Below are 57,671 nucleotides of genomic sequence, written 5' to 3'. Positions count from 1 at the left end.
CAGACCTGGAAGAAGGAAGCAGGTACCGTCGGCTTCCCCGACACTACCGAAGAGCGGGAGCGGTACGGCGACTGGCTCCGGAAGTACGCAGAGGACCACCTGATGGGCGCGGACTTTGACCCGTTCCTGGTCCGTGCAACGACCATGGCCATCATGACGCTCGCTCAGACCACTGGAAACGTCTTTCACATGGACTCCCTCGCCTTCCCGCGAGGGCATCTCTCGGGTGTGAAACTGGCGGAGAAGAAGATCCAGCTTGGCAAGACCGTAGACGTCCTGCTGACCAACCCCCCATTCGGCGCCGACATCCCCGTCAGCGACGAGTCAGTACTCGGCTCATTCCGCGACGGCATCGCCAAGTCGTGGGGAAGGAACAAGGAGACCGGCGAGGTCGAGGCAAGCACGACCAGCACGCCAGCGAGCATGGCACCCGAGCAACTGTTCATTCAGCGCGCAATTGAGTGGGTAAAGCCGGGCGGCCGGATCGGCATTGTCCTGCCCAACGGAATCCTGTCCAACCCGGGTCCGACAGACGAGGCGATCCGCCGATACATCCTGGAGCACTGCTGGGTCCTGGCAAGCATCGAGCTTCCCGTGGAGACCTTCATCGTCGACGCGAATGTCAATATCCTCACTACGCTCCTTTTCCTGAAGCGGAAGACGGATCAGGAAGTGCGCAATCAGCGCATCTACCAGGACGAGCACCAACTGCCGGGCGAGTACAAGTGGCTGGAGAAGCCGTACCCAGTGTTCATGGCAGTCGCCGAGAAGGTCGGCTTCGACCGGCGGGGCAATGAGCTGTACAAGCGCACGCCTGAGGGAGAGATCGTCGTCGAGACGACGGTCGAGATGGAACGCCTCCGTATCCGAGGTAAGGAGGTGACTCGGCCGCTGACGCGCAGCCAGCCGGTCATCGACAACGACCTGCCAGTAATCGCGGAGATGTACCGCGAGTTCCGGGCCAAGTACCCAGTGCCGGGCTTCGACCCTCGTAAGGGTACGGAGGCGGGCGCGTGAAGTTCGCCAGTTTGGCCAATCCGGTGATGTCGGACTGGTTCGCCGACCAGGGGCTCCGACTGGATGCCGCGCCATACATCGGAGGCTCGCTCGAGTCGAAGAACATGCTGGCGAGACTGCCGGATACAGTGCCGCTCGCGAGCCTGACCACGGGACACAATGGAGGGATCTTCAACGGACCGATCTTCCGACGGGTCTACTTGACCGACCCTGAGCACAGCGTTCCATTCCTTGGCACCAAGGACATGATGGCGGCCGACCTCACAGGGTTGCCTCGGTTGCGGAAGTCCGACGCGGAATCGGCGTCGCTGTCCTATCTTCAACTCAAGCCCGGTATGACGCTGATCTCATGCTCCGGATTCAACGCCGGGAGGCGGTCATATGTGCGCCCGGACATGGAAGGCTACTGGTCTTCGCAGGACACGCTCAAGGTCGAGCCAAATCCAGAGAAAATCCAGTCCGGCTATCTGTACGCTTTCCTGCTCAGCAAGTTCGGCGAGTCGCTTGTACGGGGCTCGGTGTACGGGTCGGCGGTGAAGCACATCGAACCGCACCACATCGCGGGGCTTCCAGTGCCACGCTTCGAGGCCGAGTTCGAGACGCGGGTCCACGATCTCGTGGAGGAAGCCGCGCGGCTGCGAGCGAAATTTCAAGCGAAGGTCGTTGCTGCGACGGCGGATCTATTCAGGAGCGTCGGGCTGCCGGAGATCAACAACTACCGTTGGCACGAGCAGGAGCGGGACCTCGGGTTCGAGGTATCTGGCCTTGGGACGAGTTCACTACGGGCGCTGAACTTCGCTCCGCGGGCGCGCAAATTGGCTGGGGACCTGGCTTCCGTCCCTCATGCCCAGCTCGGGCAGATCTGCGCTCGCGGTCAACTTGGATCCGGAGTGCGCTTCAGGCGCGTTGATAGTGACCCGGACCACGGTGTGCAATTGATCGGGCAGCGACAGGGCTTTTGGATGCGTCCCGAGGGGCGGTGGATTAGCGCTACTCATGCCCCTTCCGGGATCTTCGCGGAAAATGAGACAGTCATGATTGCATCCCAGGGGACGCTCGGTGAAAACGAAGTCTTCTGCCAACCGATTTTCGTAACAGGCAGCTGGCTGAACCACGCCTATACTCAGCACTTCCTCCGCGTTGTCAGCGGCGACCCCGAGATCCCGGGCGCCTACCTTTTCGCTTTCTTCCGCTCCGAGGTGGCTTTCCGTCTCCTCCGTTCGATGAGCGCAGGTGGCAAGCAGCAAGACATCCACGAGGTCCTGCGCGCCGAGATCCCCATCCCCCTCGCGCCCCACGCCGACCGCGCGCGCATCGCCGCCACCGTCCGTTCCGCCTACCGCTGCCGCGACCGCGCCGACGTCCTGGAGGACAAGGCACTCGCGCTGCTCACCGCCGCAATCGAGGAGGCCACCGGCTGATGGGTGCCCGGATCGTTGCTGTTGGGGAGGCTGTCAACGACGCCGAACGGAGGGTGATCGCGCATCTGCGCGATCACGCCCCCGACGACTGGACGGTCCTGCACTCTGTCGAAATCCCGCACCACCGCTCCGAGTTGTTCGAGGTCGACCTCGTCGTGGTCACCGGGCACGCCGTGTACGTCATCGACGTCAAGGGCACCCGTGGCCAGATCGAGGTCAGCGGCAACAGGTGGCTTCCCTCTCACCGGGCGCCGTTCCGCTCGCCGCTGCCGAAGCTGCGCGGCCACGCCAAGCAGCTCAAGACGATCCTGGAGACGACTCACCATCCTCTCTCCCGCGTCTACACCGACGCGCTCGTGGTCCTGCCGGCGCCGGATGCCGTGCTGGTCGACCGAACGCCGCGTCAGCTGGACGCCCGCGACACGGTCACGCTTCCGGACCTGATCGGGCGGCTCGCCGATGTCAACCGCGTACCCACTGCGACCCACCGCTTCGACACAGACATTTCGACACACCACGAGCTGATCGTCCGCACCGTCCAGGGTTCTTCACGCCCGCCCTCCGGCCCGCTACGGTTCGGCAGCTGGGAGGTGATCGAGCGGCTCAGTGAGACAGGGCCGGACGAGGGCGAGGACATCCACAGCGAGTACCGTGCGCGCAACGCCCTCGCTGTACAGGGTTCCGGTACAGTCCGGCTCTCAGTTCGCAAGGCCGACCCGTACGCCCCGGAGGCCGAGCGACTGCTGCAGCAGAAGCGGATCGGCATCGCTTACGAGGCCCTCGGCAAGCTGCCCTCGCACCCCAACATCGTCGCCGCCCGTGACTTCTTCGCGGACGAGGACAAAGACGTCTTCGTCACCGTCTACGAGGACGTCCCTGGTCACGCACTGGCCCTGCATCTGTCTGGGGGTGCCGACCCGCTGACCGCCGACGCCAAACTGCGGACGCTCCGTCATATCCTGATGGGGCTCGCCCATGCCCACAGCCGTCGCATCGCGCACAGGGAGCTGAACCCGTCGACGGTCCTGATCGCGCAGGACGGTCGGGCAATGCTGACCGGATTCGAGTACGCCAAGACCGCACAGAGCCGTACTCATACGGTGATGCAGGAGGCACATCAGGTTGCCGACCGGGCGTACTTGGCGCCGGAATGCCACGCGAACCCCTCGGCCATGGGCATGCAGACGGACGTCTACGCCGTCGGCGTGATCGGCTATCAGCTGCTCACCGGCGAGCTGCCCTTCAGCTCCGCCACCGAGCAGGCCGGCGCTGCCGGGCGACTGCCTGCGGGCGGCCTCGAAGCGGCCGGTGTGCGGGTCGAACTCGCGCACTGGCTGCAGCGGCTGTGTGCCCCCGATCCGGCCGAACGGCCGTCCGCGCTGGAGGCGCTCCGGCGTCTCGACCTCGTCCTGGGCGCGCGCAACGCCCCGCCCAGGCGTATCGGCTCCTCCTCCACCGCATCCCGCCCGGCTCCGGCCGCGCAGGACGGCCCGCGTGGCCCGGAGTTCTTCAAGGACCTGCCCGCCGATTTCCAGCTCGGCACCAAGTACGTGATCCGGCACCGGCTTGGACGTCCCGGATCTTTCGGCGTGGCCTACCGGGTGTACGACACGATAAGGAGTGTCGACCGGGCTGTGAAGCTGGTGCTGCGGGACCGCGATTCGGTTCTGGAGCGCCTGCGCCGCGAGGCGGACGTCTTGCAGCGGCTGCAGCACACGCCGCACCGCAACGTGGTGTCGATGGTGGATGCCGACCGGCTGCTACCTCCGGATGAATACCCCTATCTGGTCTTCGAGTTCGTGGACGGCAAGGACGTCGGCGAGGTAATCCGCGGCAGCGGCCGGATGGGTCCGGCGGACGTGCTGCGCCTCGCCGTCGACACGGCACGCGGGCTGCGTCACATCCACGAACTCGGTGTGTGGCATTGCGATATCAAGCCGAGCAATCTGTTGTGGACCGACGACGGCGTCAAGCTGATCGACTTCGGTATCGCCAAGAGCTCGGACTCCTCCGAGGGCCACACTTACACCAGCCCCCGCTACTGCCCGCCCGATCTGGACCAGGTCCCCGCCGACGGCACCGGTTACACCGACCGCGACCTGTTCGGGCTTGGCGTGACCCTGTACGAAGCACTGACCGGCGGTCAGTATCCATGGGAGGGTGTGGGCCAGCCCCCACCCGGCGTACGACCCGTCGATCCGCGCATCGCTTTCAGCGGCTTCGGAGACCTCGCCCCAGGCTTTGCAGAGACCATGCTGCGGGCCATCTCCCCGTACCGGGCCGAGCGGTTCACCACCGCCGAGGAGTTGTTGCGGGCCCTGGAAGGGATCGAATCCGCCCGGGTGGTGCCCGTCGCACCGCCGCTGCCCGCGCGCACCGAGGTCCCGCCCGTACCGCCGTCCCGAATCCATCCGACGGCGCCTGAGCACGCCGATCCGAACAGCAACCCGTTCGTCTCCCACCTGCAGACCCTCTACAGCCAGAGCCGTCGCAGCAACCGGGGCACCCGCGGGCTCGACCCGCACGCCATGTCCGTCTACGTCGAGACAGCCCTGGACCGGGAGCTCGTACCGGCCCTGCGCGCGGCAGAGCACACTCTGGTCGTAGTCACCGGCAACGCGGGCGACGGCAAGACCGCCTTCCTGGAGAGCTTCGAGAACCAGGCCCGCGAGTTCGGTGCGGTGTTCGGCCCGCAGCGCCCCAACGGCAGTGACTTCACCCTTGACGGTCAACGCTTTCGGACCAACCATGACGGAAGTCAGGATGAGGGCGAGACCAGCGGCGACGAGATTCTGGAAGAGTTCTTCGCACCATTCGTCGGCGCGGACGACTCGGCGTGGCCAGTCGAAGGTGAAACCCGGCTGATCGCGATCAATGAGGGGCGTCTGGTCGATTTCCTGAGCCACCATCACGATCGCTTCCGGTACTTGGCCAAGCTCGTCAATCTCGGTCTCGTGGGCCAGGGAACCGGAAAGGCCGTCGCCGTAGTCAACCTGAATGCGCGCAACGTGGCCGCGCAGCCGGGCGGAGAGGCCGGGGAGTCGCTTCTGGAGCGCATGCTCGGCCGGATGACGCACGAGGGCTTCTGGGCGGACTGCGCTAGCTGCGACCTCGCCGCCACCTGCTACGCGCGGCACAACGCCCAGACCTTTCAGCATCCCGTCGCCGGCCCACAGGCCGTACGGCGGCTTCGGCGGATCTACGAGCTGACTCAGCTGCGCGGCAGACTGCACATCACTCTGCGCGACCTGCGCTCGGCACTCGCCTTCACGCTCACCTCGGGGCGTGACTGCGCAGAGATTCATCAGCTCTACGCGGCCGGCGAGACGCAGCAGATCCTGGACGGGTTCTACTTCTCCGCTCACTTGGGCGCCCCGCTTTCCAAAGATGGCGTGCCGCAGGAGCGAGACCGTCTGCTCTCCCTACTGCGCGAGGCCGACGTGGCCGAGGTGCCGCAGCCCCAGCTGGACCGACGGCTGGACTACGCCGGCCTGCTGGCGGCCGGAGCCCTGGTCACCGTCGACGGGCGAGGCGACTGCGACCGTGCCCTGCTCGAGCAGCAGTTCCAGGGGTTGGGACGGTCCGCAGCGTCCGGCGGGGGCAAGGTGTCGGCGCACCGCCGCTATCTGGACGCGGCACGCCGCCTGCTCTTCTTCGAGTTGCACGACGAGGAGCGCGCCGAGCGAATGCTGCCGTTCCCCTCGGTGCTGCGGTTCACGAAGCTGCTCGCCGACCACTCCGCAGTCGCCGCGGAACGTGACAACGTGCTGCGCGCCCTCAACCGGGGCGAGGGACTGGTCGCCCCCGAGCGGATCGGCGACGCCCTTGCACTGAAAGTACGTGAGGTACCCGGCGGCACCATCCGCAGTTTCCGGCGCTTCCCGTCCGAGGGATTCCGGCTCGAACCCGGTGCGGCTCCCACGTCCCGGTACATCGAGTCGGGACGCACTTCACTCAGGCTCAGTTACCAGGATTCGAACGGCGGCCGGGGCGGGGTGGCCGAACTGGACATCCGGCTGGACCTGTTCGAGTTGCTCCAGCGCTTCGAGCAGGGTTACCGGCCGTCTGTCGCTGATGTGCAGGGGCAGCAGCTGGCGCTGGCTGTGTTCAAGAACCGGCTGGCTGCCGTCCCCTATCAGGAAGTGCTCCTCAGCGCTCACGGGCACGACCTGCGTCGAATTCACCGTACCGTGGATTCGGTGCTGCACATGGAAGACCTGACTGCACCTCAGGTTATCGCAGAGGGCCCGCTCGCCATCGACGATGTCGATGCCGACACGGTGAAGGAGACGACAGGGCGCTGACCGGAGCCCTGGGCAGCTTCCACCACCCCAGCATCAGTCGGATCGACTACAAGGCGCTGGACATGGACCGCGTGCTCACCGCGCTGCTGGCCCGCTTGTGGCACGGGGGCTTCCCCAGCCGGGTATTCCGAAGCGGGACCTTGGACGTCGATACGTTCGTGAACCTCTTCCTGAAGAACGCCGAGGTCTTCGACGGGTTCGATCGGGAGACCACGACCCGCTGGACCGCCACCCACCTGCTGGACATGGTCAGCCGGGGCAGGGCCACCGAAGCGGTGGCGGGTCCCCGGCCCCTGCACGGCTTCACCTACCGCTTCCGCAACAGTCGGAAGTCACGCCCGTATGGGGCCGACGAGCAGCTGTACGAGATGCTCACTGCCGTACCTGGGACCCTGGACGAGCTGAAGCAGTTCTTCTTCTCCGACACCGACCGTGTCACCGGCACGATCACTGCGGGGCCGGACACCGACGTCGAGACGCAGGCCCTGCTGCACCTGGTGGAACTCGCCGGGACCGGAGTGCAGGACAAGCAGGACACCTCCAAGCCAAGGAGGGAACGCCCGCCGCTTTGCACAGAGCCGGCGCGACAGCTGTGCCGGGACGTAATGCGGTTGCTGTATCACCAAGAGCAGATGCCACGCACCGTTCTCGTGGACTACCTGAAGGTGCTCTTCGCCTTCCACCTCTCGCTTTACCACCTGCGCATGATGAAGCTGGTGCCGGCCGTCGTCGACGCCGGCTCCGCGCCACCCTCCTGCCGCAACGGGCACCGCGGGACCGGCTCCGCAGACCGCTGCCCCTACCAGGCACGGCTCTTCCTCGACGTCGAGGGAACACCGGGTACGCCAGCAGCCCGCCTGGCCGAACGCAGCGCCGACGTTTGGTACCGCCGGATCCCGCGCTTCGTCCAGGCGACCTACCAGGTCAAGAAGCTCGACGAATTCGCTGAGCACCTGGTGGCCAAGACCTCCAAGTTGAGCTATCCCAGCGGCCGGAAGTACTTCACCCCCGAGGAGAACCTGCGACTGCTCGGCAAGTCCTTCGCTAAGGAGCGCGATGCCTTCTTCCTGCAGCGGGTCACCCGGGTACGGGACGAGGAGCCTGAGCTCTCCGCCGAACTGAAGCAGATCACCCAGCTCGCTCTCCCTTCCTTCGACGAGTACATCGAGATGCTGATGCACTACAAGGGGCGCTACTACCAGAGCTACTTCGTGGAGTGCCTCGACTCAATGCTGCTCAAGCACCGACCCGGCGCCCTGCTCACACAGCCGCGAGGTGGCCGCAGCGACAACTCCGCCCGGCGCTTCGTCCTGGACGCGCGGCTCCTGGAGGTCCTTCTGCAGGTGTCGCTGCTCAGGGAGGCGGACGACGTCTCCGGTGATCTCCGCACCTCGCCGATGCGTGTGGACGAGTTCCTCGCCCTGCTGCGCGACCGGTACGGGCTCTACATCGACCAGCTCCCCGAGGGTGACGGCTTCTCGGGCGCGTACCTCGACGATCAGGCGGCACTGCGCGCCAACTCCGCGGCCTTCCTCAACCGACTTCGCGAGATCGGCTACTACCAGGATATGTCCGACGCATATCTGACCCAGACAATTACCCCCCGGTACGCCATCGGCACCGCCGCGCGAGCGGAGGCGACGGGCCGATGACCACGACCGGACTGGCCGAACCCACCGCCAAGGATCTACGCGAAGCCCTCGAAGGCGTCCTCGTGCCCCGGCTCGCCAAACTGGTGGGCGAGCGCGGGGCCGGGCACTGCATGCGCGTCATCGAGGTCGACGCAGAGCTGGCGGCCCAGCTGGTACGCAGACTGCGGAGCGCGCTCGGGCCCAACGCGACGGTCTGCCTCCTCGGCACGGCTGACAGCCTGAGCCCTGATCAGCCGCTGCACGACACCGTCGTCACCAGCACCAAGCTTGTAGAGCTCCGCAACCGTACGGAGGGCGAGGGCATCCTGCCAGGACCGCTACTCGTCTTCGTGCCGCCGGGAATGCGAGTAAGCGCAGAGGACTCGTTCTCCACCGCGACCTTCGAGGAGGTGTCGCTCGGCGATGCCTACGGGCAGCTGGCACGACACTTGCTGGACCAGGTACCGGAACGGCTACGCCAGGCCGTCGACGCGCTCCTGTCCACCTTGCGACAGCGCCACGGTCACCGTGCCAGCGACCGTGCGGTGGCAACCTATCTGCTGACACTCCAGATCAATGACTACCGCGAGCAGGTCGCAGGGGCCTCGGTTTTCCACTTCGGTCTGGTTCCCGACTTCGACCTGTTCACCGACCCCAGCCTCGTCGGGGAGCGCGTCGAACGAAACAGCGGACTGGTCCGCAAGCTCACTACATCCACCCGCTCGGAGCGCCAGCGCGTCCTGGATCTGGGTCTGGTCGACGCAGAGTTCGCCGCCCGACTGGCCGGATTCGCTTCCCGCTGCGGGCTGGACGACGCGAGCGTCTGGACGCGCCGCATCGTCGTCGACCGGGAGAACTGGAGCCTGTCGTTCGGCAATTGGCGCGTCGACGAGCGAAGGCGGGCCAGGGTCTCCATCGAGGTGGGCGAGCTCGGGCTACCGACCGCCGGCGACAGCGCCCAGGAGCTGCAGAACTACCCGGCTCTGCAGGCCATGGCTGGGCAGCCGTACCTGCTGGCCGGCGAACAGGGCGTGCGCGAGCTGACTGCCCGGTTCACTGTGCAGCCCGACCCTCGCAAGGTAGAGGGCCTGGACCGGTTCCGGGTGGAGATCGTCTCCGAGAACGGCGGCCCTATCGGGCGGATCGCCCATGTCGCCACTGGACGGGTGGCGAAGGCGGAGTACAAGGCGCCGTTGCGCCGCCTCAACAAGATCGACTGGGAGGAGGGCTGGCACTACGTACGCGTGACCCCTCTCGACACGTCCGGTGAAGCGCTCGACGTCACCCCAAGCGCCCACGACCTGCATGGCGGTGAGAGTGAGCGCTTCTACGTCATCCCCGACGCACAGAGCGAGGAGCCCCCTGAGCGGAGCGCTGGACGTTTTGACGGCGTCACCCAGGCGCTGCGCACACTGCAGTTCGAGGCGCTGGCCACCGGTGATGACCCTGCACGTATCGCTGTCGCCGACGTCCGCTGGAAGGCGAGCACCACACGCAGCGCCCAACAGATCCTCAACGTCCGGGTGCACACCGCCGGCAGCGCCGAGATCCGCCTCGCCCCGCTGCTGGTGCAGCTCCAACAGGATCTACTCGCGCGCCCTGGCGATACCCTGCTGAGGTACTTGGTGCTGAACTCCAACGGCACCGCCGCATTGCCCACTGGAGATGGCAACGACCTGGGCGGGAATCTGACCGGCCGGAGTGCCGAGGCGTACATCGAGTTCCTCGCCGCACGTCACACCTACTTCAGTGCAGTGCGTGGGCGTGGCGATATGAGTGCCGAGGTCGCTGATGTTGGGACCCTCTTGGTCAGCGAGGCTATCGACTTCGACTCCGTCCGTGAGGAATTGGTCTCCTACGCTGAGGCGTACGCCGAGCTCGTAGCGGCCCAATCCCTTGAGGTCGAGCGTGTTTCCGAAGACGGCCGCGGCCGGGCACTGGTCGCGCTGGCGCAGCTGCAGCAGATCGACTGCGTCGCAGTCACCTTGGCTGACGGCTTCGGTGAGCGGGACACCGTCCTACTTGTGTCACCCACTCACCCGCTACGTGCGCTCTGGCTGGCGACCTGGTCCGCCATGGGTCTGGAATGGGCTGAGCGGCTCGGTGACTCGGACAAGGCCCGGATCATCGCGGCGCGGGACTCGTTGCTCAACATGCTGTCCCCGCTCGGCTTCCCTTTCATGGTTCCACGCCAGGACGGTCGGCTCATGGCCGCGGCCGACAACCTCACCCCGTACTGGGGCGTCTACCTCCCCAGCGAGACTTCCGACCCCCGCAGCCTCCTCGGCCGTCTGGCCGACGCACTGCACCTCCCGTCCGCGAGCATGCGCACCGCGAATGGCACCGACGCCCTGTCCGGGGCCGCTTTGGCCGACCGCATCGAACGATACGTCCGTCTGCACCCGTACGTCCGCACCCTGGTTCTGAACGTGGTCAACGCGGGCCGCGGTGAGGTCGTGTCCGACGCGCTCCTCGAACTGCAACGTCGTCCCCTCACTCGCGACCTCGCCTACGACATCCGCCTGTGCGTCAGCGACCCCGAGGCACCCGAGGCCGGGGGCGCGCTGGACGAACTGCTCAATGCACAGCACCAGTTCACTTCCACAGAGGCAGAGGCGTTCCTGCACACCACCGGGAGCGGCCGGACTGCAAAACTCGTCCACTCTGTCCGCTCCACCGCGGAGTTCAGCCGCCGTCCCGCTGACTTCGACGCCCATCTGACCATCCTGATCGACGCTTTCGGCGGGGAGCAGCACAGCTCCGTCGCGCGCCATGACATCTCCAATGCCCCGGTGCACGGGTTGGTCCAGTCGACTACCGCCACCTATGAGGACAACGACCAACAGATCGTCTGGCGGACCATCCCTCAGCACGGCACCGCGCTGCCCACGGAGGACGGCGAGGACCTCGCCGCCCTGCTCGGCCAACTGCCCGGCCTGCTGGCCAGCGCGTCAGCCACCGTCGCCACCGCAGGCCAGGCCCCGCGTAACGTGCCGTGCACCATCCTGTCCCTCGACAATGCCGACCGGGCCCTGCTCTACCAGGCCCACCAATCCTGCGACTGGGTCGTGATCATCGACCGGACCCTCGGTCTGGAATATTTCGACCACGCCGGTGAGCACGGCAGACCTGAGTACGTTATCGACTACGCGCCCTCGCTCGGGGGCGGGCTCGGCCACCAGATCATGGTGAGCTCCAACTCGGTCGACGAGCTGCGCGCACTGCTCGGGCCCACCGCGCAACAGCACGGGCTCGACGTCGAAGTGCGCCACCTCAACACCTTTTTCGATCAGTTGCGGCTGCTCTCCGGAAACCTTGCTTTCAAACTGGCCTCCACCGCGTCCAACCAGCGCACCGAGGTACTCGGCCTCTCGCTCGCGCGTCTCTACCTTGACTACCAGGACGTCCTGCGCAACCAGGTCGTCGTCCCGCTCGATGCACATCCTGAGCTGTATGCCGAGGTCCGGCGGCAGACACGGGAGCTCGGCGACGCCCTGTCCTTCCAGCGCAGCGACCTGGCCCTGTTCCACATCGACGCCCGCGAGCGGACCATCACGTGCCGTCTCATCGAGGTCAAGTGCTACACCGCCCTCGATGATGTCGGGGCATACCAGCAGCTGAAGACGAAGGTCGTCCAACAGTTGGCGCGCAGTGAAAGCGTCCTCGCCGAGTCCTTCGATCCGGCATTCGCAGCCCCTGACCGCGTCGACCGACCGGTCAAGAACCTTGCTTTCTCCTCCATGCTCCGCTTCTACCTGGAGCGCGCCGCCCGCCACGGCACCATGGGCAGCTCACCTCGGACCACCGCCCACGCCCTGCTGGACAGCCTCGACGATGGGTACCAGCTTCGCTTCACCCGCACTGGGCTGATCTTCGACCTCGCCCGCAGCGGCACGGACCACGAGACCGAGGACGGGGTGGAATTCCACCGGATCGGCCGCGACCTGATCACCGAGCTGATCAACGCGATTCCCACCGTGCGCCCTACCGCCCCCGAGCTGGCCGATGTTCTCGCCGAGGAGCAGGACGAGGCCGGCACGGCGCCGGAAGGCGCGGCCACGGTGCCCACCCTGGGGCACCTGCAACTCACTGTTCCCAGGCTCGCCGATGCGGCCTTCCGTGCACCCGACACTGACGACGGGTCGACGGCAGACCGCAACATTGCTGATCCCAACACGAAGACAGCGGTGACAGGCTCCAGCGAGGCGGTGCCCGCGGCGGATGCTTCGCACGAGGCATCCGGGCGATCCGGCTTCCCCGAGCACCCCGACACCGCTGAAGTGTCTCCGGTGCCGCCTGCGTCCGACGCCTCCACCCACGCACCCACCGAGTTCGAGTCCCCGGACATGCGCTCGGCAGAGACCGCAGATGCACCTCCCACGCCCGTTGCTCAGGTGCCCCTCCCTGACCTGGCCCCAACTTCGGCCCCTGGAGTCTTCCTCGGAGTCACGCGTCCTTCCCCGCAGCACGGCGTGCTGGGCGAAGTAGCCGGGCAAAAGGTCGCACTCGACCTCAATGAGACCCACACCATCAGCCTGTTCGGCGTCCAGGGCGGTGGGAAGAGCTACACCCTGGGCAGTGTTATCGAGATGGCTTCACTGTCGGCTCCGCCGGTCAACGAGCTTCCGCACCCGCTCGCCACGGTCGTCTTCCACTACAGCCAGACCATGGACTACAGCCCTGAGTTCACCTCCATGGCCCAGGCCAATGACGACGACGCGCAACTGGCCGTCCTCCAGGAACGCTACGGTGCCGAACCCCAGGCTCTGACCGACGTCCTCCTGCTCGCGCCCGCCGATCAGGTCGCGGACCGTCGGCGGGAGTTCCCCGGCATCCAGGTCCAGCCCCTGGCCTTCTCCTCGGCCGAGCTCCAGGCATCCCACTGGCGCTTCCTCATGGGTGCAGTGGGCAACCAGTCCACCTACATCCGCCAGTTGACCCGCATCATGCGAGCCAATCGCAACGACTTGAGCCTCGATGCCATCCGGCGCGGTGTCGCCGACTCCGGCATGCCGGACCACGTCAAGCAGCTGGCCCAGGAGCGCCTCGACCTCGCCGGCGACTACATCGACGACACGGCTCGGCTGACCAGCCTCATCCGCCCGGGGCGCCTGATCATCGTCGACCTGCGCGACGAGTTCATCGAGAAGGACGAAGCGCTCGGCCTCTTCGTCGTCCTCATGCAGCTCTTCGCCGAAGCGCAGAGCGACGGAGAGCACTTCAACAAGCTCGTCGTCTTCGACGAGGCCCACAAGTACATCGACAGCCCTGACCTTGTCGCCGGCCTCGTGGAGAGTGTCCGCGAGATGCGGCACAAGGGGATGAGCATCCTAGTTGCCAGCCAGGATCCGCCCTCCGTCCCGATCTCCCTGATCGAGCTCTCCGACCACGTCATCCTGCACAAGTTCACCTCACCGGCCTGGCTCAAGCACCTACAGAAGGCGAACACCGCCTTCAGTAGCCTGCGCTCCGAGCAAATGTCCCAGCTGGAGCCCGGCGAGGCATACGTCTGGGCCAGCAAGTCCACCGACGCGGCCTTCACCCATGGCGCAGTTCGCATCAGGTGCCGCCCCCGGGTGACGAAGCACGGAGGGGCCACGAGAACGGCCTCCGGAGGCAGCTGACGGCAGCGATGAAAAGCAGCCGGAATATCTTCCTCCCATTCTCGATTGGTTTCCGTGAATGATCGTGGGAGGGGGAGACGGTGACAGACCTGAGAGTGTTCAGCCGTGGTGCCGATGGACGCGAGGTGGAGTTGCTCGGGTCGACGGTGCGGCGGGAGCGGGACCTGCAGCGTCGGGTCGAGGCTGGGCTGGAGGAGATGCTGGGCATACGGCTCGTGGCGTCGGAGTACACGACGGGGCGGTGGCACCGGGGCCGGGTGGACACGCTGGGTCTGGACGAGAACAACACGCCGGTGGTCCTCCACTTTACCGACCGCAGGAGCTCGGATACCGGCTCTGAACTGCGATGATCCATAGACTACATGTCCGTCACGGTGACGGATGCACTTCTCTGTAGCTCGTCTGAGTGGTGTCGCGGTAGAGCCCGGCGGCGGTGGAGTCGCGGTGTGACAAACGCAACGTAGTCAGCATGGAGAAGGCGGCTTTTTCGGCAAGCGCACTCGCCGACGCCGTCAACGAGCGGAGATGTCAGGCTTTTCGGGTGCGGTGCGGAGGACGCCTGTGCATGCCAGCAGGGTGGTCGCCGTAGCGTCGAGGAACAGCATGAAGACCCAGGTCTGGTCGGTTGTGTCGATGCGGCCGATCCGGATGAGGGCGTCTTCAGCGCCTTTCAGGGTGTCGACTGCTTCGCTGAGGGCGAGCGTCTTCTGGCCGCGCCTGAGGGTGTGGTGAAGTCGCGCCTTGTAGGTGCCGGCAAGCTCGGCTGCGGGGACCAGGCCGTCCCAGATGATGAAGTCGCCCTCTGCCAGGGCGGCTCGGGCCATGGCATGGACTGTCGTGTCGCCGCTGAGCATCACGATCAGTTCATCGCGGGTCATGTGCGTTTCCCGTCGTGGGGTTCCGTCTCGGTTCCCGGTCGGGTCCAGAGTGTGAGGTCACTGCTGGTGGCGACTGCGAGGGTTCGTCCGGAGGGAGAGAAGCCTGCGGCTCGGAGCGTCGAGTAGTCGGAGTGGAAGATGTGCCACCACTTCTCTGCGTGCGGTCCGTTGTGAGGCATGCCGCCGTCTGCGGAGAGCAGGACGCGGTCGTTGGGCCACTCCGGGCTGATCACTTCCAGCGTCCAGCCGTCAGCGGTGGTGCTGTGCAACCCGCCTCCGAAGAGCCCGGCGATGGGTACTCGGGTTCCGGCGATCGGCCCCAGCGCTGGGCAGGAGAGGTCAGGAACCGCGTCCGGGGTACTCGTGTCGGGGTCGGGATCGCGGTCTCGGGCGATCTTCTCGCCGGTGGTGGCGTCGAAGAGCCCGTGACTGTCGAAGGAGACCACCATGACCAGGTCATGCCCGGTGTCGGGTGCCAGTGCGAAGCCGATGCCGAGCAGGCCGCCGACCGGGGTGCGCCGGTCCAGGACCGGGCGCCAGGGAGCTGGCGGTGCGATCACCGGGGCTGCGAGGAACCGTTCGCGAAGCTGCTGCTGGTAGTCCGAGATCATGGTGTCTCCTCGTGCTTTGTCGATGATCCGGTTGAGGCGAGTCGAAGTCGAGCGGCGGCCCAGATCCGCTCGAAGACGTCTTCGGGGACTTCTGCAGAGCCGTCGGCATCTTCCCAGCCGGTGAGGTCGCCTTCCGCAAGGACGCCGTACTGCCTCTCGTAGGCGGCCATCGCAGCGGCATCGCCATGGTCTCTGCACTGCAAGACCTCGCCGAGCGCGGCTGCGGTGACCGGAGTGCGTTTGGGCCCCTGCAGATCCACTTGCCGGCTAGCCCACTGCTCATCGTCGAGCTCGAAATAGGACCAGGTGGCGCTCTCACCGTCATACGTTCGGATCCATCGCGTCATGGCCCTATCATCGCTGACCTCGGCAACCAGATTTTGGACTGGGGGATAGTTCGCAGCCGGTCAGCTTGCCGGGCATCCCGTGGACGGCCTCCCCGGTCGGGGTGCATGATCCGGTCATGCCGACAGAAGAAGAGCTCGAGTCCATGGAGGCGCGGATCGCGGCTGCATCCACGGGAGCGTGGGTTCCCGTGCTGAAGACTCGTGGTGCGACCGGCGGGGCGAGCTGCATCCAGATCGCCCCAGCCACTGCCGTGGAGGACGATGAGATCTATCTCAGCCGGTTCACCAATGGAGAACAGGTCCAGGTCAGTCCGGACCGGCAACTGGATGCCGATCTCGATTTCATCGCTTCCGCGCGACAGGACATGCCCCGCCTGATCGCTGAGGTGAGGCGACTGCGCGTACTGCTGCGGGGGGAAAGCGACCGGCGGCATGCCGCTTTCGTGGCGCTCCGCGAGCTCGGGCGAAGCCCGGACTACCGTGACCGGGCAGACGCCGGTCGTGGCCTCGCGGCCTTCGCCGACATGCAGGAGGTCTTCGGGCCACTGCTGGAGCTCGTGCTCGACCCCGGCGACACCTTCGTCACCCGGGTGACTGCGGAAGCCGTGCTCCGGAGAAGGGACGGGATCGGGCTGAGGATCGTCGCCTCCGCGCTGGCGGTCGCGGACTGGAGTCACAGCGAGTGGATCCACACGGCGGTCCGCGATGTGTTCGGCATCTTCTCCCAAGAGCGGGACAGCGCGATGCAGTTGTGCGAGGAGATACTGCAGGGCCCCGATGAACGCGTTGCCCTGGGGGCCCGTCAGCTCCATGAAGCCCTGGCCGAGATCGACCCCGTTCTTCGCCCCGCGTAGCTCCGCAGTGCGGGACAGGCTTTGGCAAGGCGCTCCAGAGCTGGGGCGAACCAGCGGCACTGCGGTCTCGTCAGCGGCGCATCAGGGAGAGTGCCTTGTGGACGGCGTCGAACAGCGTCCAGCCGTCGAGCTCCTCGGCGTTGAGCCCTCCCGGGTTCCGGCCGCGCCGGACGGCTTCGTCGAGCAGAGCCCTGACGGTGCCGGGCTCGTGAAGGTTCAGGGTTCTGCCGTCGCGGGTTCCGACGGTCCCGGACGGCTGCGGATAGCCGTCCGGGACGAGCCGGTCAGGGCCGTGTGAGAACTGGATTCGCAGGCCGCCGCGACCCTCCAGCGAGCGGATGGACAGCGTTTCGCGGCAGTCCTCGCGGGTGCCGTCGGCGAGCGCGCAGTGAGTGTGCCGCAGCGACCACAGGTAGGTCCTGCCGTCGATCGTAAGGCGGCGTGTCCTCTTTCCGCTGCGAGTCATCCGCAGATCGTAGCGGTGGCCGAGGGTCGGGCTTCAGGGTCGACTGGGGCCGTCGTAGTAGCCCGGACGCGCCAGCAGGACGGAGTTGGAGAAACAGCCCTGTTCGTCCTCCGGGTCATCGTCTCCCTGGAACGGGCGCCAGAAGCTGAGCAGTAGGTCCGGCGCGATGAACGATGCAGCATCGTCCTCCGCGGCAACGATCGTAGTGATCTCGGCCATGCGGCTCACGACGTCCCGGGCCGGCAGTCCGAACACGTCGATGCCGCGGAAGAGAACGACGTCGGACGGCTGCGAGGGGCGGCCGAGTTCGACCGCTTCCAGGAGGTCGCGGGTGCATTCGATGCTGATCATCAGGCCGCTCGGCCGGAAGATGTGCTGCCCCACCCGGTCGGATGCGGAGATCTCTGCGGGCTCCCGAAGCGATTCCAACGCGTGGTTCGCGGCCTGGCGCGTCATGCCGATCTGCAGGGGACCGACACCTGCGGGTGGAGCGAGCTCGAAGTGCATGCGCGCATCGTGTCACGGAGCCTCCGGCTTGCCCGCAGGGGCCGCGATCTGGGCTTCGAGGTCGGCGACGCGGCGGTCCTGGAACCGGAGGTTGGAGCGCGCGGCCTTCAGCCGCTCGTCGAAGGCCCGGTTGTCGGCGGTGAGCTGGCGGACGCGTTGCTTGAGGGTGGTGTTCTCGGTGGTGATCCGCTGGATGGCCTCCTGGGTCCAGTCGGCTTCCAGGTCGCGGACTTGTCCAAGGAGTTCGCCGATGCGGGTGCGCTGGGTGAGGATCTCGGCGTGGGCGGCCTTGAGGGCGTCCTCGGCGTTCAGGGCCCGCTCGCGCCAAGTCGCCTCGCGTGCCTCGTCCTGGCCGGTGACCATCTGGGTCCGGCGTTCGCCGGCTTCGGCCATCGCGGTGGCGACGGCGGCTCTGGCGTCGGGGTGGTCGTAGAGGAAGGTGCGGGAGACGTTCGCGCGGCGGGCGACGGCTGCGACGCTGACCTGGGTCTTCTCGCGGCGGAGCCGGGTGACGGCGTCGCGGACTCGCCCGAGGGCAGCCTCAGTGGTGCGGTGGCGGGCGGCCAGGGCGGCGGCCGTGCGCGGGTCGGGGACGGTGGTGGTCACGCGCATCGCTCCTGTTCGTCGGCGGCGTCGTCGGCCCGGTCTTGCTCGTCGCCGGCGGCCTGGGCGAGGTCGGCGGCGCGGAAGGCGGTGGACCACACGCGGTGGAAGTAGTCCTGGGGTTTGCGCAGGTCCAGGGCGAGGGCGTCGTCGAGGAGGCCGAGGCCGGCCAGGGCGCTTTCCAGGCCGTCGATGGCGCGGGCGGTGGGTTCGAAGTACTGGTGGAGGTAGTCGGCGGTGGCGTCGTCGGGGGCGCCCTCGGCCAGGAGCCGCCACTGTTCGCGCTTGCGACGCCAGTAGAGGAGGTCCGCCCCGGACAGGACGAACTTGTCGCAGTTGTGGCAGTCCAGGTTCCAGGGGCAGGCTCCACCCTCGACGACGGGCTGGAAGGTGCAGAAGCCGCCCTCGGCCGGAGTGCTGCGGCGCGACAGGTCGATCGCCAGTGCCTGGGCCTGCTCGCGGGTGAGCGGCGAAGCGTCCCCGGCCAGAAGTTCGCCGGGGTTGGCGGTGCCGGGGCCGGCGACCCAGACGCGCTGGAGGACGTCGTCGAGGTCGGACTGGGTCAGGTGGACGTAATGCTCCGCCATTCGATCACTGACTTGTCCCATATATCGGCGGATGTGGGTCAGGCTGGCCCCGGCCCGTAGCAGCCGGGTTGCCAGCGTGTGCCGGGCTTGGTGGGCGACGTAGTGGCCGCCCAGGTCGAGGTCAGTGATCCAGTTGCGCAGGCCGGTATGGAACCAGGTGTAGGACAGGGCGCGACGGCCGTCGGGGTTGAGCATGTCGGTGGGGAACAGGGCCAGGTGGACGCGCTCGGCGGGGGTGGGGGCGCGGCCGGAGTGGCGGTCGGCGAAGTGGGTCAGGGTCTTGCGGCGGCGTTCCTCAAGGCGGTCCATGAGGCGGTCGGGGATGCGGATGGCCGCGTTGAGGTTGCCGACCTTGGTCTGGTCGTGCCAGAGAACGGGCAGTCCGCCGTAGCGGCCGATGCAGTCCAAGTGGAGCTGGATGATCTCGTTGGCGCGTCTGCCGGTGATGATGATGGCCTCCCACATATCCCGCAGGCCGCGGTCGTGCGGGTCGTGGTCTTCGGCGAGTTGCCGCAGGTTGCTCTCGTCCGCGAGAGCGCGGGCGACCTCGTCAGGGAAGGGGTTGCGGCTGCGTGTCGTGCCCGGGCCGCCGACCGGCATGGCGGTGATGAAGGCGCGGTTCAAGCCGATCCGCTCGGCGCTGCCGTTTTCCAGCGCGCCGCGCAGCACGGACCGGCCGTAGTTGAGTACCAGCCGGCGCATGTTCTCGGTGACCTTGGACTTCTTGCCGTCGAGGCGGGCTTGGCCGCGGAAGGCAAGGCCGAGGCGTTCGCGGTTGCGCAGGTCCGCGACGAAGCGGTGGGCGTGTTCTTCGTGCAGTGCTCGGGGATCGTGGCCGCCGTCCGGTGCCTCGGCTTCCAGGAACGCGCTCAGCTCGGCGCTCGCGCGGCGTTGATAGTCCACCGGCTGGGCGCTGCGCGGGCAGGAGGGCGAGCGCAGCACGTCGGCGATGTGGTCCCACAGCAGGTCGCGTAGCCACCGCTGGGAGACGCAGGTCAGGTCGACGTAGCTGGAGCGGTGGGGGAAGCGCACTCCGAAGTGCTCGGTCTCGATGTAGCCGGCATCGCGGGTGTCGGAGGTGCTGAAGTAGACCTTCCGCAGGGCTTCCTGCATCTCCTGGACCATGCGCTGGTGGTAGCCGCGGTGGAAGTCGGAGGGGTCTAGGCCGGCCAGGGATGCCACGTCGCGACGCTGGCACTCGTCCGCGAGCGACTGCACCCACGTCAAGTTCCACACGGCGGTGGGCTGCAGGCGGTGGGCATACATCCCCCATTGGAACTCGGCCTGCAGCAGGGGCCGCAGGCCGCGTAGGTAGATCCGCCCGGTGCGGTGCACCGGCAACTGCGTGCGGCACCAGGAGCGGAAGGTGATCTGGTCGTCGAAGGAGATGGGGACGGGTCGGTCCTGCCGTTCGAAGGTGGCGAAGTAGTTCTTGGGCAGCCGGGCTCCGCCCGGACGCCCGGCCCGGATGTAGCCGCGCTCGTGCGCGCCGCACAACCCCAGCGGTGAGGAGGCCAGTTCGTCGCACACCTCCGTGCGGCATTCGCCGTAGCCCGGGCAGGGCTGCTGGTCGGCCAGCCACCGCTCGAACTCCCCGTCTTCCTCGCTGGCGCCGGGGTGCCGCTTCAGGTGGCCCAGCCACCGGTTGCGGTGGCGGAAGCACAGCACCAGGTGCAGGCTGAAGGCCGGTCTCTGCGGGCAGATCCGGCACTTCATCTCCTCCGGGACGTCGGACGCCGCCAGTGGCTCGGCCCTGCGCAGGAACTGGGCCCGGCTCGTCCCGCCGGTCTCTGCCTCCTGCCACTGGCCGGCGTGCACCGAGCACATCGCGTAGCGCTGCCAGCGCGGCCGTGCGCAGTCGGGGACCGTGCAACTCCACGGATAGACCGAGTGGGTCGGCGGGATCTTCAGCACCCCACCACGCAGTACCGGGTCGAACTCGGGCCCGTTGATCAGCACGGTGAGCACCTCCAGCCGGTCCCGTTGCGTGCGGGCATCCTGCCGAGGAAGGAGGGAGGGCGCGGTCACTGGGCCCCACCCCAGACCGTGCGAAGGGCGGCGTCGAAGGCCTGATCGTGGATGTCGACGTGCCCGTAGACCTCGTCGACCATCGCGGCCGAGGCCCAGCCTCCGGCGTCCCGGGCGATCAGCAGGTTGCCTCCGGCCGCGTCGAGTACCGCGGAGGTGAAGTTATGCCGGAAGGCATGGGGTTTCACGATGCCGAGCCCGGCGCGCTTCCCGGCGCGGCCGAGCATCCGTCGGGCCCCGACCGGTGCCCATGGCTGCCCTGAGTTCTTGCCGTGGAGCTGGACCAGGAGCATGCCGTGCCCGGCGGTTTCGCGCGGATACTCGCTGCCGGTGAGGTAATCGAAATAGGTGTGCACCATCGCCGGGCTGACTCGCTTGATCAGTCCGCCGGTCACTGTGCCGCCGTCGATGCGCCAGGGGAGCTTGGTCTTTGCCTCGGCGCGGTTCGGGTTGCCGGGGCGGTGGCAGACGTGGACGTGCGGGGCGCGGCACTCTCCGCAGGCTGCGTTCTCCCGTAGGTGCAGGTCCACCAGGTGCAGCCCGCAGAGCTCGCCGATCCGCAGGCCGCCGTCGGCCAGCCAGGTCACCACCAGCCGGTCGCGGGCGGCGTTCACCACCGCCAGGAGCTTGTCCCGCGCCCCGTCGGGGAGCATCTTCGGGTGCCGACGGCGCAGCCGCGTCGGCGCGAGCGGGTTGGTGGGCAGGGAGTTCTTCACGTGCCCCAGGAACGCGCGGCGCCGGTCCGCGCGCGTGGGCAGCCGCGAGGTGTCGAGCTTCTTGCCGAGTTCCCCGTTCACGCCCAAGGACGACTGGTGCAGGTAGAAGCCCTTCAGGCAGGCCGCCGCGGTCGACAGCGCCGAGCGGCCGTAGGGGCGCTTGCCGGTTCGCCACGGCTCGCCGAGCGGCATGAGGACCTCCGCGCCGACGATGCCCATGTGGCGCTCAAGGTCTCGCAGCACGACCTTCTCGAAGGCCAGGCACTCGCGCTCTAGCCACCGCAGGTGGTCCACCAGGTAGTACGCGTAGGTCCTCTGCGTCCCTGACCCGTCGTGCACGCGCAGGAACCGGTCCGCCTCCGCGTGAAGACTGCCCTCGGGCCACACGATCGTCCACGACCGCCGCCCGTCCTTCCGCTCGATCTGCTGAACCCTCAGGTCCCCGACCACCACTCGCCCTGCCACTCGTCCTCCGTACCGACTCCGGAACATGACGGGCGCTCCGGACACGGTCGGTAAACGAGCCCGCGACGCCCAAGTCACAGACCCAGACGGACATCACGGGCAGCACTACCTGCGGTCGGTAAGATCGAGTTCAAGCGCGGGGTGGATGCCGGGGTGGTGACGCAGGCCATTTTCTACGTGGCCTGGCTGAAGTCGGCGCGGCTGGAGTTCGAGGCGCTGGTGCGTGAGCGGCTCGGCGAGAAGGCCGCAGCGGCGGTTGACTGGCGCCGGCCTCGGGCGGTGTGCGTCGCGGCCGGCTTCTCCAACCATGACCGGGTCATGGTCCAGGAGCGTCGCGAGCCGGTGGACCTGGTGCGCTACCGGGTGTTCGACGACGGCGGGGAGGGGCTGCTGGCGCTGCACCTGGTGGACTCCGTTTCGTGGGTCTCGGCGGCGGACGAGGTCGAGCAGCCCGTGTCTGAGGGGATCGCCGAGGTTGCGGCCGAGGTAGAGGTAGGTGTCCCGGGGGTGGTGGCGGTGCCAGAGTGCCTGCGGGACCTGTACGGAGAGGTGGACGAGTCACTGTGTGCGTGGGGTGAGGTGGAAGTGGTGCCGCTGCGGCACTACATCGCCTACCGGCGGATGCGGAACCTGGGCTCAGTGGTGTTCCGGCCCTCGCTGGGGCAGGTGCTGGTGACCCTGCGGCTGGACCCGGACACGGTGGAGCTGGAGGAGGGGTTCACCCGGGACCTGCGCGGGATCGGTCACCTGGGTACGGGAGACCTGGAGGTGAAGGTCTCCACGGCGGAGGACGTGGAGCGGGCGGCGCCGCTGTTTCGGCGGGCGTTCGAGGCGGCCTGACTCGGGGTCGAGGGCGGTTGGTGCGGCGAGAGAGTTCCGCCGCACCAACCGCCCTCGTGCGTCTGCGGCCTGCCGGCGGTGCGGTGGCGGGGGTCGCGGTCATGCGTCGGCCTCGGGGCCGGCGAGGACGTAGGCGTCGCGGCGCAGTTCCTTGCGCAGGCGGTCCTCGGCGATGTCGGCGTAGTGGGTGGAGAGTTCGACGCCGACGAAGTTCCGGCCCTCGCGCAGGGCGGCGACGCCCGTGGAGCCGGAGCCGGTGAAGGGGTCCAGGACGGTGCCGCCCTCGGGGCAGATCTGGACGAGCTGCTGCATGACCTCGACGGGCTTCTGGGTGATGTGGACGCGGTCCTTGCGGGGCTGTGAGGCGATGAAGTGGCCGGGGAGGTAGAGGTCGCGGTCCTTGTCGAGGGTGCCCTTGACGCCCCAGACGATCAGTTCGGCGCTCTGCTTGAAGCCGCCCTTGCGGGGGCGGCTGGCGGGCTTGATCCAGGGGATGGTGCCCGACCAGGTCCAGCCGGCCATCTGGAGGGCGTCGGAGGTGGTGGGCTCCTGGCGCCAGTCGGTGAAGACCATCGCCACGGTGTGCTCGACCGCGGCCCGGTAGGACTCGGTGAGCAGGGCGGTCAGCCAGGCGCGGTAGGAGCGCTGGTCGCGGTTCTCGCCGGGGAAGTTCTGGAGGTCGTGGGTGGCGTCCCCGCTGGTGTACTTCGCGCGGGCGGTGCGGGCGGTGCGCTCGCTGCTGGTGCGCCCGCCGGAGTTGTACGGCGGGTCGGTGATGACGGCGTGGATGCTCTCGTCGGGCATGGTCTTGAGCACGGTGAGGGCGTCGCCTCGGTGCAGGGTGTAGCTCATGGCGGGGCCTCGAATCAGGGCACGGGGAAGGAGAGCCCGGACACCGGCGGACCGCCGGAAAAGGGCTGTCCAGGTGCGGGGTTGGCTGGACATTAGCCGCGATCTCCGGCCGCACCTAACGAGCTTCCGCCGCGCCCCGGGGCCGAATCCGGGGTCGTTTGGTGCGGCCGATCGGGCGCGCACCCAAGCACCGGGGGGTGGAACCGGATGCCATGGCGGCCATGGACGCTGATATGCAGCGCCTTCTCGATAAAATGCTGCCGCACCCGGCCTATATCTCTGATGTCGCCTGGAATGTCGTTGCGTACAACAACCCGAGCAGGGTGATGTACCCGTGGGTGTACAGCGGCAACATCATGAGGTGGTCGTTCCTGATCCCCGAGGCTCGCGAGCAACTGGTCGACTGGAAGGAGTCCTGGGCCGTTCCCTTCCTTGCACAGATCAGGACTGCAGAGGCCCAGAACCCTGACAATGCTCAGCTGAAGGAGCTTGTGCAGGACATCATGGAGGGCTGTCCCGAAGCACGGGAACTCTGGGACCGGCACGACTACTACGTGCACCCCGATGGCGATGTCAGGTCTATGCGCATGCCGCACGGCGGCGACGATCCAGTGTCATGCCGCATCATGGCGCTAGCTCCTCTGCGCAACATCAACCTCCGTTTTATCGTCAGTTTCCACGGCGTCTGACCTGAGTCGCGGGGAACTGCACAGCCGCCGTCGACAGCCGACGCCACGTGCCCGCGCGCCTCGCCCTGCATGCCAGCCGTCCCCGCGGTCACGCCGCAGGGCGGTCGGCTGAGGTCCGCTCGTCATCTCGTGCCGCCCAAAGAGTCGTCTGGCGGATAGGGTCGGGCCCATGAAGAGACTCGCGTTCTTCGACCTGGACGACACGTTGGTCGACCGTCAAAGCGGGTTCCGCGAGTGCGTGCACAGCTTCGCCGCAGACCTCGACCTGGGCGACGAGGTGGAGCAGTGGCTGCTGGAAACTATGCGCGAGCGAGCCTGCCTCCGCGACTTCGAGCAGTTCGACAGGCTGTTCGGCGTTCGGGTTCCCATCGACGAGTTGTGGGCGCGGTACTGCGAGGGAATGGCGGCGGCGGTATCTTGCGCCCCCGAGGTCCTGGCAGGTCTAGGGGCGCTTCGCGACTCGGGTTGGCGGGTAGCCGTGGTGACGAACGGACCGGGTGACATCCAGCGCGCGAAGCTGAGTCGGACTGGCATTGGCGAGCGCGTGGACGTACTTTGCATCTCCGAGGAGGTGGGCCTTCGAAAGCCGGACCCCGGGATCTTCGCCCGTGCCGCAGAGCTGTGCGGGGTAGAGCTGTCACGGGACGGCTGGATGGTGGGCGACAACCCAGTGAACGACATTGGCGGCGCCCGCGCCGTCGGGCTGCGCACCATCTGGATATCCCACACTCCGAGCGGGGAAACCGCCGCCGACCACGTGGTTCCTGACGCCCGGGGCGCGCTGGACATCCTCCTCAGCCTGCCAACGGCGGGTGGACGATGACGGGTCGATCGGAGGTCGTAGGGCTACTGCACCCAGGGGCCATGGGAGCCGCTATCGGCGCGCAGCTGCGTGCAGTCGGCACGAGGGTGCTTTGGTGCCCAGTGGGCCGAAGCACCATTACCTCTGCCCGGGCGGCTGAGGCCGGGCTGGAACCGGTGGCGACGGTCGGCAGTCTCCTGGAGGCCAGTGACGTCGTGCTGAGCGTGTGCCCACCCGCTGCGGCCGAGGACCTTGCCGGGCAGGTTTCGGAACACGGATTCGAGGGCGTGTTCGTGGAGGCTAACGCGATCTCCCCGGAGCGGACGCGGCGGATCGCGACCCGCTTGCCGAGGGCACTGGTCCTGGACGGTGCGGTGGTGGGCTCGCCGCCGCGCGGTGGGAAGCGCCCGTGTCTCTACCTCGCCGGCGACGTGGTCGCCGCCGCACTGGTGGAGGGACTGTTCACGGAGACGGATGTCCGCACCCGGGTCCTGGGCGAGAAGTTGGGGGCCGCGTCGGCGCTCAAGCTCTCCTACAGCGCCTACCAGAAGGCGTCGCGGGTCTTGGCTGCGATCGCCTACGCAGCGGCCGTGGACCACGGTGCCGGAGAGGAGTTGCTGGAGATCGCCGCACAGCGCTCGGGAGGCTATCTTCAACAGATCGACTACATCCCCAAGACGGCTGCACGTGCCTGGCGCTGGGGTCCCGAGATGCTGGAGGCCGCCGATATGCTGGAGGCCAGCCGTCTGCCGGGCGACATGCTTCGGTCAGCGGCCAGCGCCCTGAACCGCTGGGACACCGCCAAGGACGACGAACTGTCCGTCTCCGACGCCCTGGAACTTCTACGGCAGCATGCCGTCAGTGAGCGGTCGACCTCGCCTGAAAGTCCGGCACCTTGAGAATCCAGCGTGCAGACTCCTCCGGTTCCTGGAGATGGGTGGCCAGTTGGACATGCCAGTGCGTGTCCGGGTGTTCCGCCAGGTCCGCCGCAGTCGCGTCCCACGCGTCCAGACGGGCTTCCGTGTCGGCGTCGCCGCGGTCGATCGATCGCTGCCGGGTAACGTCCCGGGGGCAGTCGAGTCGTACCAACAGCCAACGGGCCGGGTACCGTTCGACCAATGCCTCCACACCGATGATCTGCCCCAGGTGTACCACCGGTACCGCACCCTGCTCGATGATCGCGTCCAGCCCGGGCCGATCAACAACGTAGGTGTTGCCATAGCGCTCGTTGCGGTACAGCACGTCACCATCGGCCTCCAGAGCCCGCAACTGTTCGGGGGTGCCGAGACGGTAGCCCTGAGTGCGCCCGCCGCCGATCTTGAGGCGGGTGAAGGGCCGAATGCGCCCGTCGAGACGCTGGAGCGCTGCAGTGACCGTGTCTTTGCCGGAGGCCGGGGGCCCGTACAGGACGATGCCGTGGTTCATGAGAAGACCGTTCCGAAGACTTGCCGAGCCTGGTCGGTGAGGGAGATGGCTGCCCCGAGGCGGTTGTCGACCACGAGGTGTGGCACGGTGGGGCGCAGTTCGGTGTCGATGCCGCCCGCGTAGTCATCCCAGTGCTGAAGCTTCCAGGAATCACGGGCGGCCGAGCGGAAGCCGATGTACTCATGCATGGTGTCGATGTCGCACTGGATCCAGATCGGAGACACCGAGACGCCCCGGGCCTCGCATCGGTGGACCAGGCGCTGCATCCAGCGGGCGTCGGTGAGTTCGGCGATGAACGGCGCAGCGAGGACGGTGCTGATGGAGCAGTCGACGTTGGAGTAGGCGGCCTCAAGCAGGCACTGATATTCCAGGGGCCGCACCTGTTCGCGGTACAGCGCCGTGTGCCGATCATTCGGATCTGCGCCGAGGGCGGTGAGCAGGCGCTCCACCAGAGGTCGGGTGAGAGGGTCCTTGTCGAGCACGGGCCAGCCTGTGAGCTGAGAGATGAACCGGGCGAACTCGGACTTCCCACTCCCGGCGTGGCCACCGACCAGGACGAGAGTCGGCCGGTTCGGATCCCCGCCGGTGTGGCGTCGTTTCCAGGCGTCCAGGATGCGCTGATGCAGGAGCCTCGCGTCGGCGGCGTCGCTGCCGGGCGCGATCTGAGACAGTGCCCGCTCCACCGCCAGGACGTTCACGTCCTGCGGCACTTCGGCAGACGGGGTGAGCACCATGCGGGCCTTCTCGCCAGGCAGCCCCAGACGGAATCCGAGTTCTGGCTCCGTCGCCCTGTAGAGCAGGCAGTACGCGCGACGGTAGTGGGGGCCCGGGTAGATCTCACCCTGCTCGTGCTGCCACAAGGTTTGGAAGTTCGCGGCAGGCACCGTCAGTCCGGCTGCCCGGACCACGTCGCGCAGTCTCTCGCCGGCCCCTTCCAGCGTCAGCCCGTGCGCCTCGCGCTGCTCTCGTAACCTCTCCGGTCGCCATCCGGCGCGGAGCTTGCCCACGTCGACCACCGCCTGTCCTGCCGTCGTCATGATCAGAATCCTAAGTCTGCCCGTCATGAACGCCTGTGTAAGCGGATGTTGAAAACTTATAGGGCCCGTCGGTGAACAGGTTCACGAATCCGACGTGATACGGCAGGCCGGACGTGACCGCTGTCATGTACCCATGCATTGGAGCGAAAGCCACACGTCAACGAAGCCCGCTCCGCCGGGTACTGGACCGGCACGCGTACTGCCCCCGCCGGCGCTTGGCACGGTGCCACTGGGCTTATCGAGGTATCGAGTTGGCGCTGCCGCTGCGACGGATGCACGCCGCTCGATCCGCCACATACGGACAAGGACTTTGTCCGCATGCATCGGCCTTCGAGTACTCCTCTCGCGGGAGCACACCCTCCTACGATCGGGATCCGCCAGGACAGGAACGGCTGCAGCGAATCGGTCCGGTGTGCGATGAACCCCATGTCCCGGAAGTCCACTCTCATGCAAGGAGAACGGCCCATGCTGTCTGTTCGTCACCTCATAGTTGTCGGATTCGACGAGATCGTTGCCCGGAAGTACCTGCCCTGCATCGAAGCTGCTGTCAGGGCGGGCCACCTCGACTCGTACTCGATCGTCGACCTCGAGTCGGCGCGGGCTGAGGTCGACGAACGCATCGCCTCCGTCAGCTTCAAGCCTCGCGAGGTGGTCTACCTCCCGGGCTCATCACCGCTGCGGCCCAGCCTGGTTCAGCCCGAAGTGGTCACGGATGCCTTGAACGGAATCCGCGCCCGGAGCGGACCGCTGATGGTCTACATAGCGACCGAGGTACAAGCCCACGAGGTATACCTGCGCTACTGCGTGGAGAACGACGTCGACTCGCTCGTCGAGAAGCCCGTGCTGGCGCCGATGGCGAACGGACGCTTCGCCCCCTCCCACATCAGCAAGATCATGGAGGACCTGGTCGGCGCGTCCTACGGCAGCCCAGCCAGGCATTCCGTGATGAGCCTGGGCAGGTATCACCCCATCTACAACGAGAAGGCCGTCGACGCGCTGCGCGAGCGCATGGCTCGGTGGAAGGCACCACTCACCTCCTTCCACCTCCGTGCGGCCGGCGGCGTGTGGAACCTGCAGCACGAGTACGAGACGCGCGACGATCACCCGTACAAGTACGGCTACGGGATGATGATGCACGGCGCCTACCACTACGTCGATCTCGCCGTTCAATTCCTCTCCCTGAACTCGCTGGTGTTCCCCGACCGTCGGTTCCGGCTGGAGGTCAGCTCGTTCGGCGCGTTCCCGGTCGACCAGCACGCGAGGATCCCGGTGCCCAGCGCCAGGGAGTTCGATGACGACTCGCCGCGGTGGGCAGTCAGTGCATCGGAGGACCAGCGGTTCGGCGAGACCGACATCACGTCAACCTTCCGGCTCGTGGACGCCGATTCCGCCCGGACGCTGACACTCGGCACGCTGTCCTTCGAGCAGACCACCCCTTCGGTCCGGAACTGGAAGGACTTGCCCCCGGACCTCTACAACAAGAACGGCCGCACGTCAAGCGTGGAGATCGAGGCCCAGCTGTCCACTCTCTTCTCCACTCATGTGCACTGCTTCGACGTGCCCCAGGATGCGAACCCCGACAAGGTCGACGCATTCGCCCGGATCACGTCCCGCGCCAACGCCTCTCTGCTGCCCAGCGAGCGTTACGTGTCCACCGAGACCTTCAACGGCGTCTTCCACAGCGACAGTAACCGGCGCCTGATGAAGAACTGGCTGCGGGGAACCGAGACCAGGAGCCTGCTAACCGATCACGTCATGCCGATGAAGCTGACGGAGGCCCTGGCCCGATCCCTCCGAAACCCTGGCTGGCCTGTGAGCATCGACTTCCTCCCGCAGGCATAACGGCCCTGCGCGGCAGCGCAACTCCGAAGCGTTCTCCATCGCCACCGGCCAGAGACCGCACATACCCGCAAAATCAACCCTGGGATGGTTCATGTGACGATCATTCGTTCCCGCGACTCTGTCCGCGCCTTCTACACCGAAGCCATCGAGGGCAGCAAGGACACAGTCGAGCACCTGCAGGCTCCGGTCTCCGAGGCATTCCGGAGCGTCCTCGCCTCCGCTGGGCGGGACACTCCGCGCTCGGCGGTCGACCTCGGCTACGGAGCCGGCGCTCACACCATCGCCCTGGCGCAGTCGGGCTTCGACGTTCTGGCAGTCGACCAGGTCCCTTGCGCCGGGCTCTGGGGCCGCCTACGCAGCCTGGGCCGCACTGCCGGACGCGTAGACGTCAGGGAGGGGCTGGTCGAGCACTTCGCGTTCGACCAGGAGTTCGGCCTCCTGGTCGCCAAGGACGTCCTGCACTACCTCGCCAAGCCGCAGGTCGCGGATCTGCTGAACCGAGCCGTCGCCGCGTCCTGCTCTCGCAACATCCACTACCTGGAGGTGTTCACCGATATACGACGCACCAACCGCACCGGTGAACCCGTGGAGATCGAAGGGGAGGCCGACTACTCAATCGATGCGCTCCGGCGGTTACTGCAGGAGGTCTACGAGGACTGGGATCTCTCAGTGTCCCTCGAAGACCACACCGAGCAGGACAGCCTGACCGGGCGCAACTGCTTCGAGGCCACGCGGGCCGTCGCTGTCGCTGTACGGAAGGTATCCGAACCGGAAGGACCCACACGATGACACCAGCCGTCGAACCTTCCGTGCCCGAGGGGATCAGCTTCGTCGTTCCCTGCTTCAATTCCGGTGGCTACCTGCGCGACGCCGTGCTGTCGCTACTGGCACAACCCCTGAACTGCCCGAGCGAAATTCTGGTCGTGGACGACGGATCCGACGACGCGGACACGCTCCGCGCGATCACGGCATCCCGCGCCATGCCCGGAGTGCGGGTGTTGCGGTCACTGAGGCGCCGCGGGCACCACAGTGCCCGGAACACCGGCATCGAGGCCGCACGGTACGCGTTCATCATGCAACTCGACGCCGACGACCGTCTGGCGACCGATCGGGAACTACTCGCAAGCGGCTCGTACCCGGACAGAGCCATCGATCTCCTCCGCGCCGATGAGGATCTGGCGTTCGTGCACACGATGTCGTGGATGATCGACGGCTTCAACGGCTACACCATCTCCTCCTACCCCTGCCGGGAGGACCTGGTACTGGGCAAGCACCACGTTCCGACATCGATCGTCTGCCGCCGTCAGGATGCGGTAGCCGGGGGCCTGTACGACCCGCGGGTGCTGAAGTGGGGCGACTGGGGGTTTGCGGTCAACATCCTCGGCGGCAGGTTCCGGCGCGGCTTGGGCAACGGCATCGCCTGCGTGCCGGGGCCGTTCCACCACTACCGGATGCACGCATCCAGCCACCGCGTCTCCAGGGCCGAGGCGTCCGAGCTCGCCATGACCACCCTCGTTGTGGAGCAGAATCTCGACCTATTCCAAGATCGCCTCTGCACCAACGACACCGCCCAGGACATCGCTCACAAGGTACTGGCACGGAAACCGTCCCGACTCGAAGACCTACTGCGCATGGCCAAGTTCGACCTGGAGCAGGCCCTCGAAGTCGCCCGCCAGCGGCAGTTCGGACTCCCGAGCCCGTATGAACACCTTGGTATCCCGTAGGCGATGCCTGGGGCTGGGGAGAGGAGCCGCACTCGGCAGACAGAGTTCGTTCGCAGGTGCCGCGCCTGATCCAGCGCGCAGACACGCAGGTACCGGCGAGGCGGCCACAGCTGTGGCCGCCTCGCTTCGCGCGGGATCGCTGCACCCGTACCAATGATCGAGGTGGGGTCCGTGATCGGCCACGGACCCCACCGGCATCCGCCACCGACTACGCAGGCGGGAGGTTGTCCAGTTGTCCCTGCAGACGCGTGATGTCCTGCTCGGCCTTGGACAGACGTCCTCGGATCTTGTCCACAACCGCGTCGGGGGCTTTGGCGAGGAACGCCTCGTTACTGAGCTTCGCCAGGGCCTGGCGCTTCTCGCTCTCCGCAGCCGTGAGGTCCTTGGTCAGGCGTCGGCGCTCTGCATCGAGGTCGATGACACCGGACAGGTCCAGGGCCACAGTGGCGCCCGCGACCGGAAGCGTGGCGGTGGCGCTGAACGTATCGCCGGTCGGCAGCAGACGCAGCAACTGTCGGATCGCGGCCTCATGCGGAGCCAGAGCGGTGCCGGCCAGGTCGAGCCGCGCGGGGACCTTCTGGGCCGGCTGGAGGCCCTGGTCGGCACGGAACCTGCGGACCTCCGTGATCACCTGCTGCAGGGCAGCGATCTCCCGCTCGGCGGCCAGGTCGCGGAATCCGCTGTCGATCGGCCAGTCCGCGATGACGACGGACTCCCTGCCCGTCAGGGTGGTCCACAGGGTCTCGGTGACGAACGGCATGATCGGGTGCAGCAGGCGCAGAGTCACGTCCAGGACCTCGCCCAGGACCCGGCCGGAGACCGCGGCCTGCTCGCCGCCCGCGAAGAAGGCGGTCTTGGAGAGTTCCACGTACCAGTCGAAGACCTCGTCCCAGGCGAAGTGGTACAGGCCGTCGGAGAGCTTCGCGAACTGGTAGTCGTCGTAGAAGGCGTCGGTCTCGGCGAGGACCGTGTTCAGCCGGGACAGGATCCAGCGGTCCGTTGCGGACAGCTGGTCGGGGGACGGCAGGTCGCCCTCGGTCGTCGCGCCGTTCATCAGCGCGAACCGGGTCGCGTTCCAGATCTTGTTGGCGAAGTTGCGGGACGCCTGGACCCAGTCCTCGCCGATCGGGACGTCGGTGCCGGGATTGGCGCCCTTGGAAAGGGTGAAGCGCACCGCGTCCGAGCCGTACTTGTCCATCCAGTCCAGCGGATTGACGGTGTTGCCGAACGACTTCGACATCTTCTTGCCGTGCTCGTCGCGGACCATTCCGTGCAGGACGATCTCACGGAACGGCGGCTGCCCGTCCATGGCGTACAGGCCGAACATCATCATCCGGGCGATCCAGAAGAACAGCAGGTCGTAGCCTGTGACCAGGACGGAGTTCGGGTAGAACCGGCTGAGGTCCTCGGTCGTCTCGGGCCAGCCCATGGTGGAGAACGGCCACAGTCCGGAGGAGAACCACGTGTCGAGCACGTCGGTGTCCTGGGCCCAGCCCTCTCCGGTGGGCGGCTCCTCGCCGGGGCCCACGCAGACGGTCTCTCCCTGCGGCCCGTACCAGACCGGGATCCGGTGTCCCCACCAGAGCTGGCGCGAGATGCACCAGTCGTGCAGGTTGTCGACCCAGTCGAAGTAGCGCTTCTCCATGTCCTGCGGGTGGATGCTGACGCTTCCGTCGCGCACCGCGTCGCCGGCGGCCTTGGCCAGCGGCTCCACCTTGACCCACCACTGCATGGACAGTCGCGGCTCCAATGTGGTCTTGCAGCGCGAGCAATGGCCGACGGAGTGCACGTAGGGGCGCTTCTCCGCGACGATGCGGCCGTCGGCGCGCAGCGCGGCCACGATCGCGGAGCGGGCCTCGAACCGGTCCAGGCCCTCGAAGGGGCCGTGGGCGGTGATGACGCCGCGCTCGTCCAGGACCGAGAGCATCGGCAGGTCGTGGCGCTGGCCGATCGCGAAGTCGTTGGGGTCGTGGGCCGGGGTGACCTTCACTGCCCCGGTGCCGAACTGCGGGTCGACATGCTCGTCGGCGACGACGGGGATGCTGCGGTCGGTGAGCGGGAGCTTGATCTGCTTGCCGATGAGTCCGGCGTAGCGCTCGTCGTCAGGGTGGACGGCGACGGCGGTGTCACCGAGCAGGGTCTCGGCGCGGGTGGTGGCCACGACCACGGACTCTTCGCCCTCGCCGTAGCGGATGGAGACGAGTTCTCCGTCGTCCTCCTGGTAGTCCACCTCGATGTCGGAGATCGCCGTCAGGCAGCGCGGACACCAGTTGATGATCCGCTCGGCCCGGTAGATGAGCTCGTCGTCGTAGAGCTTCTTGAAGATGGTCTGGACGGCGGCGGACAGTCCCTCGTCCATGGTGAAACGGTCCCGGTTCCAGGCCACACCGTCACCCAGGCGCCGCATCTGGCCGGCGATCTGGCCGCCGGACTCCGCCTTCCACTTCCACACGCGCTCGACGAAGGCCTCCCGGCCCAGGTCGTGGCGCGACTTCCCCTCCTTCGCCAGCTCCCGCTCGACGACGTTCTGGGTGGCGATGCCGGCGTGGTCCATGCCGGGCTGCCACAGGGTCTCGAAGCCCTGCATGCGCTTGCGGCGGGTCAGCGCGTCGATCAACGTGTGCTCGAAGGCGTGGCCCAGGTGCAGGGAACCCGTGACGTTCGGCGGAGGGATGACGACGACGTACGGGGGCTTCTCGCTCCCCGCGTCGGCCTCGAAGTAGCCGCGTTCTACCCAACCCTCATAGAGCTTCCCCTCTACCTCGGCCGGCGCGTACTGGGTGGGCAGGTCAATGCCGCCTCGGTCCGGGCCGGAGGCGGGGGGCTTCTGAGTGTTGTCGGTCACGACGGCCATTCTACGGCGCTCCCCACCCATCCCTGCGCGCGCCGTGATCTTGACGTTGCTCCGTGTGTTCGGCCCGCGCGGAGGCGTGGCCAGCACGCACACGGGGCAATCGGCACGAGTGCTGAGCAGGGACAGCATGCGCACAGGCCGAATTGGCGCACAGCACGCGACCACCAGAACGCACATCCGACTAGAAGACATTCCCCCGTGAAACGGGGAATCAAGAAAAAAGGCCACGAATCGCCATGGCACCACAGCACCTCGAACAACACCAGTCCAACTGGATCTCAACACCGCCAACGGAGCAACGCCACAGCGCAGACCCGGGGGACGTTCTCCCCGCTGATCTGGCCTCCCTGGCGGCTACGCACGGTCGGCACATCGTGCGGGTGCGCAACTTCTCCTGGCCGCGAGTCGGTTCCACTGTCTACCGCGTGACCAGTGCCGACGGCACCTCGTTCTACGCCAAGCGGCATCACACCGCACTGCTTCACCAGCGCGAAGTCCATGCCTATCAGCAATGGACACCGGCGCTGGAAACCGGCCATGCCCCATTCCTCCTGGCCGCTGACGAGCAGACGCGATGTGTCCTGCTGAGCGAACTGCCGGGGCGTCCGCTGGGCGCTGACCACCTGGAGCCCGTTCTTGCCCGGACCGTCTACCTTCGCGCGGGGACGTTGTTGCGCAGCTTCCACGAAGCTGAGCCCGCCCGTCATGGGCCACCCACCGTCACCGGCACCGCCCTGGCCGCAGAACGACTCGCCGGTATCTCTGGAATGCTCAGCCGTTCGGACGAGGATCTGGTCCTGGGCCTAGCGGCCGACCTGGACACTGTATTGCCAGAGCTGCCCCAGGTACCCACCCACGGGGACCTCTGGCAGCACCAGTTCGTCCTCTCGCCTGCGGGGGCTTCGCTTGGCCTGCTCGACTTCGAACGTAGCGCCTGGCGACCTGCTGTTCGGGACTTCATCCGTATCGAGTACGGAGGCGGCATGTGGGACGGCCACCCCGAACTCCGTGCGGCCTTCCTGGATGGCTACGGACGCACACTCACTCTCGCCGAGGTGACAGCCGAACCCGGATTCGCCGTGCTCACAGCCCTGTTCAACCTCAGCTGGGGCAACGCCTCCGGCAATCACGTTGTGCTCAAACGGGGTTGGCGGACCTTGGAGCGGCTTCGAGGAGCCAGAGTTAAGGGCCGCTAGCCGGTGACTGCCCTCTCTAGGAGACGACGACTGATCCGCCGAGCCTGGGAGCGCCCAGTTGGCTCACGGTAGGGAGAGCATCACCCAGACCACTTTTCCGGTAGCAACCGGATGCCATCCCCATGCCTGCGACAACTCCGCGACGAGGAGCAGGCCGCGACCGCCCTCATCCAGTTCCAGCGGGTCAGGACACTTCAGGCGGGGCACGCCGGAGGACTGGTCAAACACGCTGATCAGCAGGCCCGATGCGACCAGGTGGACGAGCAACCCGAGCGATACCGAGACCGGGGAGGCATTGACAGCGTTGGCAATCAGTTCGGTGAGCACCAAATCGGCATCCGCAAGCGTGTCCTGTGGCACGCAACCAGCGAACCGCTCCCGCAGCAGGCTGCGTGCGCTCGGTGCGGCGCTCAGGCCGACCGTGAGCTCACACCGAAAGCTCGGGGAGTCCAGGAACTGTTTGGATACAGAGGCCTGAGTGATCGCCTCCCTCGAGCCCGTCGTTGTGTCCTGTGACATCAACCCTGCTCCTCTCGCCCACTCTCCGCCACAATCAGCGAACGCACGGACACATGGACGGCCCGGCTGTCTCCAGGTTGGATTCGGCTGCTCATATTCAGCCAGCGGCTGTCTGCGGACAACATCGTTGTCCGCACGTCACCACTCGCGCGGTACGGTCGGAGCCGGGACGCTCTTCTCAGGAGGCAGGGACCTGATGACTGACCTGCAGCAGGGCCCGCTGGATGCGGCATGGGTCGCGGACAAGCGGATCTCGGTTGACGAACTCGGCTCGGCAGAAGGCGCATTGTGGTGGCTTCAGAGCGATTCGGCCCATGCGGGAGTCACGCGCCTCATGCGCTGGACCTCCGCTACCGGTGCCCGCGCGGCGACTCCGCTGTCGCTGCCTGTGGGCGGCTGGCTGCACGCCTACGGCGGCGGGAACCACGCAGTGGACGCAGAGGGAATCTGGGTTGTCGGAGCCGAGGACAGCAAGATCCACCATCTTGATCAGGTGTCCAGCCACACCCGCGTTCCCGCAGCCGAAGACGACTACCTTTACGGCGACCTGCATGCCGTCGACGGTCGGCTGCTGGCCGTGCGCGGGAAGGACGACGGCGACGAGATCATCGAGATCAACCCGCACGACCGCAGCGTTCGCACCCTGGTCCGTTCCCCAGGCTCTCTCGCTGCCCCCCGCCTGCACGGCCGCGCTCTGGCCTATCTGGAGTGGGACGTCGACAGCATGCCCTGGGACATCAGTCGACTGCTTCTCACCGAGTACCACCACGACGGCGAACTCGGCCCCGGCAAAGTCCTCGCCGGAGGCCCAAGCGAGTCCGTCGTCGAACCCGCGTGGGGACCGGACGGGACACTCCACTTCCTTTCCGACCGAACAGGTTGGTGGAACCTCTACCGCTGGAACGGCGAACAACCGACCGCCCTCGCGCCGATGCCCCAGGATTGCGCATCCGCACCGTGGGAGGGCGGGTACCAGTCCTACGCCTTTCTGCCCAGTGGACGGATGGCGATGACGATCCACCACGGCCTGCGCAGTGAGGTCGTCGTTGTGGAACGCGACGGCCGAATCACCCGGCCCTGGCCTGACCTCACCTCAGTCAAGCCCTATCTGGCCACCCTCGGACAGCAGCTGGCCGTGATCGCCAGCACGCCCGTGATCGCGCCCGCAGTGCTGCTGGCCGACCCTGTCGCGGGCCCCGAGCCCATTCGACTCTCAAGCAACCCGAGCCGCCCGAGTCCTCCGGTCTGCCCGCCCCAGCTCCAGACCCTAGAACGCGGCGGGCAACAGATCCACTACCTGCTCCACATGCCCCAAGCAGTCCACGCACCCCGATTGCCGCAGCAACCGAAGGCGCCCGGACCCGTACCGGTTCCACTACTGGTGCGTGCCCATCCAGGGCCGACCGATGACGTCCCGCAGCGCCTTGACTGGACTGTGCAGTTCTTCACCAGCCGGGGCTTCGCTGTCGCCGACGTGGCCTACCGCGGTAGCACCGGACTGGGCCGCGCATTCCGCCAGGCACTCCACGGCCACTGGGGCAGCTATGACGTCCAGGACTGCGCCGACGTCGCCGACTATCTCGTCGCCAACGCCACCGCCCGGGCCGGTGCGGTCTTCCTCACCGGTGCCAGCGCCGGCGGCTACACCGCACTACAGGCCGCGTGCAGGGCCGAGTCGCCGTTCACTGCCGTCACCGCCACCTCCGCGATCATCGACCCCGCCCGCTGGGCCACCACAGCACCGCGCTTCCAGCGCCCCCACGCCACGATCCTTGCCGGACCCGCCGGGGCAGTCCGCGCCGAGGAGATCCGCCTGCCCGTCCTGCTCATCCACGGCACCGCCGACGCGATCGCCCCCGTCCAGGAAGCCCGCGACCTCGCCGCAGCCCTGCACGAGCGTGATGCCAGCCACCAGGCCCTCTTCCTCGACGGCGTCGGCCACTACTTGTCCGCACCGGAAAGCCTCCGCCGCGCCCTGGAGGCCGAAGCGGACTTCTACTCCCGCTTCACTGACGCACGCATGACATGACCAGCGGGCATGGGTCACGAGACGCGTCAGCCCGGAACACTCGCGATCGCGGCTGGAAGAATCTCGCGCACATACGCATCCAACTCGATGACAGGAGGAAGATCGGCATAGGAAGCGAGTTCGCCCATGAACTGGGCAACGCGCTGCACGCACCGTCCGGAGGAAGTACGAGCCGCGTAGCCGACAGCCTCCCGCGCAACCGCGCAGGCTTGCTCCACCTCACCCGAGCGCAGCCACGTCGAAGCCAACAGTGCCGCGTCAATGGCCAGTCGTCGGACATGTGAGGCACCCACACCATCTAGTGCATCCGCCACCTCCACCCGCGCGGCCGGTGCCCGACCTAGATCATGCAGGCAGTGGGCGATCTCGTCCGCCAGATACGCCCGGGTGAAATACCCGATCCACGCAGGCTCATCCTGGGGAACCGCTGAGTCCAGCAACTCCTCGGCCCGGACCAGCAAGCGCGTCGTCGCGATCTCCTCTCCCATACGGGCCTGAGCCCGCGCCTCCACAGCGAGGATCGCCGCCCGCGTCCCCGGGCTCGCGGCCGTTCCCGCGCCGTCCCCGGCTGCTCGCGCCCACCTCAGGGCGATGTCCGGGTGCTCGCAGTGCAAAGCCAGATGACCAAGGTTCACGGCCACGAGATACGCGCCGTAGCACCGGTCGCCGGATTGGGCCGACATGTTCAATGCTCGCTGGTAGTAGTCCTGGGCTCCACCAGGCCGCCCGGCGTCCACCGCTTGGTAGCCCGCTAATTCCAAGAACTCCGCCGCTACCAGGCCCCGCGACCGAGCGACGAGATCGCTGGCGGCCGGCCGAGCAAGCAACTGGGCGAGTTCATCGTCGACATAGGCAGCCAGATGACCCGCGAACCGGCCGGCCCCGTGAGCGTGATCGAGTTGCCGGAACATACCCAACGTGTCCTGGGCCACCGCGAGATCCTGCTCTGTCACCCACAACAAGCCCTCGCCAGCCCTCGCCGGCCCGGCACCTAGATCGGAGCCGGACGCGGAGGCAGCCCATATGTCGATCAGCGTCTCGGACGCCTCGGGGATGAACCGCACCGGGCGAGGGGCCACCGCACGATTGTTCCTCGTCCTCGTACGTTCTCGCTCCGCCGCGACCGCCGGCCACAATGAGGTCAACGCCCCGTCAGCACGCAGCGCCCGATCACAAGCGACCACGAATTCCCACGACGGAATCCTCTCCGTAGCCTCGACCCGGCGCACCTGATCCGCACTGGAGTGGATCAGCAGGCCGAGCCGAGCCTGACTTATCCCGTGCTCCGTCCGCAGGCGACGCAGTCGGGCGCCCAGCCGCGCCCGTGCCGACCCCGCTGGGTCGATCTCTCGTGCCTTGAATGGCATCCGCGCCCCCATCCCGGGTCCATACGCTTCCGGAACCTGCGAACTGTCGCGCCATCACCGTAGTGCCGAACTCCGTGCACGCACCGGCGAATCGTGACTATCAGGTAAGTGGGCCCGTGTAGGTCTGGTCATACCCGGACCTCCTCCGCGAGACGGGTGATGCCAAAATCGAGGATCCCGACAGTCCCAGCACAGGGCAGCCTCGAATGGACCTGGGACAGCGCGAACCCTTGGAGTGATGCCGCGATGCCGAACAGGATCGACTACTACGGCGACGACCCGATGGCCCCCGCCGCGAACAGCCGAGTCCCGGCCGTCAACGTCGTCGTACCCAACGAGCAGGGCCAACTTCTGATGATCCGCCGGACGGACAACGGCAACTGAGCCCTTCCCGGAGGGGCGATCGGTCTCGGCGAGTCCCTGGTTCAGGCAGCCGTCCGCGAGACGGCGGAGGAGACCGGCATCGCCTGCGAGGGCACCGGCCTCGTCGGCGTCTACACCGACCCGAAGCACGCAGGTGACCCCGCCGGTCCGCACGGGCATCGCCCTCCCTACCAACGGCCCAAGAGGCCAGTCTTGCTCTCTGCGAAGGCACCCACGACCTGCGCTCATGACGAACATCAAGTGGCACTGCCGCAACCCAGAGTCAGGAGACGCCCTCTGCGGCCCGAGTGGCTGGGCAGTTGTCCCCTTGGGGGTGTGTCGATGCCACCGGGCGTCGCCCAGGGGTCAACCCTCTTGGCCGAATCGGTAGACGATGCTCTGAGCCGCCCTGATTCCCGTAACCGTCACGTTGCCGCTTGGGTTGCAGGTCAGCTGTTGCAGGGGCTTCAGGATGATGCGGACGGAGATCGGAGCCCCACCGGCCTCCAGCCCGGAGACAACCACGAGAAAGAACTCCTCACTCTCGCTCGCCCGTTTGAACTCGGCAGGAGTTAGGGCAACGCTGTCGGGTTCAGCTCCTCCGTATGCCTTCAGCTCATAGAACCGCGCCAAGCTGTCCACAGCGTCGGCGCCCAGGCCGTGCTGGGCTCGTAGGTCGCGCAACCAGTCTTCATCGCCGGCCAATGCCTGGCGGACCAAATCCAGGGCAACCTTCTCCTGCTCGGTGCCCGAATAGGGACGAGGTGGTGTTCGCTCTTGGGGGACAGCTGACCCAGGCCGGGGCCGAGGAAGTCCCGACATGCTCGATGTTCCACCGCCGGATCGGACACCAGGCGCGCTTGCGGAGCCGGGCGCCGTGATGTGACCGCGTTTCTGGATGATCTTAAGTCTGAGCGGATCGACCAGCCTGCGTGTATGAACACCAGGTGCGACAGACTGGGCGGCAGGGGGCGCTGGACGCGGCAGGGTCCCAGGGCCCACCGCGGAGACCGCCGGCGGAGGCGAGGTGTCAGCGTCTTTGGGGGCCTGCGCCTGGCGGATCTGATGACGATGGTCCACCTCGTCTTGGAATTCACGCAGCCGCCTGTCAATTTCGGCCTGGAGGGCTTGCTGGTCGTCTCGCTCTCGATCACCCGCGAGGCTGAGGTTCACTGCGTTTCGGCCCTTTTCGGCCTTGTCACAAGCGGCTGCCCACGCCAGGGCTACTTCGCGTCGGTGTCCTGGGAAGCGGGTGGCGATCACGCGTCCGGCCTCGGTCGGGCGTGTCAGGGCATAGGTGTCCCTGACATACAGCGTGCTGGAGGACCAGTCGATCCCGGCGTCGACGGAGAGGTGTACCAGTTCGCCCGTGTCTGCCAGTTGGACACGACAGGCCAGTTCCGGAGCAACGTGGACGCTCAGGCTCGCCAATGTCTCCCACGAGCAGTCCAGGGACTGGACCGCACTCGGCGAGTTGCGTTGCAAATCCTCCCGGAGATGGGTCAGCGCCGCTCGTGCGAGGTCTGTCGCCTGCGGGTCCGAGGTTGTCGAGGCTGGGCTGTACACGGTGACGCAGTCGGCAGCCACAGCAGTGATGCGCAGCGCCGCGAGGAGTGAACGGAACTGCTCCAGTTCCGCGCCGGGCCTCCAGACCGCGTGTCCATGTCCAAGGGCTTCGGCTATGACCGAGTCCTCCACTGCGTATACGGGGCGCTTGCTCAGCCAGCCCCTACTCGTCGTCAGGGGTAGCCGACCCAGGCGCTGGGTCGTCAGCAGTTGAGGCTGGACACGGGCCGGGTCTGCAAGCATCTGCAGACTTTGCAGGACAATCGACTGGGTCAGGCCATCTGGTTCCTCCCGCCGTTCCTTCCGGTCCTCCCTTGCCAGCTCTTTGATCACCTCCGCTACGTCGTCGACCGTGGGCAGGCGTACTCCCAGCAGCTGCCAGAATTCGTCGCTGCCCTTGAATGTGGGAGCGAAAGCCCGGAGAACGCCGAAGAGGGGGGCACCGCATAGGCACTGCTGTGGGGGACGCCATCCGGCAGGTGTGAGGATCAGGCCTTCTCCGTCGCGGAACGCACGTCGGACGGCCTCAAGGGACATCGCGGCGGGATCGCTGGAAGCTTGGTTGGCCAGGCGCTCAGCCAGGGCTTCGTAAAGGATCTGAGCTGCGGGTACGTCACGGTGGCCAGTCACATCCTCGCGATGGCGCAGAAGTTGGAGGTGTTCCACGAGGTCCCCGACGCGGGCCTCCATGGAGATATCCAGCGCACGAAGGACGTCGCCACGCCGGCCGACCATATGTTGGATCTCCGGGTGGAGGAAGCGTGCGTTGTCAGCACCGTACACGGCGACAGTGCTGGTGGTCCGCATTCGAAGCCGGGCTGGGGCGGTCGGGCTGCCGGTCGCGGTATCCAGCCACGGTGCTTCGCGCAGCTGCCACAGCCAGAAGGCTGCGGTCCTGCCTCGTGGTTGCCAAACGTAGTAGGGGGCGACGGCAGCAACTTCATCATGGTCGGACAGGCGACTCCAAGTCCGCCCGAGAACATGGATGAGGGCTGCGGCCCTGCGCCTGCGGACCTGAGGGTCTGAATCGCGTGCGATGTCGGAAACCACCGCGCGCAAGTCCGGGCTGTCGTAGTCGTCGAGGGTGAATGACGCTTTGAGGGCCTGCAGAGAACGCACGCGAGCCCGTGGACCTGAAGCAAGTTCATCGGGCAGACCCTTGGGGTTCTGCGCGAGTCGCTCCACGGCTCCAGGGTGCCTGCGCAACCGAGGTCCTGTCTCCGCTCCCAGGAGACGCAGGAACTTCCGCGCGCCGATCCCCGTGCCTCCGCCCTGCAGCACCTCGGCGTAGCGCGACTTCAGCCACACCGGTCCGATTGCCTTGCCCGCGGTATAGGCGAAGCTCTCCTCGCGCTCGGAGCTGTCCAGACGCATTGGCAGGTAGGCGCTGGCTGGCGAGACCTCAATGTCTTCCAGCTCGCCAGTCTGCTTGTAGCGCTGCCCCTTGAGCTGGATCGCGCGTCCCACGTCCCTGCCCAGCGCCTCGCGCTCCGACTCCGGCACACGTGCGAATCCGTCCCTCAACTCGATGAGCTGATCGTCCGCGAGACTCAACGCGGGTGCACCGTTGTCCCTGGCAACACCGATGGCGGCGAGACGACGGATCGCGGTGACTGGATCCGCGTCGGTCACCAACGCCTTGCGTTTGCGGAGCCACTCCGCCACCAAGTGCGCCTCGTGCGTATCGGCGAGATATGCCCGATGGATCTCCCGGCCGAAGCCGAGAGCGGCCCCGAGGCCCCGCGAGACGTCGGTGAATACGAGGGGTTCCGCCGTGCCGGGCACTCGGTGGCGAGTGCCCGAGCTGTCCACAATCCACCTCCGCCGATGCAACGGGTAGGAAGGGTCTGCGGCAAGTCCAGCGGCAGCGAGGAGAACGGTCGCCTCGGGTGAGCGTGTCTCGTCGTCGAGAAGGCTCAGGGCGTCGTACAGGCCGACCGTTGCGGGATAGGCGCCGCCGTGCTCCTCCCAGTCCGACAGCACTTCGCGCCATCGGTTCGCACCTTCCCTGGCTGCCCGGGGCAGGATGGCGGCCCGCTCGGCGACACGTGAGATCTCTTCTTCAGTGATCACGCCCGCGAGCGTGTCCTCTTCGACTGCCAGTTCCGGCAAAGCGAGCTGACTCTGCCCCGCGACATCCATGAGGAGGCGGTGGGATACGCACAGCCTGGCGCAGCGGAGTAGCTGCGACTCCAGAGCGGCGACCGAGTCGCGGGAGTCGCGCACCTCGCTAGGAAGCGGAATTGAACGCCAGGCCCGCGCTGGCTCCCGGAGGAACAGGCGTAGGACAGTAGTCGTCCAGAGGTCAGCGAGTAGCTCGTTCAGCGCTCGGTTCCACGGGGTGTCGTCGAGGGTCTGCCGACTGGCGATCGGGTCGAATTGAGCGCTCACAAATAGAGCCAGGTCCGTATCTTGGACTGGCAGTCCGGCGTAGATGCGTCCGCCGTCACAAGGACTCAGAGGTAAAGCCAGGGCGATCGTGGTTGTTGGCCCGACAGCCTTGTGGGCTCGCGTGACGCCTTGCGGACTTGGAACGGTCGAGCGGCACAGCAGCCACCTGAACCCGTCCGCTCCAGACGCTTCATTGGCTTCCACGGTGACTTCACACCCGCCAACCTCGGCTTCGAATGTCTCGCCATCCTCATGGTTGAGCGTCAGCCGATGCCGAACAGCACCCTCTTCCTCAAGGTGCGCAACGCTGCGCACGCTCTTGAGAAACAGCAGCGCACTGTCGCCCCACTCCTTGAGCCAGTCGTCCACCTCGCCGGCGCTCAACGCCCCGGACTGCATGGGAATCCGCAGTACAGTCCAGCTCCTTCCGCCGAGGCAGCTCGGCACCGAGAGTGGCTCCGCCACGGATACATCCGGATCCCCGATGCGGACCCGGTAGTGCCCACTGTGAACCTCCAGGTGTGGTGACAGGGACTGGAGCGTCATGAGTCCGATGCCGAATCTGCCGGTGGACTCCGCCTGCTCCGCCTTGCTGGTCAGCCATGGCATCGCGAGAGCGAGTACGTCCGGCAGCCGCACAGGAGCACCGTTGTGCGCCACTAGGAGCTCGCGCTCCCGGGAGAGGATGCGCACCTCCGTGGCCTGAAGGTCCTCAGCGTTCTGCACGATCTCCGACAGCCCCTGGAGACGATCGCTCGACAGGTTGCCTGCATGGTCCCGCGTACGCCCGAGAGCATGACGCACCTGGCCAGGCAGTTGTGCAAAGCGAAAGCCCAGTCGCTCGACCGCCGCTTGGGTCGCCGAACGGCCCCTCGGCTCCGGCACGGCGAACCCGTCCGGCATTCCTTCCATGGAAAATAGTGCATCGGCAGAGGCAATCGCCCGATCAACAGCAGCCTCTTGATGTTCGGGTGCCCCCATGCCTAGCTCTGCCCCCTGCCCCAGCGATCGTCAACAACTCAGCGTACTCAGACCGATGGTGGCAGCGCTCGTGATGCCGTATCACCAGAGACCTGCCCCCCAGGCGGGAGCCCGCGAATGGCCTGCTCCGCCACCACCTCCCAGTGCTGGCTCCCGATGCGATCCGCCTCACCGGGGTCGCCTTGCGTCGGCAGTGGGAGCGCAGTCTTGGCCATGACTGTGCTGAGGTGGTGCGCCTTGCGCCCGAGCCGACAGTCCCGCACGGTGAGAAATGTATCCATGAGCGGCCGGAGAAATCATGCTTGCCATGGGGCGAGCACCGGTGTGATCCTTCTACTGGGACACGAAGGGTCTACGGCATGGCTTGGGCAAAATGGCGATACATGCTCCACGAGTCGCAGCGGCACGCCCTCAAGGCAATGGACGAGTGGAACAGCTCCACCGGCAATTACACAGACTTCCTCACTCACATGCACAAGGCGTGGCATTATCTGCTGCACGCCGAATTCCATCGCGACAAGATCGACTACCACTTCAAGGACACGAACGGTTCCTACAAACTGGTGGACGACGAGCCGAAGGCGTGGGATCTGGAGTACTGCCTCAAGCAGCGCTTCTCCAACAGTGCCGACCCAGTGCGCCTCAACGTCGAACTTTTCGTGGCACTGCGCAACAAAGTAGAGCACCGCTACGAGCACAGCCTCAAGATCGTGACCGGCGGCAAGGGCGACATCGCCGAGCGAGGCAAGCGCATTGCGGAGCGGCCCGGACAGCAGGTATCCACGGTCGAGCAGATCCGCCTCCAGCAACGCAACCCCCATCGAGCCGCGCTCGCCGACGGTCCGCCCGGTGACGTGTGTCGGAAGGTGGACGACACCGCGCCGCGCGAGCAGCACCGCAGCGAGGCTGCGCGTGGCGCCGTACTCGGTCAGGTTGGGCGTCCCGGTCGTCGCGGTGACGGGCATGCGTCGAGTCCCCTCCGGGGCAGCTCTCTGGTGAGGAAAGTCCCGCCCTCCCAGAAGACGGAGAGCGGGACCAGGAAGTTGAGGTGCAACGGGGATGGAGCGCACTCGTGTCATAGGAGTGAGAGAAGGAAGCACCCTCAGGAGCCGCCGCACAGCGCCGAAGCTACCAGGCGAGGAGAACCAGCCGCTCCTCATTTTCCGAAGGCCCCGATGAAAGGGGCTGCGGTGAGCAGCGACTCGATGTGCGGGTGCTCGGTGCCGGGAAGCATGCGGATGGTTGTCAGTGCCTTGCATGCGACCTCGTCGTTGGGGTCGGCGTACAGCTTCAGCAGGACGTCGATGAGCCCGTTGGGGAATTCGGTAACCGGCTGCAGGTCCGACAGGGCGGTGGCCACGCCGAGGCGCTCGGGCAGCTGCTCGCTGGCCAGTTCGCGGCAGGCGGCTTCGGCCGAACTCCGAATCAGACCCATGCCTGCACTCCAGGTAGAGCACCGAGTCGCGTTCCACCACGAGGCCGTCCGCCACCAAATGCACGACGGGCTGGGTGCAGCCGCAGCCAGGCGGGGGCGCCGACGGCGGGGCGCGGTCCGTGTCGGCCAGCAGCGGGTATGTATCGACCATGACGTAGGGCCTGCCGGTAGCCTCATGCCATCACATCAGCCCTGCTCCACCACCCAGGACAAGATCATCTCCGGGGACTTTTCGGGGACTTTCACGTCTGTCCGGGGGATGTTTCGGGGACTTTTTGCCGCCTATGAAGTCATCTCATTTGGCGAGTCGGCGATAGCAGATGAGTGTGGCTGCGATCCCGGCGAAGGCGAGGAAGTGTTCGGCTTTGCGTTCGTACCGCCGGTGGAGTCGGCGGCAGCCGGCGAGCCACGCCACGGTCCGCTCCACCGTCCAGCGGTAGCGGCCCAGGCGCTCGGAGGAATCGATCCCGCGGCGGGCGATGCGTGGGGTGATGTTGCGGGACCGGAGCCATCGCCGAAGGTGGTCGTAGTCGTATGCCTTGTCGGCATGGAGCTTGGCGGGGCGGCGTCGCCGTGGTCCGCGCCGCGAGCGGACGGGTGCGACGCCGCGCACCAGCGGCTCCAGGGCCTGGCTGTCGTGCAGGTTCGCGCCGGAGATGGCGATCGACAGGGGCAGACCGGTGCGTTCAGTGAGCATGTGGATCTTCGACCCGTACTTGCCCCGATCGACAGGATTCGGACCTGTCAGCTCCCCCTTTTCGTGGCCCGCATGTTCACCGAGTCGACCGCGCAGCGCGACCAGTCCAGATCTCCTCGGGCGCCGAGCTCATCGAGGACGAGGCGATGCAACCTGGCCCAGACCCGGGCCCGGCTCCACTCCGTGAAACGCCGGTGCGCAGTCGGCCCGGACGGCCCGAAACACGGTGGGAGCTGGGCCCATGTGCACCCCGATGTGGCCACGAAAATGATCGCGGCCAGCACCTCACGGTCCCCGTAACGACGACGGCCACCGCCCTGCGGACGCGTCGGCACAGCCGGCACCACCCGCTGGAACAACTCCCACAACCCGTCCGGCACCAGCCGCTCCACGATCGCCACGAACGCAGCCTACACAGCCAAATGAGATGACTTCTAAACGGGCAAGGCCCTGAAAGATCGGAAAGGGCCTCCGACGCAGGTCGGAGGCCCTTTCCGGGGCAAAGCCCCAGCTAGGGGCGGACGAGTCGGCCTGTACGCCGGGTTCTGTCTCGCGGGGACCTTGCGGTCCGCGCGGAGGCGGTCATCCATCTACGGCTGCCGTTGCCGACAGCCTCTAGCGGTCTACCCGCTGACTCGGGCGGGCAGCCCTCGAACGTCAGCGCAGGGCGCCTTGCGGTGCCCCCTCTTGACCTTGCTCCAGGTGGGGTTTACCTAGCTGCCCAGGTCACCCTGGGCACTGGTGGTCTCTTACACCACCGTTTCACCCTTACCGGAGGTTGCCCTCCGGCGGTCTGTTTTCTGTGGCACTGTCCCGCGGGTTGCCCCGGGTGGGCGTTACCCACCACCCTGCCGTGTGGAGCCCGGACGTTCCTCGGCGGGCCCGTGAGGACCCGACGCGACCGCCCGGCCGACTCGTCCGCCGTGTGGACCATGGTAGCCGTTGCGCGGGGGTCGTCCGAACGCCGCCGTCGGCGCCGCCGGGCTCAGGCGGGGGCGAAGCGGACGGTGCGGGCGGCTGGGTCGGCGGTGGTGAGGCGGACGCGGATGCGGGTGCCGAGCGGCAGCGGCGGGGCGTCCGCGCGGTCGTCCGCGATGCGGGCGCGGACGGCCGGGCGGCGCAGCTGGACGGTGCCGGTGAGCGGCCTGCGCTCGTCCACGTCGACGACCACCGCGTCGAACAGGTCGCCCTCGCGTCCGCGCAGCAGCTCTGCCTCGATCAGGTCGACGCAGGCCCGCTCCACCTCGTGGGCGCGGCGGTCGCCGGTCTCCATCAGCTTGGGCAGCAGCGGCAGCGCCTCGCGCAGCCAGTCCGGGACGGGGCCGCCGTCGACCAGGGCGGCGCACAGCTCGCCGGTGAAGCGGTCGGCGAGGCGGCGCAGCGGGGCGGTGCAGTGCGTGTACGGGGCGGCGACGGCCGCGTGGCCCGGGTCGGTCGGCGGCGTACCGTCGAAGGCGGTGTATCCGGCGCCGCGCAGCAGCCCGGTGCACTCGTTGAGGAAGGCGGCGTGGGCCGGGAGCGCCGGGTCGAGGCTGCGGATCAGCTGCGGGTAGGGCTGCTCCTGCGGCCAGGGGACGTCGAGGGCGCGGGCGACCAGCCGCAGCCGGGCGTACGCCGCGGGCGGCGCGGAGGGCAGCGTGCGCAGCAGGCCGATCCCGGCGTCCAGCATCAGCGCGGCCGCGGCCATGCCGGTGAGCAGGGAGATCTGTGCGTTCCAGCCGTCGGCGGGGCGGGGCGCGCGGTAGGCGAGGGCGTAGCCGCCGCGGACCTCCTCGACCTCCTGCTCCGGGATGGGCAGGCTGATGCCGCCGCGCTCGCGTTCCTGCTGCTCGCGCAGCGGGCCGACGACGCCGAGCAGGGCCAGCGACTCGTCGGCGCTGCCGTTGTCGATAGCGCGCTGGGCGGTGGCGTAGTCGAGCCTGCGGCGGCTGCGGACCAGCGCCCGGCGCAGGTCGGTGCGGACCAGGGCGCCGTCCGCGTCCAGGTCGAGCCGCCAGAGCAGGGCCGGCGCGGGCTGGCCGGGCAGCAGGCTGGCCGCGCCCTCGGAGAACTGCGGCGGGTGCAGCGGGACCCGGCGGTCGGGGAAGTACAGGGTCTCGACGCGGCGCCGGGCCTCGGCGTCGAGCAGGCCGCCGGGGGCGACGAACGCGCCGACGTCGGCGATCGCGTAGTGCACGCGGAAGCCGCTGCCGCGCCGCTCCAGGTGCATGGCCTGGTCGAGGTCGAGGGATTCGGGCGGGTCGATGGTGAACAGCGGCAGGTCGGTGGCGTCGTGCTCGGGCAGCCCGGGCGCGCGGACGGCCCGGTCGGCCTCGTCCAGGACGGCCTGCGGGAAGGCGTCGGGGATCTCCATGCGGGCGCGCAGCTCGGCGAGTTCGGTGGCGATCCTGGCGGTCCGGACGCGGAACCTGCGGCGTGGCATGGGGGCAGCCTACGGCGACGGGGAGCGGCGCGCCCCGGGTGCTCGGCAGGTGAGAGGGGGGTGGCGGGCGTTTTCCTTCCGGGTGCGCGGCTCCGTAGGGTGTTCGCAGACGTCCGTACACCGAGGGAGAACCGCTGTGCTGGTGCTGTTGCCGCCGTCCGAGGGTAAGGCCGCGCCGGAGGCGGGGGCGCCGCTGGCGCTGGACGCGCTCTCCCTGCCGGGGCTGAACCCGGCGCGGGAGCGGGCGCTGACCGAGCTGGTGACGCTGTGCACGGGCGATCCCGACACCGCCTCGGCCGTGCTCGGCCTCTCCCCCGGCCTGCGTGGGGAGCTGGCCCGCAACGCCGGGCTGCGCACCGCGCCGACGCTGCCCGCCGGCCGGCTGTACACCGGCGTGCTGTACGACGCGCTGGGCCTGGCCACGCTGGACGCCGCCGCGTACGCCCGTGCGGAGGAGTCACTGCTGGTGTTCTCCGGCCTGTGGGGCGCCGTGCGGATCGGCGACCCGATCCCGGCGTACCGCTGCTCGGGCGGGGTGCGGCTGCCGAAGCTGGGCGCGCTGTCCGGCCACTGGCGCGGGCCGATGGCCGAGGTGATGCCGGGGTTGGCCACCGGCCTGGTGCTGGACCTGCGGTCGTCGGCGTACGCGGCGCTGTGGAAGCCCGCCGGGGAGGTCGCTGCGCGGACGGCGACGGTACGGGTGCTGCACGAACGGGTGGTGGACGGGGTGACCAAGCGGTCCGTGGTGAGCCACTTCAACAAGGCCACCAAGGGCCGGATCGTCCGCGACCTGCTGGAGGCGGACGCGCAGCCGCAGTCGCCCGCCGAACTGACCGAGGCCCTGCGGGAGTTGAAGTACACGGTCGAGGCAGCCGCCCCGGCGGCGGGGAAGCCGTGGGCGCTGGACGTGGTCGTCGACGAGCTGTAGGCGGGGGCGGCCCAGCTGGCCCGGCGTGGGTCGGCGTTCGCGCTGGGCGCTGGGCACCGAGTGTGGGTAGGAGGGCGGAGGCCGCTCGGGCGGGGGCGCAAGCGGTCGGGGCTGACGCGGGCAGATGGCCGCTCGGGCGCGGGCTGGCGGATAGGTACGGCTGGCGCAGGTGGGTGGCCGCGCTCGGGCGCGGGGACGCAGGCGCGCAGCCACGCGGGCGCTGAGCGCGAGCAGGTGGAACCGAGCGGACGTGGGGCAGCTCAGGCGCGAGGGCGCAGGCGGTGGGACTGTGCGCAGGCCCGGTGCCGCGCGGAGCGCAGGCAAGCGGGCGTGATTACGCCGTGGATGGCGCTCGCTCGGGCGCAGGTGCGGGCGGGTGCATGCACGGGCGGGTGTCGGGCGGGGGTGGGGGTCAGTGCAGGTGGGAGGTGTTGTTGAAGGTGCGGAGGGAGGCGTTGCCGTCGGTGTAGTACTGGACGGTGCAGAGGGCGGCTGCTGAGAGTTCCATTCGGAACAGGGACTCCGGTGGGGCTCCCAGGGCCAGTTGGACCAGGGTCTTGATCGGTGTGACGTGCGAGACGAGCAGGATCGTCCGCCCCGGGTGGTGTGCCAGGAGCCGGTCGCGGGCGGCGGCGACCCGGTGGCCGACGGTGGTGAAGCTCTCGCCGCCGGGGGGTGCGGTGTCGGCGGAGGCCAGCCAGGCGTCCAGCTCGGCGGCGTGGCGCTGCTTGGCCTCGGCGAAGGTCAGCCCCTCGAACGCGCCGAAGTCGGTCTCCCGCAGGCCCTCGTCGATGGCGACGTCGAGGCCGAGCCGGTCGGCGACGGCCTGGGCGGTCTGGCGGCAGCGGAGCAGCGGCGAGCTGACGACGGCCTGGATGTCGCCGCGCGCGGCGAGGGCCTCGGCGGCCTGCTCGGCCTGGGCGCGGCCGCGGCCGGACAGTTCGGGGTCGCTGCCGCCGCTGCCGGAGAACCGCTTCTCGGGGGTGAGCGCGGTCTCGCCGTGGCGCAGCAGGACGAAGGTGCTGGGGGTGCCGAGGTCGGCCGCCGCGCCCCAGCCCACGCCGGACGAGCCCGTGCTCGCCGTCCCGGCTCCGGTCGCGCCGTACCCGGCGGGCCCCGGGTTGCCCCGGGAGCCGCCGTCCGCCTCGATGCTGAACCGTCGGGTGGCCATGTCCGCCGTCCGCCTACAGACCGGAGTCCGAGGTGCGGATCAGGATGCGGCTGCAGTTCTCGCAGCGCAGCACCTCGTCCGGCGCGGCGGAGCGGACCGCGCGCAGGTCGGTGATGCTGAGCTCGACCCGGCAGCCCTCGCAGCGGCGCTGGAACAGCCGGGCCGCGCCGGTGCCGCCCTGGGTCTGGCGGAGCTTGGTGTAGAGCTTCATCAGGTCGGCCGGGATGACGGCGGCGACGGTCTCGCGCTCGCGGGTGACCTTGGCGGCCTCGGCGTCGATCTCGGCGATCGCGGCGTCGCGGCGGGCCTCGGCCTCGGCGGTGCTGTGGGCGGCGTCGTCGCGGCGGGCGGTCATCTCGACGACCCGGGTCTGCGCGGACTCCAGCCGCTCCATGATCTCCAGGACGATGTCCTCCAGGTCGCTCTGGCGCTTGGCCAGGGCGCCGACCTCGTGCTGCATGTTGGCGAGGTCCTTGGCGGAGGTCACGGCGCCGGAGTCCATACGCTCCTTGTTGCGGGCGGCGCGGGAGCTGACCTGGTCGACGTCCTGCTCGGCCTTGACCAGCTCGCGCTTGGTGTCGCTGAGCTGGGTCTCGGCGGCGACGGTGAGCGAGCGCAGCTCGGTCAGGTCGGTGCTGCGCTGCTGGATCTCGGCGTGCTCGGGGAGGGTGTCCCGGCGGTGGGCGAGCTGGTCGAGGCGGGAGTCGAGGGCCTGGAGGTCGAGCAGGCGGATCTGGTCGGCGGGCGCGGCGTTCAGGGGGTGCTCCTTGGGTGTACGTCGAGGTTCAACGGTTTGCGGTCATCGGGGCGTGCAGCGTCCAGGGGTCGGTGACCTGGTGGGACACGCGGGTTTCCAGGGCCCAGCCGTGCTTCTCGGCGGCGGCGAGCAGTTCGCGTTCGGCGCTGCGCAGCCAGGGCCACTCGGTGGCCCAGTGCGCGGCGTCCACCAGGGCGAGCGGGCCGGCCTCGCGGGCCTCGGAGGCGGGGTGGTGGCGCAGGTCGGCGGTGACGTAGGCGTCCACGCCGCTGGCCCGGACGGCGTCGAAGAAGGAGTCGCCGGAGCCCCCGGCGACCGCGACCCGGCGGACGGGCCGGTCGGGGTCGCCGGCCGCGCGGACGCCTTGGGCGGTGGCGGGCAGCCCGGCGGCGACCCGGGCGGCGAAGGCGGAGAGCGGCTCGGCCTGCTCCAGCTCGCCGATCCGGCCGTGGCCCCGGCGTCCGGCCGGGTCGGTGGGGTCGGGGACGATCGGGCCGGTGATCCGCAGGCCGAGGGCCTCGGCGAGGGCGTCGGAGACGCCTGGGTCGGCGGAGTCGGCGTTGGTGTGGGCGACGAGGAGCCCGACGTCGTGCTTGATCAGGGTGTGCACGACCCGGCCCTTGAAGCTGTCGGCGGCGACTGTGGTGGTGCCGCGCAGGTAGAGCGGGTGGTGCGTGACCAGCAGGTCGGCGCCCCAGGCCACGGCCTCGTCGGCCACCGGCTGCACCGGGTCGACGGCGAACAGCACCCGTCGTACCTCGGCGTCCGGATCGCCGCACACCAGGCCGACGGCGTCCCAGGATTCGGCTCGCGCGGGCGGGTACAGCTCGTCGAGGAGGCGTCGGACGTCGGAAAGGATCGGCACCCGTCGACTTTACCGAAGTTTCCAGGGGCGATCCGACCGGTGGGTCGGCGGACGGGGGCGCGGCAACCGTCCGGGAGGGCCGCGCGGCCTCCTCACCCTTATGAGTGAAGGGTCATCGATCCGTTCGGGTGGTGCGGGTGACGTAAGTAGCGTCTGTTGGTGCGACGGGGGGCGCCGGTGCCCTCGCCTTTCCCGTGCGCATCCGGCCGAGGACCGCTGCGGCCCCTGGCCTCCTATCTCTCGGTGGTGAGCTACTCCATGACCATGACACCTCTCCCGCTGACGCCGGAGCCCACGCCGCCGCTGACGCTGGTGGGCACGCTGCCGCCGCCGAGGCACGTCTACGCGCCGGTGCTGCGGCGGCTGGGCTTCACCTTCTCGGCGGACGGGGCGTTCGCGGCCTGCCTGGCGACGACCGGGGACAGCGGCTGGTACCCGGAAAGCTGGTGGCTGGGCCGGGGAGCGGACGCCGGTGCTGCGGCGGCCGGGGGCGGGGCCGGAGCGGGAGCCGGAGCGGCGGGCGGCGCTGCGGCGGGGGCCGGAGCGGGCGGCGGCGGGGTGGCGGTGCCGGTGCCGCTGGTGCTCGGCGCGGGGGGCGGTGGCGGTGGCGGCTTCGGTGGCGGTGGCGGCTTCGGCGTCGGTGGCGGCGGCGGTGCCTGGGGCGGTGCGGCCGGGGGCGGTGCGGGTGGTGGTGGCGGCGGTGCCGGGGGCGAGGGGTCGGCGGAGGGCTCGGCGCCGGAGAGCCTGCGCTCGCAGCTGATCTCGCTGCAGGACGGGCGGGTCCTGATCTGCCGCCACCGGGAGGGGCGGCAGGAGCTGGTGGTCCGCGCCGCCTACACCTGGACCGGCCCGGGCACCGCACCCCCCGGCGGCGGCCAGGCCGGGCAGAGCGGCGGGCAGGCCGGGGGCGGCGGCCTTCCGGCGGTGTACGAGACCGGCGCCGGGACGCTGCACCTGCCCGGCCTGCGGCTGCTGGCGCTGCCCGCCGCCGAGCCCGGCGCGCCGGTCGCCGTGGCTCTGGGCACGGACCAGCGCTCGGTCACCTCGGTGTGGCTGATCAGCGCCGACGGTGCCGGGCCGCAGCAGGTGGCGGAGTTCTCCGGGCTGGCCGGGGGCGGCGTGTGGCTGGACCGGGGCGGGCGGATGCTGGCGCTGGACCACGTGCGCCGGGGCAAGCACGGGCCGGTGGTGAAGTCCGTCGCGCTGGATCTGGCCACCGGGGTGCTCAGCCCGCTGCTGGAGCTGGCCCCCGGCAGCAATGACCGCCTGGTCGCGGCCGACCCCGGCACCGGTCTGATCATCGTCCGCAGCGACGCCGCCGGGGAGGACCGGCTGGGGTGGGGCGTGCTCGGCGGCGACCAGCCGCTGCGGTTCCCCGACTGCCTGCACCGGTCGCAGCGCTTCCTGCGGCCGGTGGCGATCGAGCCGCCCGCCGATCCGGCGACCCCGGCGGCCGAACTGCGGGTGGCGTTGCAGTGCGACTGGGGCGCGAGCTCCTCGCTGGCGCTGTGGCGTCCCGCCGAGGGCCGCTGTGAGCCGCTGCCGGTGCCGCCCGGGCGGATGGGCGGTCTCGCCCACTGGTCCCCGGCCGGGCTGCGCGTCCCGTACTCCGCGCCCGACCACCCGGCCGGCATGGCGACGATCGATGTGGACCGGCTGCGGGAGGAGCCGCCGGAGGAGCGTCCGACGCCGACCATGCCGCTGCGGCTGGCGCCGTTGCAGGGCGGCTCGGCCGGGATGAACAGCCTGCTGCGCCGGATGCCCAAGGGCGGCTCGGTGCGGGAGCTGCGGCCCACCCGGCCCGGCTGGCGGCTGGACGGCAGCTCCGCGCCGAGCGAGGGCGGCCGCTGGCACCCCGCGCGGACCTGCGAACTGGCCGGCGCGGCCGGCCGACTGGAGGCGGTGGTGTACGGCGGGGACAGCTGGCTGACGGCCCAGCACCTGGTGCTGGCGCTGCACGGCGGCCCGGCCGACGCCTGGCGGATGGAGTTCGATCCGACGCTGCAACGGATGGCCGCCGAGGGCCTGTCGGTGGTCGCGCCCAACCAGCGCGGCTCCACCGGCTACGGCGTCGAGCACGCGCAGGCGCTTCAGGACGCCTGGGGCGGGCCCGACCTGGACGACGTGCTGGCGCTGCTGACCAGCGTCAGCGGGCACCGCGTCGCCCTCGGGCTCGAACCGGCGTCACTCTTCGGGGTGAGCTACGGGGCGTTCCTGGCGCTGCTCGCGGCCTGCTCCTCGCCGGCGCTGGTGGCGCGCTGCGCGGTGGTCGCGCCGTTCCTGTCGGGCGCGCGGCTGATGCAGGAGGCGACGCCCGGGGTGCAGTCGCTGACCACCCGGATGGGCGGGGCGCAGGAGCCCGGCGACGGGCGCGGCCCCCGGGACGTCCTGCGGCTGTGCCACCGGCTGACCGCCCCGCTGCTGGTGGTGCACGGCGACCGGGACGAGGTGGTGCCGGTCGGGCAGTCGCGGACGCTGCGCGAGGAGCTGCTGCGGATGGGGCGCAGCGAGGGCGCGGACTTCCGCTATGTGGAGGCGGCCGGGGCGGGGCACGAGGTGCTGGCGGAGGAGTCCGGCCCGGTGCTGAACGAACTGCTGGCGAGCTTCCTGCGCACAGGGCGGACGACCTGATCCGAGGGCCCGTTCCGAGGGCTCGGTCCGACCGCCTGTTCCGAGGGCCTTGATTGAATATGGTGCGCATGGGGCAGATGAACTGTCATAGGGTGACAACTCCTCACGCCGTGGCGGGGCGGGCTCCGCGCGCGCCCGGCATCCATGGCCGTACCCGCATGCCGACGTACCCGCATACCGACGTATCGACGTATCGACCGACAGACACAGACGGAGAAGACGACTCTCATGTCCGATGCCCTCACCGACATCACTGAGAACCGCCTGGACGCCCCGCCGGGCTCCGAAGGAATCGGCGCCATCGCCGGCAGGCACCGTGGCACGGTGGCTGACGACGACGTCGAGGGCCGCCGCGAACCGGCGGGCCATGGACGCCACCGCCGGGCCGTCAGCGCCGACTGAACCTGGCCGTTCCGAGATGAACTGACTGACCGTCAATCGCCCTTCGCCGCATCGCGGGTGAGGCCGAGGACGGACAGGTTGGCATAGCCGTCGCCGGGCGTGCGGGCGTCGTAGAAGGGGCTGAGCTGCTCGTCCAGCTCGGCCGGGGTGAAGAAGTCCTTCGCAGCGTCGAACTTGGCCAGCACCGGCGGCTGCCCCAGGACGGCCACCATGCCGCCGTGGACCACGAACAGCTGCCCGTTGACGTGATGCGCGGCGGGTGAGGCCAGGTAGCCGACGAGCGGCGAGACATGCTCGGGGGCGAGCGGGTCCACGCCCTGGTCCGGCGCGCCCATGGAGCCGACGAAGACGTCCTCGGTCATCCGGGTGCGGGCGCGCGGGCAGATCACATTGCTGGTCACTCCGTACCGGGCCAGGGCGGAGGCGCAGCTGAGCGTCAGTCCGACGATGCCGCCCTTGGCCGCCGCGTAGTTGGGCTGCCCGGCCGAGCCGGCCACGAACGCCTCCGAGGAGGTGTTCACGATCCGCCCGTACACCGGCGCGCCCGACTGCTTGGCCCGGTCGCGCCAGTGCGCGGCGGCGGCGCGGGTGGTGGCGAAGTGGCCGCGCAGGTGGACCCGGACGACCGAGTCCCACTCGTCCTGCGACATGGAGAAGACCATGCGGTCGCGCAGGATGCCCGCGTTGTTGACCAGCACATCCAGCCGGCCGAAGCGGTCCACGGCCAGATCCACCAGCTCGCGGGCCGCGTCCAGGTCGGCGACGTCGCCGTAGTGGGCGACGGCACTGCCGCCCTCGGCCAGGATCGCCGCGACCGTCTCGTCCGCCGGCGCGGCCGACACCGCGCCGCTGCCGTCGCGCCCGGGCGCGCCGAAGTCGTTGACGACGACGTTCGCGCCCAGCCGGGCCAGCTCCAGCGCCTCGGCCCGGCCGAGGCCGCGCCCGGCACCGGTGACGACGGCGGTCCTGCCCTGCAGCGAGGTGCTCATGCCGGGGCCTCCTTGCTCGTTGGGGTGGTCGGTTGCGTGGGCGGGATCGGTCGTGGCGGCGCTCAGAGGTCGATGACGGTGCGCAGGGCCTCGCCGGTGCGCATCTGCTCGATGGCGTCGTTGACGCTCTCCAGCCGGACGTGGTGGGTGATCATGCCCGCCAGGTCCAGCCGCCCGGCCCGCCACAGGTCGATGACGGTGCGGTAGCCGCGCAGCACGTCCGCGCCCCCGTACAGCGAGGGCAGGATGCGCTTCTCGTTGAAGAACAGTTCGAACATGTTGAACTGCGCGTTGTCGTCCATCGCTCCCGCGCCGACCACGACCAGCGCGCCGCCGCGCCGGGTCGCGTCGTACGCCGCGCGCACCGTCGCGGACCGGCCGACGACCTCGAAGGCGTAGTCGAAGCCCTCGCCGCCGGTCAGCCGCTGCTGCGCCTCGGCCAGGGCGTCCGGGGCGACCGCCTCGGTCGCGCCGAAGCGCAGCGCCCAGGCCCGGCGCGAGGCCACCGGGTCCACCGCGACGATCTGCGCCGCGCCCGCGACCCGCGCGCCCTGGATCGCGGCGATGCCGACGCCGCCGCAGCCGAACACCACCACCGAGGAGCCCGGTTCCAGCCGGGCGGTGTGCACGGCCGCGCCCACGCCGGTGGTGACACCGCAGCCGATCAGCGCGCCGATCTCGAACGGCACGTCGTCCGGCAGCTTCACCGCGCAGCCGGAGGCGACGACGCACTCCTCGGCGAAGGTGCCGGTGCCGGAGAAGCCGAAGATGTCGGCGCCGTCGTGGCGGTAGTTGGGCGTGCCCATGGTGGCGAAGCCTGCCAGGCAGAGATTGCCCT

Annotated in this window: 43 protein-coding genes, 1 other RNA gene and 3 pseudogenes (2 of these 47 running past the window's edge); 22 read left to right on the top strand and 25 right to left on the bottom strand. The window is 68.5% G+C overall.

Features of this window, described 5'->3' with window-relative positions:
- The 6 genes from GXW83_RS08270 to GXW83_RS08245 all read left to right on the top strand — a co-directional run.
- Positions 1–1,017: the 3' portion of an N-6 DNA methylase gene (locus tag GXW83_RS08270; protein WP_182442420.1), read on the top strand. The gene continues 1,161 nt to the left of window position 1, outside the view; 1,017 of the gene's 2,178 nt are visible here — the last part of the coding sequence; the start codon falls outside the window, past its left edge; the stop codon is at positions 1,015–1,017.
- A complete protein-coding gene (locus GXW83_RS08265) occupies positions 1,014–2,438 on the top strand; it encodes a restriction endonuclease subunit S (RefSeq protein WP_182442417.1) in 1,425 nt (474 codons plus the stop codon). Before GXW83_RS08270 ends, GXW83_RS08265 begins: the two co-directional genes overlap by 4 nt.
- Positions 2,438–6,742, top strand: a complete 4,305-nt coding sequence (locus GXW83_RS08260) for a serine/threonine protein kinase (RefSeq protein WP_182442415.1) — start codon at positions 2,438–2,440, stop codon at positions 6,740–6,742. Before GXW83_RS08265 ends, GXW83_RS08260 begins: the two co-directional genes overlap by 1 nt.
- Before the next feature lie 62 nt (positions 6,743–6,804).
- Positions 6,805–8,394, top strand: a complete 1,590-nt coding sequence (locus tag GXW83_RS08255; protein WP_225446839.1) for a hypothetical protein — start codon at positions 6,805–6,807, stop codon at positions 8,392–8,394.
- On the top strand, positions 8,391–13,997 hold the full coding sequence (locus tag GXW83_RS08250; protein ID WP_182442413.1) for an ATP-binding protein: 5,607 nt from the start codon (positions 8,391–8,393) through the stop codon (positions 13,995–13,997). The genes GXW83_RS08255 and GXW83_RS08250 overlap by 4 nt, the downstream gene beginning before the upstream one ends.
- 80 nt (positions 13,998–14,077) lie before the next feature.
- The gene (locus tag GXW83_RS08245) at positions 14,078–14,347 is read left to right on the top strand and encodes a hypothetical protein (protein WP_182442411.1); all 270 of its coding nucleotides are present in this window, start codon (positions 14,078–14,080) and stop codon (positions 14,345–14,347) included.
- Between the two features lie 162 nt (positions 14,348–14,509).
- Here GXW83_RS08245 and GXW83_RS08240 read toward each other — a convergent pair whose 3' ends face one another.
- The 3 genes from GXW83_RS08240 to GXW83_RS08230 are packed head-to-tail and all read right to left on the bottom strand — an operon-like array spanning position 14,510 to position 15,833.
- Positions 14,510–14,875 (bottom strand): hypothetical protein, encoded by a 366-nt coding sequence (locus GXW83_RS08240; RefSeq protein ID WP_182442409.1) that lies wholly within the window; start codon positions 14,873–14,875, stop codon positions 14,510–14,512.
- Positions 14,872–15,486: a hypothetical protein gene (locus GXW83_RS08235; protein ID WP_182442406.1), complete on the bottom strand. Its 615-nt coding sequence runs from the start codon at positions 15,484–15,486 to the stop codon at positions 14,872–14,874. The genes GXW83_RS08240 and GXW83_RS08235 overlap by 4 nt, the downstream gene beginning before the upstream one ends.
- Positions 15,483–15,833, bottom strand: coding sequence for a hypothetical protein (locus GXW83_RS08230; protein WP_182442404.1), 351 nt, complete (start codon positions 15,831–15,833; stop codon positions 15,483–15,485). Before GXW83_RS08230 ends, GXW83_RS08235 begins: the two co-directional genes overlap by 4 nt.
- A gap of 116 nt (positions 15,834–15,949) precedes the next feature.
- On the opposite strand from GXW83_RS08230, the gene GXW83_RS33895 reads away from it, so the two are divergent.
- Positions 15,950–16,687: a hypothetical protein gene (locus GXW83_RS33895; protein WP_225446838.1), complete on the top strand. Its 738-nt coding sequence runs from the start codon at positions 15,950–15,952 to the stop codon at positions 16,685–16,687.
- Between the two features lie 70 nt (positions 16,688–16,757).
- Here the strand turns inward: GXW83_RS33895 and GXW83_RS08220 are convergent, their stop codons facing one another.
- From GXW83_RS08220 to GXW83_RS08200, 5 genes are read right to left on the bottom strand one after another with little or no spacing between them, the layout of a single operon-like run.
- A complete protein-coding gene (locus GXW83_RS08220) occupies positions 16,758–17,153 on the bottom strand; it encodes a hypothetical protein (protein WP_182442388.1) in 396 nt (131 codons plus the stop codon).
- Between the two features lie 33 nt (positions 17,154–17,186).
- Positions 17,187–17,660 (bottom strand): hypothetical protein, encoded by a 474-nt coding sequence (locus tag GXW83_RS08215; protein ID WP_182442386.1) that lies wholly within the window; start codon positions 17,658–17,660, stop codon positions 17,187–17,189.
- 12 nt (positions 17,661–17,672) lie between these two features.
- Positions 17,673–18,266 (bottom strand): DUF6262 family protein, encoded by a 594-nt coding sequence (locus tag GXW83_RS08210; protein ID WP_225446837.1) that lies wholly within the window; start codon positions 18,264–18,266, stop codon positions 17,673–17,675.
- A complete protein-coding gene (locus tag GXW83_RS08205) occupies positions 18,263–20,878 on the bottom strand; it encodes a site-specific integrase (RefSeq protein WP_182442381.1) in 2,616 nt (871 codons plus the stop codon). Before GXW83_RS08205 ends, GXW83_RS08210 begins: the two co-directional genes overlap by 4 nt.
- Positions 20,875–22,059 carry a tyrosine-type recombinase/integrase gene (locus tag GXW83_RS08200; protein WP_182442379.1) on the bottom strand — a complete coding sequence of 395 codons (1,185 nt, stop codon included), beginning with the start codon at positions 22,057–22,059 and terminating at the stop codon, positions 20,875–20,877. The genes GXW83_RS08205 and GXW83_RS08200 overlap by 4 nt, the downstream gene beginning before the upstream one ends.
- Positions 22,060–22,215: 156 nt before the next feature.
- Between GXW83_RS08200 and GXW83_RS08195 the strand changes: the two genes are divergently transcribed.
- Positions 22,216–22,899, top strand: a complete 684-nt coding sequence (locus GXW83_RS08195) for a DUF5655 domain-containing protein (RefSeq protein ID WP_182442377.1) — start codon at positions 22,216–22,218, stop codon at positions 22,897–22,899.
- Between the two features lie 99 nt (positions 22,900–22,998).
- Here GXW83_RS08195 and GXW83_RS08190 read toward each other — a convergent pair whose 3' ends face one another.
- Positions 22,999–23,751, bottom strand: a complete 753-nt coding sequence (locus tag GXW83_RS08190; protein WP_182442373.1) for a site-specific DNA-methyltransferase — start codon at positions 23,749–23,751, stop codon at positions 22,999–23,001.
- Positions 23,752–23,963: 212 nt separating this feature from the next.
- Here GXW83_RS08190 and GXW83_RS08185 point away from each other — a divergent pair, with 212 nt between their 5' ends.
- The 3 genes from GXW83_RS08185 (at position 23,964) to GXW83_RS08175 (ending at position 26,141) form a co-directional block, all read left to right on the top strand.
- Positions 23,964–24,440, top strand: coding sequence for a hypothetical protein (locus GXW83_RS08185; protein WP_182442371.1), 477 nt, complete (start codon positions 23,964–23,966; stop codon positions 24,438–24,440).
- A 169-nt stretch (positions 24,441–24,609) separates the two neighbouring features.
- Complete coding sequence (locus GXW83_RS08180) at positions 24,610–25,263, top strand: HAD family hydrolase (protein ID WP_182442369.1); 654 nt, start codon at positions 24,610–24,612, stop codon at positions 25,261–25,263.
- 155 nt (positions 25,264–25,418) lie between these two features.
- Entirely contained in the window at positions 25,419–26,141 is a 723-nt protein-coding gene (locus GXW83_RS08175) for a DUF1932 domain-containing protein (protein WP_370466597.1), read from the top strand.
- Here GXW83_RS08175 and GXW83_RS08170 read toward each other — a convergent pair.
- Together GXW83_RS08170 and GXW83_RS08165 are read right to left on the bottom strand one after the other, a co-directional pair.
- The gene (locus GXW83_RS08170; RefSeq protein ID WP_182442365.1) at positions 26,101–26,667 is read right to left on the bottom strand and encodes a guanylate kinase; all 567 of its coding nucleotides are present in this window, start codon (positions 26,665–26,667) and stop codon (positions 26,101–26,103) included. The genes GXW83_RS08175 and GXW83_RS08170 overlap by 41 nt on opposite strands.
- Positions 26,664–27,704 carry an AAA family ATPase gene (locus GXW83_RS08165; protein ID WP_182442363.1) on the bottom strand — a complete coding sequence of 347 codons (1,041 nt, stop codon included), beginning with the start codon at positions 27,702–27,704 and terminating at the stop codon, positions 26,664–26,666. The genes GXW83_RS08170 and GXW83_RS08165 overlap by 4 nt, the downstream gene beginning before the upstream one ends.
- Positions 27,705–28,169: 465 nt before the next feature.
- Between GXW83_RS08165 and GXW83_RS08160 the strand changes: the two genes are divergently transcribed.
- The 3 genes from GXW83_RS08160 to GXW83_RS08150 all read left to right on the top strand — a co-directional run bounded on the left by GXW83_RS08160 (position 28,170) and on the right by GXW83_RS08150 (position 31,270).
- Positions 28,170–29,546 carry a hypothetical protein gene (locus GXW83_RS08160; RefSeq protein WP_182442361.1) on the top strand — a complete coding sequence of 459 codons (1,377 nt, stop codon included), beginning with the start codon at positions 28,170–28,172 and terminating at the stop codon, positions 29,544–29,546.
- Positions 29,547–29,639: 93 nt separating this feature from the next.
- Positions 29,640–30,335 (top strand): trans-aconitate 2-methyltransferase, encoded by a 696-nt coding sequence (locus GXW83_RS08155; RefSeq protein WP_182442360.1) that lies wholly within the window; start codon positions 29,640–29,642, stop codon positions 30,333–30,335.
- Positions 30,332–31,270, top strand: a complete 939-nt coding sequence (locus GXW83_RS08150; protein WP_182442357.1) for a glycosyltransferase — start codon at positions 30,332–30,334, stop codon at positions 31,268–31,270. Before GXW83_RS08155 ends, GXW83_RS08150 begins: the two co-directional genes overlap by 4 nt.
- A 208-nt stretch (positions 31,271–31,478) precedes the next feature.
- On the opposite strand, the gene GXW83_RS08145 is transcribed toward GXW83_RS08150, so the two are convergent.
- Positions 31,479–34,115: a valine--tRNA ligase gene (locus GXW83_RS08145; protein WP_182442355.1), complete on the bottom strand. Its 2,637-nt coding sequence runs from the start codon at positions 34,113–34,115 to the stop codon at positions 31,479–31,481.
- Between the two features lie 245 nt (positions 34,116–34,360).
- On the opposite strand from GXW83_RS08145, the gene GXW83_RS08140 reads away from it, so the two are divergent.
- A complete protein-coding gene (locus GXW83_RS08140) occupies positions 34,361–35,320 on the top strand; it encodes an aminoglycoside phosphotransferase family protein (protein WP_225446836.1) in 960 nt (319 codons plus the stop codon).
- A 63-nt stretch (positions 35,321–35,383) separates the two neighbouring features.
- Here the strand turns inward: GXW83_RS08140 and GXW83_RS08135 are convergent, their stop codons facing one another.
- Complete coding sequence (locus GXW83_RS08135; protein WP_182442345.1) at positions 35,384–35,839, bottom strand: ATP-binding protein; 456 nt, start codon at positions 35,837–35,839, stop codon at positions 35,384–35,386.
- A 196-nt stretch (positions 35,840–36,035) separates the two neighbouring features.
- On the opposite strand from GXW83_RS08135, the gene GXW83_RS08130 reads away from it, so the two are divergent.
- The gene (locus GXW83_RS08130; RefSeq protein ID WP_182442343.1) at positions 36,036–37,868 is read left to right on the top strand and encodes a prolyl oligopeptidase family serine peptidase; all 1,833 of its coding nucleotides are present in this window, start codon (positions 36,036–36,038) and stop codon (positions 37,866–37,868) included.
- 26 nt (positions 37,869–37,894) lie between these two features.
- On the opposite strand, the gene GXW83_RS08125 is transcribed toward GXW83_RS08130, so the two are convergent.
- Both GXW83_RS08125 and GXW83_RS35290 read right to left on the bottom strand, forming a co-directional pair.
- A complete protein-coding gene (locus GXW83_RS08125; protein WP_225447609.1) occupies positions 37,895–38,947 on the bottom strand; it encodes a hypothetical protein in 1,053 nt (350 codons plus the stop codon).
- A gap of 69 nt (positions 38,948–39,016) precedes the next feature.
- Positions 39,017–39,235 (bottom strand): annotated as a pseudogene (locus GXW83_RS35290) (helix-turn-helix domain-containing protein); the annotation flags it as partial.
- Between the two features lie 246 nt (positions 39,236–39,481).
- Here GXW83_RS35290 and GXW83_RS33885 point away from each other — a divergent pair.
- Complete coding sequence (locus GXW83_RS33885) at positions 39,482–39,619, top strand: hypothetical protein (protein WP_225446835.1); 138 nt, start codon at positions 39,482–39,484, stop codon at positions 39,617–39,619.
- Between the two features lie 15 nt (positions 39,620–39,634).
- Positions 39,635–39,724, top strand: a pseudogene (locus tag GXW83_RS33880) (NUDIX domain-containing protein); the annotation flags it as partial.
- Positions 39,725–39,964: 240 nt separating this feature from the next.
- On the opposite strand, the gene GXW83_RS08115 reads toward GXW83_RS33880, so the two are convergent.
- Complete coding sequence (locus GXW83_RS08115) at positions 39,965–44,536, bottom strand: sacsin N-terminal ATP-binding-like domain-containing protein (protein WP_182442339.1); 4,572 nt, start codon at positions 44,534–44,536, stop codon at positions 39,965–39,967.
- Between the two features lie 359 nt (positions 44,537–44,895).
- Here GXW83_RS08115 and GXW83_RS35285 point away from each other — a divergent pair.
- Positions 44,896–45,186 (top strand): annotated as a pseudogene (locus GXW83_RS35285) (DUF3644 domain-containing protein); the annotation flags it as partial.
- A 506-nt stretch (positions 45,187–45,692) separates the two neighbouring features.
- Here the strand turns inward: GXW83_RS35285 and GXW83_RS08105 are convergent.
- From GXW83_RS08105 to GXW83_RS08090, 4 genes are all read right to left on the bottom strand, one after another.
- Positions 45,693–45,971: a hypothetical protein gene (locus GXW83_RS08105; RefSeq protein WP_182442337.1), complete on the bottom strand. Its 279-nt coding sequence runs from the start codon at positions 45,969–45,971 to the stop codon at positions 45,693–45,695.
- 295 nt (positions 45,972–46,266) lie between these two features.
- Positions 46,267–47,063 (bottom strand): IS5 family transposase gene (locus GXW83_RS08100; RefSeq protein WP_182447162.1). Its coding sequence is split into 2 segments (ribosomal slippage): positions 46,267–46,718 and positions 46,718–47,063, totalling 798 coding nucleotides; the frame shifts between segments, so codons are not numbered across the junction.
- A 123-nt stretch (positions 47,064–47,186) separates the two neighbouring features.
- Positions 47,187–47,585: RNase P RNA component class A (gene rnpB / locus GXW83_RS08095), an RNA gene on the bottom strand.
- Between the two features lie 68 nt (positions 47,586–47,653).
- The gene (locus GXW83_RS08090) at positions 47,654–49,090 is read right to left on the bottom strand and encodes an RNB domain-containing ribonuclease (RefSeq protein ID WP_182442335.1); all 1,437 of its coding nucleotides are present in this window, start codon (positions 49,088–49,090) and stop codon (positions 47,654–47,656) included.
- 136 nt (positions 49,091–49,226) lie between these two features.
- Here GXW83_RS08090 and yaaA point away from each other — a divergent pair, with 136 nt between their 5' ends.
- Positions 49,227–50,018, top strand: a complete 792-nt coding sequence (gene yaaA / locus GXW83_RS08085; protein ID WP_182442333.1) for a peroxide stress protein YaaA — start codon at positions 49,227–49,229, stop codon at positions 50,016–50,018.
- A gap of 412 nt (positions 50,019–50,430) precedes the next feature.
- Here the strand turns inward: yaaA and GXW83_RS08080 are convergent, their stop codons facing one another.
- The 3 genes from GXW83_RS08080 to GXW83_RS08070 are packed head-to-tail and all read right to left on the bottom strand — an operon-like array spanning position 50,431 to position 52,811.
- Positions 50,431–51,189: a histidine phosphatase family protein gene (locus GXW83_RS08080; RefSeq protein WP_182442332.1), complete on the bottom strand. Its 759-nt coding sequence runs from the start codon at positions 51,187–51,189 to the stop codon at positions 50,431–50,433.
- A gap of 13 nt (positions 51,190–51,202) precedes the next feature.
- Positions 51,203–51,946 (bottom strand): zinc ribbon domain-containing protein, encoded by a 744-nt coding sequence (locus GXW83_RS08075; protein ID WP_182447161.1) that lies wholly within the window; start codon positions 51,944–51,946, stop codon positions 51,203–51,205.
- 28 nt (positions 51,947–51,974) lie between these two features.
- Positions 51,975–52,811, bottom strand: coding sequence for a Nif3-like dinuclear metal center hexameric protein (locus GXW83_RS08070; protein ID WP_182442329.1), 837 nt, complete (start codon positions 52,809–52,811; stop codon positions 51,975–51,977).
- Positions 52,812–53,069: 258 nt separating this feature from the next.
- Between GXW83_RS08070 and GXW83_RS08065 the strand changes: the two genes are divergently transcribed.
- Both GXW83_RS08065 and GXW83_RS08060 read left to right on the top strand, forming a co-directional pair.
- Positions 53,070–55,442: a S9 family peptidase gene (locus GXW83_RS08065; RefSeq protein ID WP_182442319.1), complete on the top strand. Its 2,373-nt coding sequence runs from the start codon at positions 53,070–53,072 to the stop codon at positions 55,440–55,442.
- A 228-nt stretch (positions 55,443–55,670) separates the two neighbouring features.
- Positions 55,671–55,844, top strand: coding sequence for a hypothetical protein (locus GXW83_RS08060; RefSeq protein WP_182442317.1), 174 nt, complete (start codon positions 55,671–55,673; stop codon positions 55,842–55,844).
- Between the two features lie 32 nt (positions 55,845–55,876).
- Here GXW83_RS08060 and GXW83_RS08055 read toward each other — a convergent pair whose 3' ends face one another.
- Both GXW83_RS08055 and GXW83_RS08050 read right to left on the bottom strand, forming a co-directional pair.
- Positions 55,877–56,833 carry a 3-oxoacyl-ACP reductase gene (locus tag GXW83_RS08055; protein WP_182442315.1) on the bottom strand — a complete coding sequence of 319 codons (957 nt, stop codon included), beginning with the start codon at positions 56,831–56,833 and terminating at the stop codon, positions 55,877–55,879.
- A gap of 62 nt (positions 56,834–56,895) precedes the next feature.
- Positions 56,896–57,671 carry the 3' portion of a Zn-dependent alcohol dehydrogenase gene (locus tag GXW83_RS08050; RefSeq protein ID WP_182442312.1) on the bottom strand. It continues 301 nt past the right edge of the window, so only the last 776 of its 1,077 coding nucleotides appear in the window; its start codon lies off the right edge, out of view — the gene reads right to left on this strand; the stop codon is at positions 56,896–56,898.

The organism is Streptacidiphilus sp. PB12-B1b (assembly GCF_014084125.1).
Classification (GTDB): Bacteria; Actinomycetota; Actinomycetes; order Streptomycetales; family Streptomycetaceae; genus Streptacidiphilus.
This window is presented reverse-complemented; position numbering and strand designations above follow the sequence as displayed.

Bases quoted from the DNA above. Each gene is read 5' to 3' on its own strand.
- GXW83_RS08260 (WP_182442415.1), top strand. From the start codon at position 2,438: ATGGGTGCCCGGATCGTTGCTGTTGGGGAGGCTGTCAACGACGCCGAA.
- GXW83_RS08255 (WP_225446839.1), top strand. From the start codon at position 6,805: ATGGACCGCGTGCTCACCGCGCTGCTGGCCCGCTTGTGGCACGGGGGC.
- GXW83_RS08250 (WP_182442413.1), top strand. From the start codon at position 8,391: ATGACCACGACCGGACTGGCCGAACCCACCGCCAAGGATCTACGCGAA.
- GXW83_RS08240 (WP_182442409.1), bottom strand. From the start codon at position 14,875: ATGACCCGCGATGAACTGATCGTGATGCTCAGCGGCGACACGACAGTC.
- GXW83_RS08235 (WP_182442406.1), bottom strand. From the start codon at position 15,486: ATGATCTCGGACTACCAGCAGCAGCTTCGCGAACGGTTCCTCGCAGCC.
- GXW83_RS08230 (WP_182442404.1), bottom strand. From the start codon at position 15,833: ATGACGCGATGGATCCGAACGTATGACGGTGAGAGCGCCACCTGGTCC.
- GXW83_RS33895 (WP_225446838.1), top strand. From the start codon at position 15,950: ATGCCGACAGAAGAAGAGCTCGAGTCCATGGAGGCGCGGATCGCGGCT.
- GXW83_RS08220 (WP_182442388.1), bottom strand. From the start codon at position 17,153: ATGACTCGCAGCGGAAAGAGGACACGCCGCCTTACGATCGACGGCAGG.
- GXW83_RS08215 (WP_182442386.1), bottom strand. From the start codon at position 17,660: ATGCACTTCGAGCTCGCTCCACCCGCAGGTGTCGGTCCCCTGCAGATC.
- GXW83_RS08190 (WP_182442373.1), bottom strand. From the start codon at position 23,751: ATGAGCTACACCCTGCACCGAGGCGACGCCCTCACCGTGCTCAAGACC.
- GXW83_RS08185 (WP_182442371.1), top strand. From the start codon at position 23,964: ATGGCGGCCATGGACGCTGATATGCAGCGCCTTCTCGATAAAATGCTG.
- GXW83_RS08180 (WP_182442369.1), top strand. From the start codon at position 24,610: ATGAAGAGACTCGCGTTCTTCGACCTGGACGACACGTTGGTCGACCGT.
- GXW83_RS08170 (WP_182442365.1), bottom strand. From the start codon at position 26,667: ATGAACCACGGCATCGTCCTGTACGGGCCCCCGGCCTCCGGCAAAGAC.
- GXW83_RS08165 (WP_182442363.1), bottom strand. From the start codon at position 27,704: ATGACGACGGCAGGACAGGCGGTGGTCGACGTGGGCAAGCTCCGCGCC.
- GXW83_RS08160 (WP_182442361.1), top strand. From the start codon at position 28,170: ATGCTGTCTGTTCGTCACCTCATAGTTGTCGGATTCGACGAGATCGTT.
- GXW83_RS08150 (WP_182442357.1), top strand. From the start codon at position 30,332: ATGACACCAGCCGTCGAACCTTCCGTGCCCGAGGGGATCAGCTTCGTC.
- GXW83_RS08140 (WP_225446836.1), top strand. From the start codon at position 34,361: ATGGCACCACAGCACCTCGAACAACACCAGTCCAACTGGATCTCAACA.
- GXW83_RS08135 (WP_182442345.1), bottom strand. From the start codon at position 35,839: ATGTCACAGGACACAACGACGGGCTCGAGGGAGGCGATCACTCAGGCC.
- GXW83_RS08130 (WP_182442343.1), top strand. From the start codon at position 36,036: ATGACTGACCTGCAGCAGGGCCCGCTGGATGCGGCATGGGTCGCGGAC.
- GXW83_RS33885 (WP_225446835.1), top strand. From the start codon at position 39,482: ATGCCGAACAGGATCGACTACTACGGCGACGACCCGATGGCCCCCGCC.
- GXW83_RS08115 (WP_182442339.1), bottom strand. From the start codon at position 44,536: ATGGGGGCACCCGAACATCAAGAGGCTGCTGTTGATCGGGCGATTGCC.
- GXW83_RS08105 (WP_182442337.1), bottom strand. From the start codon at position 45,971: ATGGGTCTGATTCGGAGTTCGGCCGAAGCCGCCTGCCGCGAACTGGCC.
- GXW83_RS08090 (WP_182442335.1), bottom strand. From the start codon at position 49,090: ATGCCACGCCGCAGGTTCCGCGTCCGGACCGCCAGGATCGCCACCGAA.
- GXW83_RS08080 (WP_182442332.1), bottom strand. From the start codon at position 51,189: ATGGCCACCCGACGGTTCAGCATCGAGGCGGACGGCGGCTCCCGGGGC.
- GXW83_RS08065 (WP_182442319.1), top strand. From the start codon at position 53,070: ATGACCATGACACCTCTCCCGCTGACGCCGGAGCCCACGCCGCCGCTG.
- GXW83_RS08060 (WP_182442317.1), top strand. From the start codon at position 55,671: ATGTCCGATGCCCTCACCGACATCACTGAGAACCGCCTGGACGCCCCG.
- GXW83_RS08055 (WP_182442315.1), bottom strand. From the start codon at position 56,833: ATGAGCACCTCGCTGCAGGGCAGGACCGCCGTCGTCACCGGTGCCGGG.